This is a genomic window from Variovorax sp. GW821-FHT09B05, from assembly GCF_059418265.1.
The window spans coordinates 1-55,738 of the sequence record NZ_JBWKPN010000007.1 but is presented as its reverse complement, the minus strand read 5'-3'; the positions used below and the strand labels follow the sequence as shown (position 1 = coordinate 55,738).

51 protein-coding genes (1 of these 51 cut by a window edge) are annotated in these 55,738 nt (G+C 70.2%); 18 read left to right on the top strand and 33 right to left on the bottom strand.

What is annotated here, in order from left to right; translation table 11 throughout:
* From AC07RM_RS19225 to AC07RM_RS19215, 3 genes are all read left to right on the top strand, one after another.
* Window positions 1-1,025: the end of a phosphocholine-specific phospholipase C gene (locus AC07RM_RS19225; RefSeq protein ID WP_495335525.1), read on the top strand. 1,234 nt of this gene lie to the left of the window's left edge; only the last 1,025 of its 2,259 coding nucleotides appear in the window; its start codon lies beyond the left edge, outside the window; the stop codon is at window positions 1,023-1,025.
* Window positions 1,026-1,056: 31 nt separating this feature from the next.
* Window positions 1,057-3,096, top strand: a complete 2,040-nt coding sequence (locus AC07RM_RS19220; protein WP_495335524.1) for a YadA family autotransporter adhesin — start codon at window positions 1,057-1,059, stop codon at window positions 3,094-3,096.
* 68 nt (window positions 3,097-3,164) lie between these two features.
* Window positions 3,165-3,614 (top strand): DUF3592 domain-containing protein, encoded by a 450-nt coding sequence (locus AC07RM_RS19215; RefSeq protein WP_495335523.1) that lies wholly within the window; start codon window positions 3,165-3,167, stop codon window positions 3,612-3,614.
* Window positions 3,615-3,617: 3 nt separating this feature from the next.
* Here AC07RM_RS19215 and AC07RM_RS19210 read toward each other — a convergent pair whose 3' ends face one another.
* From AC07RM_RS19210 to AC07RM_RS19150, 13 genes are all read right to left on the bottom strand, one after another.
* Entirely contained in the window at window positions 3,618-5,882 is a 2,265-nt protein-coding gene (locus tag AC07RM_RS19210) for a glycoside hydrolase family 3 N-terminal domain-containing protein (RefSeq protein ID WP_495335522.1), read from the bottom strand.
* A gap of 97 nt (window positions 5,883-5,979) precedes the next feature.
* Window positions 5,980-6,954, bottom strand: coding sequence for a tripartite tricarboxylate transporter substrate binding protein (locus AC07RM_RS19205; RefSeq protein WP_495335521.1), 975 nt, complete (start codon window positions 6,952-6,954; stop codon window positions 5,980-5,982).
* A gap of 37 nt (window positions 6,955-6,991) precedes the next feature.
* Window positions 6,992-7,945, bottom strand: coding sequence for a D-2-hydroxyacid dehydrogenase (locus tag AC07RM_RS19200; RefSeq protein ID WP_495335520.1), 954 nt, complete (start codon window positions 7,943-7,945; stop codon window positions 6,992-6,994).
* A gap of 20 nt (window positions 7,946-7,965) precedes the next feature.
* A complete protein-coding gene (locus tag AC07RM_RS19195; protein ID WP_495335519.1) occupies window positions 7,966-8,964 on the bottom strand; it encodes a Bug family tripartite tricarboxylate transporter substrate binding protein in 999 nt (332 codons plus the stop codon).
* A gap of 29 nt (window positions 8,965-8,993) precedes the next feature.
* Window positions 8,994-9,893 carry an amidohydrolase family protein gene (locus AC07RM_RS19190; protein WP_495335518.1) on the bottom strand — a complete coding sequence of 300 codons (900 nt, stop codon included), beginning with the start codon at window positions 9,891-9,893 and terminating at the stop codon, window positions 8,994-8,996.
* A gap of 13 nt (window positions 9,894-9,906) precedes the next feature.
* Window positions 9,907-10,872 (bottom strand): tripartite tricarboxylate transporter substrate binding protein, encoded by a 966-nt coding sequence (locus AC07RM_RS19185; RefSeq protein ID WP_495335517.1) that lies wholly within the window; start codon window positions 10,870-10,872, stop codon window positions 9,907-9,909.
* Between the two features lie 37 nt (window positions 10,873-10,909).
* Entirely contained in the window at window positions 10,910-11,698 is a 789-nt protein-coding gene (locus tag AC07RM_RS19180) for a class II aldolase/adducin family protein (protein ID WP_495335516.1), read from the bottom strand.
* 34 nt (window positions 11,699-11,732) lie between these two features.
* Complete coding sequence (gene tcuB, locus AC07RM_RS19175; protein ID WP_495335515.1) at window positions 11,733-12,962, bottom strand: tricarballylate utilization 4Fe-4S protein TcuB; 1,230 nt, start codon at window positions 12,960-12,962, stop codon at window positions 11,733-11,735.
* Window positions 12,946-14,373: an FAD-dependent tricarballylate dehydrogenase TcuA gene (gene tcuA, locus AC07RM_RS19170; protein WP_495335514.1), complete on the bottom strand. Its 1,428-nt coding sequence runs from the start codon at window positions 14,371-14,373 to the stop codon at window positions 12,946-12,948. Before tcuA ends, tcuB begins: the two co-directional genes overlap by 17 nt.
* A 77-nt stretch (window positions 14,374-14,450) precedes the next feature.
* Complete coding sequence (locus AC07RM_RS19165; protein ID WP_057597474.1) at window positions 14,451-15,377, bottom strand: LysR family transcriptional regulator; 927 nt, start codon at window positions 15,375-15,377, stop codon at window positions 14,451-14,453.
* Window positions 15,378-15,384: 7 nt separating this feature from the next.
* The gene (locus AC07RM_RS19160) at window positions 15,385-16,263 is read right to left on the bottom strand and encodes a bile acid:sodium symporter family protein (RefSeq protein WP_495335513.1); all 879 of its coding nucleotides are present in this window, start codon (window positions 16,261-16,263) and stop codon (window positions 15,385-15,387) included.
* Between the two features lie 93 nt (window positions 16,264-16,356).
* Window positions 16,357-17,124: a class II aldolase/adducin family protein gene (locus AC07RM_RS19155; protein WP_093344395.1), complete on the bottom strand. Its 768-nt coding sequence runs from the start codon at window positions 17,122-17,124 to the stop codon at window positions 16,357-16,359.
* 26 nt (window positions 17,125-17,150) lie between these two features.
* Complete coding sequence (locus tag AC07RM_RS19150; RefSeq protein WP_093344393.1) at window positions 17,151-17,741, bottom strand: HD domain-containing protein; 591 nt, start codon at window positions 17,739-17,741, stop codon at window positions 17,151-17,153.
* A gap of 174 nt (window positions 17,742-17,915) precedes the next feature.
* On the opposite strand from AC07RM_RS19150, the gene AC07RM_RS19145 reads away from it, so the two are divergent.
* The gene (locus tag AC07RM_RS19145; RefSeq protein WP_495335512.1) at window positions 17,916-18,635 is read left to right on the top strand and encodes a Crp/Fnr family transcriptional regulator; all 720 of its coding nucleotides are present in this window, start codon (window positions 17,916-17,918) and stop codon (window positions 18,633-18,635) included.
* Here the strand turns inward: AC07RM_RS19145 and AC07RM_RS19140 are convergent.
* A complete protein-coding gene (locus AC07RM_RS19140) occupies window positions 18,611-20,119 on the bottom strand; it encodes an MFS transporter (RefSeq protein WP_495335511.1) in 1,509 nt (502 codons plus the stop codon). The two genes, AC07RM_RS19145 and AC07RM_RS19140, sit on opposite strands and share 25 nt — an antisense overlap.
* Window positions 20,120-20,122: 3 nt before the next feature.
* A complete protein-coding gene (locus AC07RM_RS19135; RefSeq protein ID WP_495335510.1) occupies window positions 20,123-20,674 on the bottom strand; it encodes a GNAT family N-acetyltransferase in 552 nt (183 codons plus the stop codon).
* Window positions 20,675-20,797: 123 nt separating this feature from the next.
* Between AC07RM_RS19135 and AC07RM_RS19130 the strand changes: the two genes are divergently transcribed.
* The 6 genes from AC07RM_RS19130 to AC07RM_RS19105 all read left to right on the top strand — a co-directional run bounded on the left by AC07RM_RS19130 (window position 20,798) and on the right by AC07RM_RS19105 (window position 25,602).
* Window positions 20,798-21,676 (top strand): LysR family transcriptional regulator, encoded by an 879-nt coding sequence (locus AC07RM_RS19130; RefSeq protein WP_093344386.1) that lies wholly within the window; start codon window positions 20,798-20,800, stop codon window positions 21,674-21,676.
* A 338-nt stretch (window positions 21,677-22,014) separates the two neighbouring features.
* The gene (locus AC07RM_RS19125; protein WP_093344384.1) at window positions 22,015-23,343 is read left to right on the top strand and encodes an MFS transporter; all 1,329 of its coding nucleotides are present in this window, start codon (window positions 22,015-22,017) and stop codon (window positions 23,341-23,343) included.
* A 10-nt stretch (window positions 23,344-23,353) separates the two neighbouring features.
* Window positions 23,354-23,680 (top strand): ferredoxin family protein, encoded by a 327-nt coding sequence (locus AC07RM_RS19120; RefSeq protein ID WP_093344382.1) that lies wholly within the window; start codon window positions 23,354-23,356, stop codon window positions 23,678-23,680.
* Window positions 23,681-23,718: 38 nt separating this feature from the next.
* Entirely contained in the window at window positions 23,719-24,330 is a 612-nt protein-coding gene (locus AC07RM_RS19115) for a DJ-1/PfpI family protein (protein ID WP_495335509.1), read from the top strand.
* 116 nt (window positions 24,331-24,446) lie between these two features.
* A complete protein-coding gene (locus AC07RM_RS19110; protein WP_057597523.1) occupies window positions 24,447-24,851 on the top strand; it encodes a cupin domain-containing protein in 405 nt (134 codons plus the stop codon).
* Window positions 24,852-24,927: 76 nt separating this feature from the next.
* Window positions 24,928-25,602, top strand: coding sequence for a helix-turn-helix domain-containing protein (locus tag AC07RM_RS19105; protein ID WP_296785216.1), 675 nt, complete (start codon window positions 24,928-24,930; stop codon window positions 25,600-25,602).
* Between the two features lie 4 nt (window positions 25,603-25,606).
* Here AC07RM_RS19105 and AC07RM_RS19100 read toward each other — a convergent pair whose 3' ends face one another.
* The gene (locus AC07RM_RS19100) at window positions 25,607-26,773 is read right to left on the bottom strand and encodes an ABC transporter substrate-binding protein (RefSeq protein ID WP_495335508.1); all 1,167 of its coding nucleotides are present in this window, start codon (window positions 26,771-26,773) and stop codon (window positions 25,607-25,609) included.
* Window positions 26,774-26,856: 83 nt separating this feature from the next.
* Between AC07RM_RS19100 and AC07RM_RS19095 the strand changes: the two genes are divergently transcribed.
* Window positions 26,857-27,330, top strand: coding sequence for an energy transducer TonB (locus AC07RM_RS19095; RefSeq protein ID WP_495335507.1), 474 nt, complete (start codon window positions 26,857-26,859; stop codon window positions 27,328-27,330).
* Window positions 27,331-27,342: 12 nt separating this feature from the next.
* Here AC07RM_RS19095 and trmB read toward each other — a convergent pair whose 3' ends face one another.
* The 4 genes from trmB to AC07RM_RS19075 form a co-directional block, all read right to left on the bottom strand.
* Complete coding sequence (trmB, locus tag AC07RM_RS19090; protein ID WP_495335506.1) at window positions 27,343-28,086, bottom strand: tRNA (guanosine(46)-N7)-methyltransferase TrmB; 744 nt, start codon at window positions 28,084-28,086, stop codon at window positions 27,343-27,345.
* The gene (gluQRS, locus tag AC07RM_RS19085; protein ID WP_495335505.1) at window positions 28,083-28,997 is read right to left on the bottom strand and encodes a tRNA glutamyl-Q(34) synthetase GluQRS; all 915 of its coding nucleotides are present in this window, start codon (window positions 28,995-28,997) and stop codon (window positions 28,083-28,085) included. Before gluQRS ends, trmB begins: the two co-directional genes overlap by 4 nt.
* A 40-nt stretch (window positions 28,998-29,037) precedes the next feature.
* Window positions 29,038-30,144, bottom strand: a complete 1,107-nt coding sequence (locus tag AC07RM_RS19080) for an NAD(P)/FAD-dependent oxidoreductase (protein WP_495335504.1) — start codon at window positions 30,142-30,144, stop codon at window positions 29,038-29,040.
* Window positions 30,145-30,262: 118 nt separating this feature from the next.
* Entirely contained in the window at window positions 30,263-31,216 is a 954-nt protein-coding gene (locus AC07RM_RS19075; protein ID WP_093344364.1) for a LysR family transcriptional regulator, read from the bottom strand.
* 165 nt (window positions 31,217-31,381) lie between these two features.
* Here AC07RM_RS19075 and AC07RM_RS19070 point away from each other — a divergent pair, with 165 nt between their 5' ends.
* The 4 genes from AC07RM_RS19070 to AC07RM_RS19055 all read left to right on the top strand — a co-directional run bounded on the left by AC07RM_RS19070 (window position 31,382) and on the right by AC07RM_RS19055 (window position 34,177).
* On the top strand, window positions 31,382-32,083 hold the full coding sequence (locus AC07RM_RS19070) for a pirin family protein (protein WP_495335503.1): 702 nt from the start codon (window positions 31,382-31,384) through the stop codon (window positions 32,081-32,083).
* Between the two features lie 104 nt (window positions 32,084-32,187).
* Complete coding sequence (locus tag AC07RM_RS19065) at window positions 32,188-32,607, top strand: DoxX family protein (protein ID WP_093344361.1); 420 nt, start codon at window positions 32,188-32,190, stop codon at window positions 32,605-32,607.
* A 37-nt stretch (window positions 32,608-32,644) separates the two neighbouring features.
* Window positions 32,645-33,196, top strand: coding sequence for a flavodoxin family protein (locus AC07RM_RS19060; protein WP_208512818.1), 552 nt, complete (start codon window positions 32,645-32,647; stop codon window positions 33,194-33,196).
* 51 nt (window positions 33,197-33,247) lie between these two features.
* Window positions 33,248-34,177, top strand: coding sequence for a pirin family protein (locus AC07RM_RS19055; protein WP_093344357.1), 930 nt, complete (start codon window positions 33,248-33,250; stop codon window positions 34,175-34,177).
* 13 nt (window positions 34,178-34,190) lie between these two features.
* Here the strand turns inward: AC07RM_RS19055 and AC07RM_RS19050 are convergent, their stop codons facing one another.
* A complete protein-coding gene (locus AC07RM_RS19050; protein ID WP_495335502.1) occupies window positions 34,191-34,619 on the bottom strand; it encodes a GNAT family N-acetyltransferase in 429 nt (142 codons plus the stop codon).
* A gap of 182 nt (window positions 34,620-34,801) precedes the next feature.
* Between AC07RM_RS19050 and AC07RM_RS19045 the strand changes: the two genes are divergently transcribed.
* A complete protein-coding gene (locus AC07RM_RS19045) occupies window positions 34,802-35,215 on the top strand; it encodes a hypothetical protein (RefSeq protein ID WP_208512817.1) in 414 nt (137 codons plus the stop codon).
* A 1-nt stretch (window position 35,216) separates the two neighbouring features.
* On the opposite strand, the gene AC07RM_RS19040 is transcribed toward AC07RM_RS19045, so the two are convergent.
* The 5 genes from AC07RM_RS19040 to AC07RM_RS19020 form a co-directional block, all read right to left on the bottom strand.
* Entirely contained in the window at window positions 35,217-36,776 is a 1,560-nt protein-coding gene (locus tag AC07RM_RS19040; RefSeq protein ID WP_296785243.1) for a tripartite tricarboxylate transporter permease, read from the bottom strand.
* 4 nt (window positions 36,777-36,780) lie between these two features.
* Window positions 36,781-37,302 carry a tripartite tricarboxylate transporter TctB family protein gene (locus AC07RM_RS19035; protein ID WP_371268817.1) on the bottom strand — a complete coding sequence of 174 codons (522 nt, stop codon included), beginning with the start codon at window positions 37,300-37,302 and terminating at the stop codon, window positions 36,781-36,783.
* Between the two features lie 101 nt (window positions 37,303-37,403).
* A complete protein-coding gene (locus AC07RM_RS19030; RefSeq protein ID WP_495335501.1) occupies window positions 37,404-38,966 on the bottom strand; it encodes a sensor histidine kinase in 1,563 nt (520 codons plus the stop codon).
* Window positions 38,926-39,633: a response regulator gene (locus tag AC07RM_RS19025; RefSeq protein WP_093344346.1), complete on the bottom strand. Its 708-nt coding sequence runs from the start codon at window positions 39,631-39,633 to the stop codon at window positions 38,926-38,928. Before AC07RM_RS19025 ends, AC07RM_RS19030 begins: the two co-directional genes overlap by 41 nt.
* A gap of 15 nt (window positions 39,634-39,648) precedes the next feature.
* On the bottom strand, window positions 39,649-40,443 hold the full coding sequence (locus AC07RM_RS19020) for a sulfurtransferase (RefSeq protein WP_296785247.1): 795 nt from the start codon (window positions 40,441-40,443) through the stop codon (window positions 39,649-39,651).
* A gap of 129 nt (window positions 40,444-40,572) precedes the next feature.
* Here AC07RM_RS19020 and dnaE point away from each other — a divergent pair, with 129 nt between their 5' ends.
* Both dnaE and AC07RM_RS19010 read left to right on the top strand, forming a co-directional pair.
* Window positions 40,573-44,091, top strand: a complete 3,519-nt coding sequence (gene dnaE / locus AC07RM_RS19015) for a DNA polymerase III subunit alpha (RefSeq protein WP_495335500.1) — start codon at window positions 40,573-40,575, stop codon at window positions 44,089-44,091.
* Window positions 44,092-44,214: 123 nt separating this feature from the next.
* Window positions 44,215-44,610, top strand: a complete 396-nt coding sequence (locus tag AC07RM_RS19010) for a YgiW/YdeI family stress tolerance OB fold protein (protein WP_093344340.1) — start codon at window positions 44,215-44,217, stop codon at window positions 44,608-44,610.
* Here the strand turns inward: AC07RM_RS19010 and AC07RM_RS19005 are convergent.
* The 7 genes from AC07RM_RS19005 to ybgC form a co-directional block, all read right to left on the bottom strand.
* Window positions 44,585-49,792, bottom strand: a complete 5,208-nt coding sequence (locus tag AC07RM_RS19005) for a DUF4011 domain-containing protein (protein ID WP_495335499.1) — start codon at window positions 49,790-49,792, stop codon at window positions 44,585-44,587. The genes AC07RM_RS19010 and AC07RM_RS19005 overlap by 26 nt on opposite strands.
* Window positions 49,789-51,042, bottom strand: coding sequence for a M48 family metalloprotease (locus AC07RM_RS19000; RefSeq protein ID WP_495335498.1), 1,254 nt, complete (start codon window positions 51,040-51,042; stop codon window positions 49,789-49,791). The genes AC07RM_RS19005 and AC07RM_RS19000 overlap by 4 nt, the downstream gene beginning before the upstream one ends.
* A gap of 67 nt (window positions 51,043-51,109) precedes the next feature.
* Entirely contained in the window at window positions 51,110-52,840 is a 1,731-nt protein-coding gene (locus AC07RM_RS18995) for a peptidoglycan D,D-transpeptidase FtsI family protein (RefSeq protein ID WP_495335497.1), read from the bottom strand.
* Window positions 52,841-52,994: 154 nt separating this feature from the next.
* Window positions 52,995-53,951, bottom strand: coding sequence for a cell envelope integrity protein TolA (gene tolA / locus AC07RM_RS18990; protein WP_495335496.1), 957 nt, complete (start codon window positions 53,949-53,951; stop codon window positions 52,995-52,997).
* 22 nt (window positions 53,952-53,973) lie between these two features.
* A complete protein-coding gene (locus AC07RM_RS18985) occupies window positions 53,974-54,414 on the bottom strand; it encodes an ExbD/TolR family protein (protein ID WP_093344332.1) in 441 nt (146 codons plus the stop codon).
* A 16-nt stretch (window positions 54,415-54,430) separates the two neighbouring features.
* Window positions 54,431-55,150 (bottom strand): protein TolQ, encoded by a 720-nt coding sequence (gene tolQ, locus AC07RM_RS18980; RefSeq protein WP_093344331.1) that lies wholly within the window; start codon window positions 55,148-55,150, stop codon window positions 54,431-54,433.
* Window positions 55,147-55,596 carry a tol-pal system-associated acyl-CoA thioesterase gene (gene ybgC, locus AC07RM_RS18975; protein WP_495335732.1) on the bottom strand — a complete coding sequence of 150 codons (450 nt, stop codon included), beginning with the start codon at window positions 55,594-55,596 and terminating at the stop codon, window positions 55,147-55,149. The genes tolQ and ybgC overlap by 4 nt, the downstream gene beginning before the upstream one ends.
* Between the last annotated feature and the right edge of the window lie 142 nt (window positions 55,597-55,738).

The window sequence follows — 55,738 nt, the reverse complement described above, 5'->3', positions numbered from 1 at the left end:
CCGTGCCGCTGGACGGCGAGTACTTCGACGCCTCGGTGGGTGGTAGCTACCTCAATGGCGCCGACACCATCAGCGGCAAGATCCGCCCCTGGGGCCTGAGCTCGCGCGTGCCGATGTACGTGGTGTCGCCGTGGAGCAAGGGCGGCTGGGTCAACTCGCAGGTGTTCGACCACACCTCGATGGGCCGTTTCCTCGAGAAGCGCTTCGACATCACGATCGACGCCATCAGCCCGTGGCACCGCGCGGTCTGCGGCGACCTCACGAGCTGTTTCGACTTCGTCAGCCCGAACGATCCGGTGGTGCCCAAGCTGCCCGACACCAGCGGCTATCCCGCCATCAACACGGCGCAGAAGGCGCTGGGCAACACCGGCGTCATCACCAAGGCGCCCGTGCCCGCCAAGCCGCTGTTCCAGGAGACCGGCACGCGCTTCTCGCGCGCGCTGCCCTACGAGCTGCACACCAGCGCGCGCGTCGAGGCACGCGGCCAGGTCTCGCTGATCTTCAGCAACACCGGCGACCAGGGCGCGGTGTTCCACGTCTACGACAAGCTGCACCTGGACCGCATCCCGCGCCGCTACACGGTGGAAGCCGGCAAGCAGCTGCAGGACTACTGGGACACCATCGCCACCGATGGCGGCAAGTACGACCTCTGGGTCTACAGCACCAATGGCTTCGTGCGCAGCTTCAGCGGCGACGCGATGGCCTTCGACGCGGCCGCCTTCAGGCCCGAGGTCCAGGTCTGCTACGACCCGGCCGCCGGCGACGTCTACGTGAAGGTGCACAACAACGGCAGCATCGACGGCGAGGTGACCGTGCAGTCGAACGCCTACCGCACCGACGGCCCCTGGACCCTCAGGGCGCCGAAGGGCGACATGGGCACGCTGCACTGGGAGCTCAAGGACAGCGGCCACTGGTACGACTTCACCGTGACCGCCGGCAACGCCGTGCGCCGCTTCGCGGGCCGTGTCGAGACCGGCAAGCCGACCGTGAGCGACCCCGCGATGGCGATGCACCTGCAGGCCTGAGCGCGCTTCCACCCCAACGAGGAGAAACACCATGAAGAAGAACAAGCGCATGCCGCGCGGCGCGAGCCTGCTCGGCGCGTCGCTGGCCCTGGCCGCGATCTGCGGCCCGGCCCTGGCCCAGACGGTGCCGGTGGTCTGGGATCCGGCCAAGGCCAACCTCGGCGTCGGCACCGATGCCGGCACCACGGTCGGCGGCAGCAACAACACGGCCGTCGGCACCAAGGCCGGCACCAAGGTGACGGGCGACGACAACCTGGCCGTGGGCCAGAACGCCGGCGCCGGCGTCACCGGCAGCAACAACCAGGCGATCGGCGAGGGCGCGGGCAACACGGTCAACGGCAGCGGCAACCAGGCCATCGGCCAGAACGCCGGCAACAACGTGACCGGCCCGACCAACCAGGCCATCGGGCAGGGCGCCGGCAACAACGTCACCGGCACCAGCGACATCTCGATCGGCCTGGGCGCCGGCAACAACGTCAGCACCAACTGGAACCTCGCGATCGGCAACAACGCGGGCACCAACGTGTCGGGCGGCAATGCCAACGTGGGCATCGGCTTCGAGTCGGGCCAGAACGTCAAGGGCGGCTGGAACCAGTCGATCGGCCGCAGCGCGGGCGACAACGTCACCGGCGACCACAACAACGCCACCGGCTTCCATGCCGGCAGCGGCGTGACCGGCAGCGACAACAACGCCACCGGCACCAGTGCCGGCATGACCGTGACCGGCAGCAACAACAACGCCATGGGCAACGGTGCCGGCAACAAGGTCACGGGCAGCGACAACACGGGCATCGGCACCAATGCCGGCAGCAACGTGACGGGCAGCAACAACGTGTCGCTCGGCGAGGGTGCGGGCAACAACGTCGGCACGAACTGGAACCTGGCCATCGGCGAGGGCGCGGGCAGCAACGTGTCGGGCAAGAACGCCAACCAGGCGATCGGCTACTACGCGGGCACCAACGTCAACGGCGGCTGGAACCAGACCATGGGCCGCAGCTCGGGCCAGAACGTGACCGGCGACTACAACAACTCGACCGGCTACGCGGCCGGCTCGAACGTGACCGGCAGCCGCAACGACGCCACGGGCCAGAACGCCGGCCAGAACGTGACCGGCAACGACAACGAGGCCTACGGCACCGGCGCGGGCAGCAACGTCAGGGGCGATGGCAACCAGGCCTATGGCATGGGCGCGGGCAACGGCGTTACCGGCAGCAACAACATGTCGATGGGCCAGGCCGCGGGCGGCGGCGTGCAGGGCAGCAACAACGTGGCTTCGGGCACGATGGCGGGCCAGGTGGTCAGCGGCAACTCGAACCTCGCGCAGGGCAACAGCGCGGGCCAGCACGTGCGCGGCAACGACAACATCGCGATCGGCTCGGGCTCGGGCGCCTATGTGAACGCGAACCAGACCGCCTCGATCGGCGTCGGCGCGCGCGCCAGTGCCGACAACTCGCTGGCCATCGGCACCAATGCGCAGGCCTTCGAGGACTCGGGCGTGGCGATCGGCAACGGCGCCGTGGTGAACCATGCGAACAGCGTGGCGCTCGGCGCCGGCAGCGCGACCACGCGCGGCGCGCTCAACAACTACACCGCCATCGGCATGGCCGGCGTGCAGTCGTCGATGGGCGAGGTGGCGCTGGGCAACCGCCAGATCACCGGCGTGGCCCCGGGCAGCGCGCCCACGGACGCCACCAACGTCGGCCAGGTGCAGGGCATGGTGAAGGAGGGCGTGAGCCAGGCCAATGCCTACACCGACACCGTGGCCGCGCAGGGCCTGCCGGTCGGCAAGGCCTACACCGACCTCACGGCCGCCCGCCTGCAGAGCCAGATCGACGACACGGCCCGCCGTGCCTACGCCGGCATCGCCAGCGTGGCCGCGATGGAGGCCGCGCCGATGGTGCCCGGCAAGATCAGCTATGCCGTGGGCCTGGGCAACTACCGCAGCGAGAGCGCGATCGGCGGCTCGCTGCGCCACACCTCGCAGGACGGCCGCTACAGCGTCACGCTCGGCGTGGGCGCGAGCAGCTCGGGCGTGGTGACGCGCGTGGCGCTCACGGGCGTGTTCGACTGAGGACGGTGCCGGCGGGCGCAGGGGCTCTGCTATAACGCAGCGGCCCTGTTCAACCCGCCGCATCCCTCATGCACAACACGTCGCTGACGCTGCTCAAGTGGATCTTCATCGCCGTCGGCCTGGGCCTGCTGGTCATCGCGATCGTGGTGCCCGACGAGGCCAAGTGGCTGCTCACGCTGCTGGGCCTGATGTTCACGGGCGTGGGCGGCGGCATCCTGTTCGTCGGCGAACGCAACGCGAAGCGCGCGGCCTGGCTGCTGCAGCATGGCCAGCGCATCGATGCCGAGCTGCGCGAGGTCGAGCTCAACACCTCGTTCCAGGTCAACGGCCGGCATCCCTACCGCGCCATCGTCGAGGCGCGCGCCGGCTTCGGGCGCGAGCTGCGGCAGTTCCGCAGCGCCAACATCTGGTTCGATCCCACGCGGCACCTGAGCGGGCGCCGGATCGCGGTCTACGTCGATCCCGCGAATCCGAAGCGCTACCACGTGGACCTGTCGTTCCTGCCGCCGCGCGGCTGAGCTTCAGCGCACCAGCGCGAAGCGCGCGTGCAGCCCGCCCACGGCCGAGGGCGACACCCACAGGTCGAAGTCGCCGGGCTCCACGGTGGGCCGCAGGTCGCGGCCGATGAAGGCGAGGTCGGCCGCGCGCAGCGCGAACTCGACCTGCACCGAGGCGCCGGGCGCGATGCGCAGCTTGCGGAAGTCCTTGAGCTCGCGCACCGGCCGCGTCACGCTCGCGGTGCGCTGCGCGATGTAGAGCTGCACCACTTCCTCGGCCTCGCGCTGGCCGGTGTTGGTGACGGTGGCGCGCACGCGCAGCGTGCCGTCCGTCATCGGCAACTGCTCGCTGTCGAGCGCGACGCTGTCGTAGCGCACCGGCGCGAAGCCCAGGCCGAAGCCGAAGGGATAGAGCGCCTCGTTGGGGGCCTCGATGTAGCGCGTCTTGAAGGCGGTGCCGGGCGCGTCGGGCGGCAGCGGCCGGCCGGTGCGCTTGTGGGCGTAGTAGTAGGGAACCTGTCCCGCCGCCTGCGGAAAGCTCACCGGCAGCCGGCCCGAGGGATTGAAGTCGCCGAACAGCACGTCGGCGATCGCGTGGCCGGTCTGCACGCCGAGGAACCAGGTCACGAGGATCGCGCGCGCATCGCGCACCACGGGCGGCAGTGCCATCGCGCGGCCGTTGCTCAAGAGCACGACGATCGGCTTGCCGGTGGCCGCGACCGCCTCGGCCAGCGCCTGCTGCACCAGCGGCAGGCCGATGTCGGCGCGCGAGCGCGATTCGCCCGACATGCGCTCGCCTTCGCCGATGGCCAGCACCACCACGTCGGCCTGGCGCGCCGCGGCGACCGCGGCCTCGATGCCGCCGGGCACGAGCGACTCGACGTTCGAGCCGCGCGTGACCGTGAGCGAGGCCGCGTCGCCGAGCGCGGCGCGCAGGCCCTGGTCGATGCCCACCGGCGCGCTCTGGCCCGGGAACAGGCTCCAGGCGCCCAGCAGGTCCTGCGTGCCCGAGGCGAAGGGGCCGATCAGCGCGACCCGGGTGCCGGTCTTCGCGAGCGGCAGCAGCGCGCCCTCGTTCTTCAGCATCACGATGGAGCGGCGCGCGCTCTCGCGCGCCAGCGCGATGAAGGCCGGGTCCTCGGCGCGCTGCGCGGCCGGCGGGCCGTCGAGGCCGCGCATCGGCTGGTCGAACAGGCCGAGCCTGAGCTTGGCGTACAGCACGCGGCGCACCGCATCGTCGAGCCGCGCCATCGGCACCTCGCCCGCGGCCACCAGGCCCGGCAGCTCGCGCATGTAGAGGCCGCTCTGCATGCTCATGTCGGTGCCCGCGAGGAAGGCCTGCTTCGCGGCCTCGCGGCCGTTGGCCGCGTAGCCGTGCGCGATCAGTTCCTCGTCGGCCGTGTAGTCCGACACCACGAAGCCCCGGAAGCCCCACTCGCCGCGCAGCACGCCGGTCAGCAGGGCCGGGTTGGCGGTCGAGGGAATGCCCGAGATCTCGTGGAAGCCGCTCATCAGCGACAGCGCGCCCGCGTCGAGCGCGGCGCGGAACGGCGGCAGGTAGACCTCGCGCAGCGTGCGCTCGGAGATGTCGACGGTGTTGTAGTCGAGCCCGCCCTCGGCCGCGCCGTAGCCCGCGAAATGCTTGGGCGTGGCGAGCAGCGCATCGGCGCGCGACAGGTCGTCGCCCTGGAAGCCGCGCACGCGCGCGGCGGCGAAGCGGCTCGCGAGCAGCGGGTCCTCGCCCACGCCCTCGATGCCGCGGCCCCAGCGCGCATCGCGCGCGATGTCGACCATGGGCGCGAAGGTCCAGCGGAAGCCGTCGGCGCTGGCCTCGACCGCCGCCGCGCGCGCGGTGCGCTCGGCCAGCGCGGGTTCCCAGCTCGCGGCCTCGGCCAGCGGCATCGGGAAGATGGTGCGAAAGCCGTGGATCACGTCGGCGCCGAAGATCAGCGGAATGCCCAGGCGCGATTCCTGGACCGCGATGCGTTGCAGCTCGCGCTTGCGCGTCAGGCCCTCGTTGTTGAAGAGGCCGGTCACGCGGCCCGAGCGCACCTCGTCGGCCTCGAGCTGCGCATTGCGCCGGTTGGCCTGCGGGTTGCCGGGAATGTTGGTGTCGGCCGGGCCGTAGAGGCTCAGCTGGCCGACCTTCTCCTCGACCGTCATGCGCGCGATCAGCGCCTCGATGCGCGGATCGGTGACGGCCGGGGCGGGAGACTGGGCGGAGGCGAGGAGGCTGGCGAGGAGACCGAGGGCAAGAAAGAGGAGCGGGGCTTTTTTTCCGACGTGCATGGGCGCCCATTCTGCAGACATCGCCCGCCGCGGTCGCAAGCGGGTTTCCGCCCTGCCCGTAGGGCGATGTCCGACCCGTCCGCGCGGACTCCCAGGGCTATTCGGCCGTCGCGCCCGACTCCTTCGCCACCTTGACCCACTTGGTGGTCTCGCTGCCGATGAAGGCCGCGAGCTCGGCGGGCTTCATGTGGCCGGCCGTCACGCCCTGTTCCTCGAAGCGCTTGACCACGTCGGGTTGCTGCAGCGCGCGCGCGAGCTCGGTGTTGAGCCGCTGCACGATCTCGGGCGGCGTGCCGTGCGGTGCCATCAGCGCGAACCAGGTCGTCATGTCGTAGCCCTTGAGGCCGGCCTCGTCGAGCGTGGGCACGCCGGGGTAGGCGGGCGAGCGCGCCTTGGTGGTCACGGCCAGCGCATGCACCTTGCCGGCCTTGACGTGCGGCGAGGCCGAGGGGCTGGTCTCGATCGCCATCTGGATCTGGCCGCCCATCAGGTCGGCCATCATCGGCGCGCCGCCCTTGTAGGGCACGTGCACGATCTCGGTCTTCGTCATCGCGCGGAACAGTTCGCCCGAGATGTGCTCGGTGCTGCCGTTGCCGGCCGAGCCGAAGTTGACCTTGCCGGGATTGGCCTTGATGTAGGCCACGAGTTCGGCCACGGTCTTCGCGGGTACCTTGTCGTTGACGATCAGCACGTTGGGCGTGGAGGCCACCAGCGCCACCGGGTCGAAGTCGCGCTGGAAGTCGTAGGCGAGCTTCTTGTAGAGGCCCGGCGCGATCGAGTGCGCGATGGTGGCGAGGAACAGCGTGTAGCCATCGGCCGGCGCCTTGGCCGCGAGGGTCGCGCCCACGGTGCCGCCCGCGCCGCCGCGGTTGTCGACGATCACCGGCTGCTTGAGCGATTCCGAGAGCTTCTGGCCCACGGTGCGCGCGACGATGTCGGTGGTGCCGCCGGCCACGAAGGGCACGACGAGGGTGATGGGCTTGCCCGGCCAGTCGGCGGCGAGCGCGGGCAGGGTGCCCGCGGCCAGCAGCAGGGTCGCGAGGGCGGTGCGGAGGAAGGCTTGTCTTTTCATGGTCGTGGGGGTCTTGGTGTTGTTATGAAGAGGGTGGTCAGGCCACGCGGTTGCGCAGCGGCAGGCCGGCGTTCCAGCGCCGCAGGTTGTCGAGGAAGAGGGCGGCCACGCGCGCCTCGTTGCCGTCCGAATGGCCGGCCGTGTGGGGCGTGACGATGACGTTCGGCAGCGACCACAGCGGCGAGTCGGCGGGCAGCGGCTCGTGCGCGAACACGTCGAGGTAGGCACCGGCGAGCGTGCCGTCGCGCAGCGCCTCGATCAGCGCGGGCTCGTCGATCACCTCGCCGCGCGCGACATTCACGAGCCGCGCGCCCGGTGGCAGCAGCGCGAGCGCGGCGGCATCGACGAGCCCGCGCGTGCGTTCGGTCAGCGGGCAGGCGAGCAGCAGCCAGTCGGCGCGCGGAAGCACCTGGCCGATGTCTTCGAAGCGCACGCTCTCGACGGCGGGCGCCAGCGGTGCATAGTCACTGCTGCGCACCGAGACCACGCGCAGCCCGAGCGCCGACAGCAGCGCGCCCAGGCCCTGCCCGATCGGCCCCCAGCCCACGATCGCCGCGGTCTGGCCCGCGAGGTCGCGCGGCAGCCCGCTGCCCACGAGCGGCGCCCAGGTCTTCTCGCGCTGCGCCGCGAGCAGTTGCGGAAAGCGGCGCGCGAGCATCAGCACGCCGGCCAGCGCGGTCTGCACCACCACGCCCGCATTGGCGCCCGAGGAGGTCGTCACCTCGACGCCGCGCGCGCGCAACTCTCCGTACACGGGCCGGTCGGCGCCCGAGGAATGGGCATGCACCCAGCGCAGCGAGGGCGCATGGCGCAGCGCATCGTGAAAGCGCCGGGTCTGCGGCAGCAGCTCGTGCTTGGTCGACAGGCCCGTGACGTCGCGCGAGACGAAGGCCACGTCGGCATCGGCGCCCTCGGCCACCACCACGTGCGCGCGACCGGCCAGCGCCTCGGCCAGGCCGGTGCCGGCCTGAAGCGCGGCGGCCTCGGTCATCAGAATGCGCAGCGGCCCGCTCATTCGGCCGTCGCGCCCGACTCGCGAACGATGCTCTTCCATTTCTCGTACTCCTGCCGCGTGAACCGGCCGAACTGCTCGGGCGTGCCGCCCACCGGGTCGGCGCCCTCGCGGATCATCTGCGCTTCGAGCGAAGGCAGTGCGTCGTTGACCGATTTGTTGAGCAGCGCGATCACCGGCGCGGGCGTGCCCTTGGGCGCGAAGAAGCCGAACCAGGAGCCGGCCGAGAAATCGCCGAAACCCTTCTCGGCCACGGTCGGCACGTCGGGCAGCGAGCGCGAGCGCTTGAGGCTGCTGACCGCGATGGCGCGCAGCTTGCCCGCGCGGATGTGCGGGATCACCGAGGGAATGGTCGCGAACATGAACTGGATGCGCCCCGCGAGCAGGTCTGTGAGCGCGTTGGCGCCCTTGTAGGGCACGTGCAGCGTGTCGGCGCCGATGCGCTTGCCGAGCATGTAGCTCGACAGGTGCGAGGAGGTGCCGATGCCGGTCGAGCCGTAGTTGAGCTTGTTCGGGTTGGCCTTGGCATAGGCGATGAATTCCTCGAGCGTCTTCGCGGGCACCTCGGGGTTCACCACCAGCACGTTGGGCACGTCGGCGATCTGCACCACGGGCACCAGGTCGCGCAGCGGGTCGTAGGGCAGGTTCTTGTAGAGCGTCTGGTTGACGGCCATCGGGCCCACCGAGTTGACGATCAGCGTGTAGCCGTCGGCCGGCGCGCGCACCACGAACTCGGTGCCGATGTTGCCGCCGCCGCCGGGCTTGTTGTCGATCACGAAGGGCTGGCCCAGCTTCTCGGACAGCTGCTGCGTGACGGCGCGCGCGAGGATGTCGGTGGTGCCGCCCGCGGTGAAGGCGACGATCACGCGCACGGGCTTGGCGGGATAGGCGGCCTGCGCCTGCGCGCGCGGCGCGGCGCCGAGGCCCGCGGCCAGCAGCAGGGCCGCGGCCAGGCCCAGGAGTCGTCGCGGCAGGAGGGAGGGCTTGTCTCGTTTCATTCTTGTGATCCTCGGAGGGTGGGTGGGCTCTACACGGGCGGGGGAAAGTCGTACAGCGCGGCCGGGTTGTCGACCAGCACGCGCCGGCGCTGCGCCGCGTCGGGCAGCCAGCGCGCCAGCAGGTTCAGCAGGGCGCCGTCGTCGGGCACCTGCTGCGCCTCGAAGTAGTTGATGTGCGGCCAGTCGCTGCCCCACACCACGCGCTCGGCATTGGCCTGCAGCAGCGCTTCGGCGAAGGGATCGATGTCGGCGTAGGGCGGCCCCAGGCCGGTGTTGCGGTCGGCGCCCGAGATCTTGGTCCAGGCCTTGCCGTCGGCGAGCAGCCGGCACAGCGTGCGAAAGCCCGGGTCCTCGATGCCGCGCGCGGCCGCCATGCGGCCCATGTGATCGATCACCAGCGGCAGGCCCAGGCGCAGCAGGCGCGGCGCGAGCTCGACCAGGTCGGGCGCGTGGATCCAGATCTGCGCATGCCAGCCGCGTTCGGCGAGGCGCGGCGCCAGTGCCTCCAGCACCTCGATGCCCACGCCGTTGCGGTAGACCGCATGGCCGTCGCGCTGGAACAGGTTGAAGCGCACGCCGCGGATGCCCGCCGCATGCCAGCGGTCGAGCTCGGCATCGCCGGTGTCGGCGCGCGGCACGGCGATGCCGCGCAGTCGCCCGGGGTACTGCGACAGGGCTTCGAGCACCGCGCCGTTGTCGGTGCCGCTGGCGCTGCCGGTCACCAGCACGCCGCGCGCGAGGCCGAGCCGGTCGAGGTGCGCGATGAAGGCAGCGCCCGGGTATTCGGCGGGCGTGTAGCTGCGGTCCTCGGCGAGCGGGAATTCTGCGTAGGGACCGAAGACGTGGGCATGGCTGTCGCAGGCGCCGGGCGGCGGCGCGAAGGCCACGGGTGCGAAGGCCTCGTGGGGAGGCAGGCAGGGGCGGGTCATGCGGCGTGCCTCCTCAGTCGACCTTGAGCTTGCCGCTCTTCGCGAGCAGGCGGGCGCCCGCGTCTTCCTTCTTCAGCGTCGCGAGCCACTCCTCGGGCGAGGAGGCCTGGCCGGGGCTGCCGACCGAGATCAGGCGGCGCTTCACGTTCTCGTCGGCCAGCGCCTTGCGCAGCGCGGCATTGAGCGCCTGCACCACGTCGGCGGGCGTGCCGGCCGGCGCGAGCAGGCCGGTGGCGGTGGTGGCGTCGAAGTCCTTGAGGCCGGCCTCGCGCAGGGTCGGCACGTTCGGCAGCGCGGGGTCGCGCTCCTTCGACATCACGGCCACGGCGCGCAGCATGCCCGACTGGATGTGGGCGGCCGAGCTCGTGAGCTGGTCCACCACCAGGTCGATCTGGCCGCCCAGCAGGTCGGTGAGCGCCGGTGCCGAGCCCTTGTAGGGAACGGTGTTGAGGCTCAGCTTGCCGGCCTGCTCGAGCTGCAGCAGCGCGATGTGGTTGGTGGTGCCCGGGCCCGCATGGCCGGCCGTGACCTGGCCCGGCTTGCCGCGCGCGGCCGTGAGCAGTGTCTCGATGTCCTTGTACGGCCCCTGGCCGCGCACAGCGATCACCAGCGGCGTGGTGGCGGCGAGGCCGATGGGCGCGAAGTTGTCGAGCGCATAGGTGGTCTTCGTCATCAGCGGCAGCACCACCAGCGCATTGGGCGTGCTGACCAGCAGCGTGTAGCCGTCGGGCTGCGCGCGTGCCACGTAGGAGGCGCCGATGGCGCCGCCCGCACCGGCACGGTTGTCCACGATCACCGACTGGCCCAGGATCTGGCCGAGCGCGGGCGCGAGCGTGCGCGCGACCACGTCGAGGTTGCCGCCGGGCGCGAAGGGCACGACCAGCGTGACGGGCTTCTGCGGGAATTTCTGCGCGAAGGCGGGCAGAGCGATGGCTGCCGCGAGCATGGCCAGCACGGCGGGGAACAGTCTTCTTTTCATCGGGTGTCGTCTTGGTTCTTCGGGGGAGGCGGGTGCTTCAGTCGCGGAAGCCCGGATCCATGCGGTCGAGCTTGCGCAGCAGCGCCGGCCATTCCATGAGCCCGTAGGGGCGGCGCGTGCCGGGCTGGTAGTTGTTCCAGGTTTCCTCGAGCACGCTCTGCGGCACGGCCTTGAGCGGCGTGTTGCACGACATCGCGCCGATCTGCGCGCGGCAGGCCAGCTCGAGCCGGTGCATCCAGTTGAAGGTCTCGCCCACGCTGCGGCCCACCACCAGCGCGCCGTGGTTGCGGAAGATCACGGCCTCGCGGTCGCCCAGGTCTTCCAGCAGCGAGGCCTGCTCGGCGGTGTTCAGCACCACGCCCTGGTAGTCGTGGTAGCCGATCTTGAGGAAGCGCATCGCGGTCTGCGTGAGCGGCAGCAGCCCGCATTCGAGCGAGGACACCGCCATCGAGGCCCAGCTGTGGGTGTGGATCACGCAGGCCACGTCGGGCCGCGCGGCATGCACCGCGCTGTGGATCACGTAGCCGGCCTTGTTGATGCCGTAGTTCAGCTCGCCGAAGTCGGGCGAGGACAGGATGTTGCCGTCCTGGTCGACCTTGATCAGGCTCGAGGCCGTGATCTCCTCGTACATCATCCCGTAGGGGTTGATGAGGAAGGCGCCCTTCTCGCCGGGCACGTGCGAGGAGATGTGGTTGGCCATCATGTCGGACATGCCGTAGAGGTCGACCAGCCGGTAGCAGGCGGCGAGGTCGATGCGCGCCTGCCATTCGGCGGGGGAGCACTGGTCCTTCATGGAGGGGATCTGGAGCACGCCAGGGTTCGTCATCGCGGAGGTCCTTTCTTCGATATCGGGTGTGGGTTCAGTCGGTGCCAAGCCGCAGGCGGCTGGGCAGGCGCTTCTCGATCGCGAACTTCAAGAGCGCCGCGCAGCGGAAGATGCCGTGCGCGAACTTGCCGTAGGGCAGCGTGAGGAACAGCGCCATCACCACGCCCAGGTGCACCGCGAGCAGCAGCGCCATGAATCGCGTGTCGCGCCAGGCCAGCAGCGCCAGGCCCGTGAGGCTGGTCAGCAGCAGCAGCGCGATGAAGCCGCGGTCCATGGGCCGCTGCGCGACGTCGCCATGCGCCGGGTCGCGCCGCAGGTTGAGCCACAAGAGGCCGATCGGGCCGACCACCAGGCCGATGCCGCCCGCGGTGCCCAGCAGCACCGGCAGGCTGGTCAGCGCATAGGGCGCATGCAGGTCGAACAGGTAGTGGTAGAGCGTGGCCACGCAGGTCGAGGCGAAGCACAGCATGAAGCCGTAGAAGGTGAAGTGGTGGAAGCGCCGGCGCCACAGCGTGAAGTGGTCGTCCTCGTTGTTGCAGCCCTCGCCATGGCCGCCGCCGAGGTACTTGAGGCGCAGCGCATCGTGCGCCGCTTCCGCGCTCGCGGGCCCGCGCACGCCCGCCATCGCCGGCGCGTTGCCGGGGTCGTTGGCCGGCGAGACCTCGCGCCAGAAGCGCCGCACGCCCAGCGCCAGCGCGAGCAGCACGAACAGCGACACCGCGCCGAACAGCAGCGCGAGGAAGTTGTGCGGGAAGATCGCGTAGAAGTTGCCGGCCAGCGGCTCGTGCAGCAGCGAGCCGCTCATCGCGACCGCGAGCACGAGGAACAGCGCGAGGCCGCCGGCCAGGGCCAGCGCGACCGTGAGCCCCGCCTTCTCGTAGAGCGAGCCCATCGCGGCGGGCCAGGCGTAGTCGTGGTAGGTCTGCATGCGCACCTGGGCCATGGCCTGCGGCACGTTGACCGCGAACTCGTGCGGCGGCGCGTACTGGCAGGCATGCAGGCAGGCGCCGCAGTTGTGGCAGAGGTTGGCCAGGTAGTGCGTGTCGGCCTTGCCGAACTCGAGGCGCCGCGTCATCGCGGGGAACACGGCGCAGAAGCCCTCGCAGTAGCGGCAGGCGTTGCAGATCTGCAGGATGCGCGCGACCTCGCCCTCGGGGGCGGTCAGCGGAAGGGCGGGCTGGATCGGGATCACGCGCGACGGGGTGGCGCCGATGCCGTCCGCATCGGCACGCGCGCGGGCGACGAGATCAGTGAGCTGCTGCAAGAGGGGTCTCCGGGGAATGCTTCGAAAGATGCCGGGCCGCGCGCGCAGCCTGGGTGCCGGCGATGCGGCCGAAGGCCGTGCCGATGCTCATGCCGACGCCCGCCGTGTAGCCCTTGCCGAGCACGTTGCCGGCCATCATTTCGCCGGCCACGAACAGGTTGGGGCTGGGCCGGCCGCCGAAGCGCACGGCCGCGGTCTCGTCCACCTTCAGGCCCAGGTAGGTGAAGGTGATGCCGGGGCGCACGGGGTAGGCGTGGAAGGGCGCGGTGTCGAGCGGGCGGGCCCAGTGCGTCTTGGCGGGCGCGAGGCCCTCGGTATGGCAGTCGTCGAGCGCGGTGTGGTCGAAGCGACCGACGCGGCAGGCGGCGTTGTAGTCCTGCACGGTGCGCACGAAGGTGGCTTCGTCCAGGCCGATCTTCTGCGCGAGTTCGCCGAGCGTGCTCGCCTGCGTGCCGGTGAACACCGGCGGCATGAATCGGCCGACCGCCTTCTGGTCGATGATCGACCAGGCGATCTGCCCCGGTTGCTGCGCCACCAGCCGGCCCCAGATCGCATAGCGCTTGGGCCAGAAGTCCTCGCCCTCGTCGTAGAAGCGCCGGGCTTCGCGGTTGACCACCACGCCGAGCGAGACGCAGTCGATGCGCGTGCAGATGCCGCCGTCGTAGAGCGGCGCGCGCGCGTCGATGGCGACCATGTGGCCCTGAGAGGGATCGCCGATGCTGTCGGCGCCCGCGGCGATCATGTGCTTGAGCAGCACGCCCTGGTTGAAGCGCGTGCCGCGGATCAGGAAGTTGTCGGCCGGCCATTCGCCGCGCTCGTTCTGGCCCCAGGCCTCGCGCAGCCATTCGCGGTTCGACTCGAAGCCGCCGGCCGCGAGCACGCAGCTCTTCGCCGCGATGCGTTCGCCGGCCTCGGTGCGCACGGCCACGAAGCGCTCGCCGTCGAGCTCGACCGAGGCCACGGGCGTGTCGTAGCGGATCTGCACGCCGAGCCGTTCGGCGCTGCGGAAATAGGCATTGACCAGCGCCTTGCCACCGCCCATGAAGAAGGCATTGGTGCGCGCCACGTGCAGCGCGCCTGACAGCGGCGGCTGGAAGTGCACGCCGTGGCCGCGCATCCAGTCGCGGCAGTTCGACGAGGCGCGGATCACGAGCCGCGCGAGGTGCTCGTCGGTGAGGCCGCCCGTCACCTTCAGCAGGTCCTGCCAGTACTCCTCTTCAGGATAGGCATCGACCAGCACGTCCTGCGGCGCGTCGTGCATGCAGCGCAGGTTGCGGGTGTGTTGCGAATTGCCGCCGCGCCATGCCTTGGGCGAGGCCTCCAGCAGCAGCACCGAAGCGCCGGCCTCGCGCGCCATCAGGGCGGCGCACAGCGCGGCATTGCCGCCGCCGACAACCAGTACGTCTATCACTCGTGGGTCTCCTTGGAATCCAGGAGACTTTAGGCAGCGCGGCCTTCACGCGAAAGGCCGAAAGCGGCAACGGGTGTTCAGTTTTCGAGAAGACTGGCGCCGGTCCAGCGGCCGTCGCGAACGAGGCTGCGCGCGGTGTCGGCGACCACCACGCGCGTGGCCAGCGCGGCCGGCGAGAGCTCGTCGTCCGACAGGCTCACGAGCAGGTTGCGCCGGCCCACGTGGGCATCGGCGATCTGCGTGAGCTCGAGGTCGTCGCGGTCGTGGCGCGCGGTGGCGGCGCCGGGCTGCACGGTGGCGCCGTAGCCGGCGCGCACCGCGTCCATCAGCAGCGCGAGGCCGTCGACCTCGGCCACGATGTTCGGCTGCACGCGCGCGCGCAGGAAGGCCGCCATCAGCGTGGCGCGCAGGCCGTGGCTGCCGCTCGGCAGGATCAGCGGCACCTCGGCCAGCTGCGAGAGCCGCACCTTGGTGCCCATGGGGCGCCTGGCGAGCGTGGGCGAGGCGACCACGAAGAGCTTCTCGGCCAGCAGCGGCGAGACGCTCCAGCGCCGCGGCGTGTCGGTCTGGAACAGCACGGCCAGGTCGAGCTGGCGCGCATGCAGCATGGTCGTGAGATGGCCCGACAGCGCCTCGACCATGTGCAGCCGCACCTCGGGATAGCGTTCCTGCATGGCGCGCATCAGCGGCACGCCGAGCACGGTGGCGGTGGTGGGCGCGAGGCCCACGCTGACATGGCCCGACAGCCGCGCCTGCTGCGCCGCGCGCACCGCGTCGTCGGCATGGCGCAGCGTGAGCTGGGCCTGCTGCAGGAAGGCCAGGCCGGCATCGGTGGGCGTGACGCCCGTGGAGCTGCGCTGCAGCAGGCGGGTGGCGAGCTCGCTCTCGAGCCGGCTGATCTGCTGGCTCAGCGCCGAGGTGACCACGCCGAGCTCGACCGCCGCGCGGCCCATGCTGCGCAGTTCGCAGACCTTGACGAAGTAGCGCAGTTGCCTCAGTTCCATGCGCGCATCATCGCGCAGGCGCCACCTCGGGTGCGCGGCGGCGCAGCAGCAACCATCCGAACAGCGGGGCGGTGACGTACATCGCCACCGAATACACCGCGGCCGGCAGCGCGAGCTGGAAGCTGCCGAGCACGCTGACCGCGACGAAGATCGCCAAGGTGGAGTTGTGGATGCCGATCTCGTAGCTGATGGCGGTGGCCAGCGGCTTCTCGAGGCCCGCGGCGCGGCTCAGGTAGTAGCCCGCGAGCAGGCTCAGCACGTTGAACAGCACCACCGGCAGGCCGATCTCGGCGAAGGTGGCGGCCATGGTCTTCCACTCGTTCGCGATCGCCAGCACCGTGACCACCGCGAGCACCACGCCGCTGAAGATCTTGGTCGGCTTCTCCATGCGCGCCGCGAAGCCGGGCCGGCGCGAGGCCACGAACATGCCGATGGCCACCGGGATCAGCACGATGGCGATCACCTCGACCAGCTTGCGCGTCTGCAGCGGCACCACCTGGCCGCTCTGCGCGAAATGGTTGATGGCCCAGTTGGCGATCAGCGGCAGCGTGACGATCGACAGCAGCGTGTTGACGGCCGTGAGCGAGATGTTCATTGCCACGTTGCCGCCGAACAGGTGCGAGAACAGGTTGGCCGAGATGCCGCCGGGCGAGGCCGCGAGCAGCATGAGCCCGATCGCGAACACCGGCGAGAGCCCGAAGCCCACGATGATCGCGTAGCAGGCCAGCGGCAGGCCGATGACCTGCAGCAGCAGCGCGATGGTCACGGCCTTCGGATGCTGGAACAGGCGCCGGAAGTCGTCGAGCGAGAGCGACAGCCCGAGCCCGAACATCACGAGCGCGAGCGCGCCGAACAGGAAGCGGGTCACGATGAGCGTGGCGTCCATGGGTCTTGTCTCCTCATTCGTCGTTCTAAAAAAATGGCTGCCGGCCCCCGTCGCGCGGGTGCTGGCAGCCTGGGAAACCGGGGTCGACGCGTCTTAGTTTTTGTAGCTGTCGTCGATGCGGTCGAGTTTGCGGATCAGCGAGGGCCAGACGAACATGCCGCCGAGGCCGCCGCTTTGCACCTTCATGGCCTGGCCCACGCCTTCGATGATCTGCGGGTTCACGTGCGTGAGTTCGCTGCCGCCCGATTGGGCCGCGATCTGGATCTGGCAGGTGTTCTCGAAGGTGTACATCGAAAGGAACGCGTCGGCAATGGTCTTGCCGCAGGTCAGCAGGCCGTGGTTGCGCAGCATCAGGAAGTTCGCGTGGCCCATGTCGGCCTGCAGCCGCGGCTTCTCGTCGTCGCGGAAGGCCACGCCCTCGTAGTCGTGATAGGCCAGCGAGGCCAGCACGAAGGTCGACTGCTGGCTGATCGGCAGCACGCCGTTCTTCTGCGCGCTGACCGCGATGCCGGCCTTGGTGTGCGTGTGCAGCACGCACTGGATGTCCTCGCGCGCGGCATGCACGGCGCTGTGGATCACGAAGCCGGCCGGGTTCACGGGGTAGGGCGAGTCGATGATCTTGTTGCACTGCTGGTCGACCTTGACCAGGCTCGAGGCCGTGATCTCGTCGAACATCAGGCCGTAGGGATTGATCAGGAAGTGGTGCTCGGGGCCGGGCACGCGCGCGCTGATGTGGGTGAACACGAGATCGCTCCAGCCGTACAGCGCCACGAGGCGGTAGCAGGCGGCGAGGTCGACGCGCAATTGCCATTCCTCGGCGGAGACGAGCTTCTGGACTTCGGATTGGGTGGTGGCGTTCATGGTGTGGGTCCTTTGGAGGTATGGGTTCAGGCCGTGGCCGGCTCCTTCAGCGCCGACTTGTAGATGCTCTGCTTGGGCTGCGCCATCACGCGCCGCAGCAGCGGTTCGAATTCGGCGATCGGCAGGGTCTCGGCCTTCGGGTCGAAGGCCGGGTTGTCGTAGAGCGCGCAGAACTCGGCCGTGCGCTCGTAGTGCGGATGGTCGCGGAAGTTGTCGCGCATGTCGCGGTCCAGGCCGATGTGGTGGAAGAAGTAGTGGCCCTGGAAGATGCCATGGTTCTGCACCATCCAGTGGTTGGCCTCGCTCACGAAGGGCTTGAGGATCGCGGCGGCGATGTCGGGATGGTTGAAGCTGCCGAGCGTGTCGCCGATGTCGTGCAGCAGCGCGCACACCACGTACTCCTCGTCGCGGCCGTCGCGCAGCGCGCGCGTGGCGGTCTGCAGCGAGTGGGTGTAGCGGTCGACCGGAAAGCCGCCGTAGTCGCCCTCGAGGATCTGCAGGTGCTTGATCACGCGCTCCGGCAGGCCGCGCGTGAACTGCATGAATTCGCCGCCGATCAGCTGCCAGTCCTCGCGCGTGCTGTCCTGCATGGTCTTGAAGCTTGCCCGTGCATTCATCGTTGTCGTCTCCGGTGGGTCTCTCGTTCGTAGGTGAGGGCACTGTAGACCCGGGCTTGACGCTCAACTGTCAAGAATTTGACAATTGAGGCTGCTGGTAAACCCCGCCCGCGCCTGTCGCCGACTTGTCTCGCGCCATCGGCCTCCACCTTTTTCCGGCCACCGCCGCACCGCATGTCCGCTCCCGCCAAACCGCGCCTGTCCGCCGCCCACCGCGCGGCGATGGAGTCCAACCCCTGGTTCATGAGCATGCCGCGCGCGCAGCGCGAGAACCTGCTGGGCGCGGCCGAGCTGATCCACCTGCGGCGCGGCGCCATGGTGTTCCGCCAGGGCGATCCGGTGATCGCCGACGGCGGCTTCTTCGGGCTGGCGGCGGGCACCATCAAGATATCGTCGCTGCGCCAGGACGGTCGCGAGGCGATCCTCGCGGTGCTCGAGCCCGGCAACTGGTTCGGCGAGATCACGCTGATCGACGGCTCGCCGCGCACCCACGATGCCACCGCGCTCGAGGCGCTCGACCTGCTCGTGATTTCGCCGCAGTCCTTCGGCCAGCTGATGCGCGACGTTGTGTTCGCCAACGCGATCGCCGCCATGCTGGCCGCGCGCGTGCGCATGCTCTACGGCCTGGCCGAGGACGCCACGCTGCGCAGCCTGCGCGCGCGCGTCGCGCACCGCCTGCTGGTGCTGGCGCGCGGCGATGCCACGCAGTCGCAGCACACGCGCCAGCGCGTGGCGCTGCCGCAGGAAGCGCTGGCGATGATGCTCGGCGTGACGCGCCAGACGCTGTCGAAGGAACTCAACGCGCTGGCGGGCGAGGGCGTGGTCGCGCTGGGCTACGGGCGCATCGAGCTGGTGTCGCTCGACGCGCTTCAGCAGCTGGTGCGCGCCGGCTGAACGCGCCGGCCCAGCAGCGCCACCGAACAGGCCGCCGCGACGACGATCGCCATGGCCACGGCCATCACCGCGAAGAAGGCCTGGTCGAAGGCCGTGTGCGCGAGCGTCACCAGCTGCGTGCCGATCTGCGTGGGCAGCGTCTCGGCCGCGAGCAGCGCGCCGTCAATGCCGTCGCGCGCCGAGGCCGGCACCGCCAGCGTGTCGGGAATGGCCAGCGTGGCCGTGTAGGTCGACGAGAGCACGCTGCCGAGCAGCGCGATGCCGAGCACGCCGCCCAGCTCGTACGACACCTCCTCGATCGACGCCGCCATGCCCGCGTGTTCGGCCGGCGCGTTGTTCATGATCGCGTTCGAGGCCGCCGTGATGGTCGCGCCCACGCCCAGGCCCAGCAGCACCAGCACCGCGAGCTTGAGCACGCCCGTGGCATCGACGGCCAGCGCGAGCCCGCACAGCGAGAGCGCCGTGGCCAGCAGGCCGCCGAGGATCAGCGGGCGCGAGCCGGTGCGCGACAGCACCATGCCCGCGAGCGGCCCCGCCACGAAGGCGGCGAGCGGCACCGGCAGGATCGTCAGGCCGGCCTGCAGCGGCGAGAGGCCGGTCACCAGCTGCAGCCGCTGGCTGAACACCAGCTCGACGCCGATCAGCGCCACCGAGGCCACGATGGCCGCGATCACGCCGCCCGAGAAATACGGGTCGCGGAACAGCCGGAAGTCGACCAGCGGGCTCGCGCTGCGCCGCTGGCGCCGCACGAACAGCGCCATGGCCAGCAGGCTCGCGGTGGCGCTGATGCCCATCGCGAGGCCCGAGGGCACGGGCTTTGCGAATTCCTTGATCGCGAGCACCAGGCAGACCAGCGCCACGAACACCTGCACCGAGCCGAGGACGTCGAAGGGCTTCGGCTGCGCGGTGGCGCCCGCGCGCCGCCCCGGCAGCAGCCAGGCGCCGAGCACCAGTGCGAGCACCACCACGGGCACGTTGATGAGGAACACGGAGCCCCACCAGAAGTACTCGAGCAGCACGCCGCCGACCACCGGGCCGAACGCGGCGCCGCCCGAGGCGACCGAGGCCCAGACGCCGATGGCGACCGCGCGCTCGCGCTCGTCGGCGAAGGCGAGCCGGATGATGGCCAGCGTGGCCGGCATCATCATCGAGGCGCCCACGCCCAGCAGGCCGCGCGCCGCGATCAGCGCCGCGGGGCTGCCGGCATAGGCGGCGCACAGCGAGGCCACGCCGAAGACGATCAGGCCCGCGAGGAACATGCGCTTGTAGCCCACGCGGTCGCCGAGCGCGCCCATGCCGAGCAGGAAGCCCGACACCACCACCGTGTAGGCGTTGACGATCCAGAGCTTCTCGGACGAGGAGGCCGCGAGGTCGTGCGTGAGCGTGGGCAGCGCCGTGTAGAGCACGGTCATGTCGACCACGATCAGCAGCAGCGCCATCGAGACGATCACCAGGGTGATCCATTTCCTGAACACCGGATTCATCGCTCAGGCCTCCAGTTCCTTGAGCATCGTGACCGAGACCGGCGTGCAGCCGCGCGCCTCGAAGAAGCGGTGCGCGCCCTGGTTGCCGATGCCGCTCTCGAGGAACAGGCGTGCGATGCCGCGCTGCCGCAGTTCGGCGCAGACCCAGTCGAACAGCTGGCCGCCGACGCCGGCCGACTGGAACGGCGCATCGACCACGAGGTCGTCGAGCGTGGCGAAGGCGCGCGCGGCGCGCCGGGCCTCGTCGACGGACACCAGCGCGATCGCGGCCAGCGCATCGCCGGCATGCGCGGTGGCGATCAGCGAGACGGCCGTGGCCGGCGGCAGCGCGAGCGTTTCGCGCAGTTCGGCGCGCAGCACTTCGGGCAGGTCGCGGCGCCATTCGCCGGGCGCGACGGCGCGCGCGCCCTGCAGCTCGGAATGCGAGATGTAGCGCGGGCTCAGCTGGCGCATGAACAGCGCGGCGATGGCGGCTTCCTGCGCGGGGTCGTGGCACCAGCGCAGGGTCAGGGGGTCGGTGTGGATGCGGGGCATCGCGAGACGGGAGATCGGCATGCGAACGGACTTCTCTTTTCAGGGCGGGGCGAGGTCGCCTCGCCTGGACCGCCGATCTTGCTTCAATAGAATGGATGAATAAAGATGAAACCCATCTGATAAATAGATAGAAGAGGCCGTGCCATGGAATGGACCGTCGACCAGTTGCGCCAGTTCGTCACCACCGCCGACTGCGGCTCGTTCTCGGCGGCCGCGCGCCGGCTCGGCAAGGCGCAGTCGGCCGTCAGCACGGCCATCGGCCTGCTCGAGGCCGACCTCGGCGTGGCGCTGTTCGATCGCTCGCGGCGCAATGCGCAGCTGTCCGAGGCGGGGCAGGTGCTGCTGCTCGAGGCGCGCGAGCTGCTGCGCCAGGCCGAGCAGCTCGACCAGCGCGCGCGTTCGCTGCACGACGGCAGCGAGGCCGCGCTCTCGATGGCCTTCGACGAGGCGCTGCCGTACACCGCCATCGCCACGCTGTTGCGCGAGATCTCGGTGAAGTACCCGAGCCTCGAGCTCACGCTGCTCAACGGCACCGCCACCGAGGTGGCCGACTACGTGGAGCAGGAGCGCGCGAGCGTGGCCTTCCATTTCGACCGCGGCCCGGCGCGCGCCTGCTTCGAGCTGCGCCGCATCGGCAGCGTGCCGCAGGGCGTGTTCGTGGCGGTCGACCATCCGCTGGCCGACGGCCGCACCGTGCGGCGCAAGGACCTGGTCGGGCACCGGCAGCTGCTGATGCATGCGGACGACGTGCACGAGGTGGCCTACAGCCCGCGCGTCTGGCGCTCCGACAGCTTCTACAGCACGGCCGAGATGGTGGCCGACAAGCTCGGGTGGGCCGTGCTGCCGGTCAACATCGCGCACTACGAGGGCTACCGCCAGGCCCTCAAGGAACTGCCGTGCCCCGCGCTGGCACTGCCACGGCTGTCGGTGCGCATGCTGTGGCTGCAGGGGCGGCCGCTGGGCGCCACCGCGCGCTACGTGCAGCAGCGCTTCGCGGAGCTGCTGCTCGACAGCACGGCCTGAACCGCCGCGCGGCTTCGCCCCGACCTTCCTGAACCGATGCATTCCGCCCGCGGGCGGCGGCCTGCGCACGCCTGTCCGGTGGCATGGCTCTTGCGAAGAAGTAGCCCGATGGGAAACTTATTCACCAAATATGGGCAACTCCTGATACAGGATTTACCCCTGAAGCGGTGGATTTTGCTTCTCAGGGAAAGCGATATGTTTCCCATTGGGAAACAAAACTAATCTTCGAGCAGCTTCACCGCCCGTGCACGAAAACGGGCAACCCACGCCGCCGCCGCCCTCGAGGCGGGCGGTCCCCGTCAGCAGAGCCATCAACCTCGCATCGGAGAGCCACCACCATGAATCACCCCGCAAATCCCGCGCTGGCCCAGGAGGGACGGTCGGCCGAGACCGACAGCTCCGAAGTCAGCCGTGTCGTGTTCGCCAGCTCGGTCGGAACCATCATCGAGTGGTACGACTTCCTGATCTACGGCACCGCCGCTGCGCTGGTCTTCAACAAGATCTTCTTTCCCGCCGACGACCCGCTGATGGGCACGCTGGCCGCACTGGGCAGCGCGGCCGTGGGCTTCTTCGCGCGGCCCTTCGGCGGCGCGGTGTTCGGCTACTTCGGCGACCGGCTGGGCCGCAAGTCGATGCTGCTGCTGACGCTCGCGATCATGGGACTCGGCACCTTCGCCATCGGCCTGCTGCCGACCTACCAGCAGATCGGCGTCTGGGCGCCGATCCTCTTGATCGTGCTGCGCATCGTGCAGGGCATCGGCCTGGGCGGCGAGTGGGGCGGGGCGGCGCTGATGGTGCTCGAGCATGCGCCGAAGCGCCGGCGCGGGCTCTGCGGCAGCCTGGTGCAGGTCGGTTTCCCGATCGGCCTGATCCTGTCGGCCGGCGTGTACTCGATGGTGTCGACCTTGCCCGAGGAGGACTTCATGGCCTGGGGCTGGCGCGTGCCCTTCCTGCTGAGCGTGGTGCTGGTGGCGCTCGGTGCCTTCATCCGCACGCGGGTGTCGGAGTCGCCGGTGTTCCTCGAGATGAAGGCCAAGAAGGAGATCGCGCGCAACCCCTTCGCCGAGGCCGTGTTCCGCGACCCGAAGAACTTCCTGATCGCGGTGGGCCTGAAGATCTGCGAGGTCTCGTGGGTCTACATGCTCACGGTGTTCATGGTGGTCTACGCGACCAAGAACCTCGGCCTGCCCAAGGAGATGCTGCTCAACGCGATCATGGTCGCGGCGGCGATCGAGGTGGTGACGATTCCGCTGTTCGGCTGGCTGTCGGACATCATCGGCCGCCGCCCGTTCTACTTCGCGGGCACGCTCTTCACCATCGTCTTCGCGTTCCCGCTGTTCTGGCTGGTGGACACGCGCGATCCGTGGATCATCATCGCCGCGACCGCGGTGGCGCTGAGCTTCGGCCACGGCCTGATGTTCGGCCCGCAGGCCACCTACTTTCCCGAGTTGTTCGGCGCACGCGTGCGCTACACCGGCGCCTCGTTCGGCTTCCAGGTGTCGGCCGCGCTCGGCGGCGGGCTGGCGCCGATCCTCGCCACCCTGCTGGTGGGCAAGCTCGGCGGCACCGCGGGCGTGTCGATCATGCTGATCGGCCTGGCCTGCGTGACCCTGGTGGCGGCCTTCTTCGCGCACGAGACGCGCGACGACTCGGTGCGCAACTTCTGAGCGCGGCCGCATGACCTTCGTCGTCACAGAAGCCTGCATCGCATGCCGCTATGGCGAGTGCGTGTCGGTGTGCCCGCAGAACGCCTTCCACGAAGGACCGAACTTCGTGGTCATCGACCCGCGCGCCTGCGCCAACTGCGGCCTGTGCGAGATGGTGTGCCCGGTGCAGGCGATCCATCCCGCGGCCGACCTCGCGCCCGACCAGCGCGACTGGATCGCGCTCAATGCGCGGCTCGCGGCGCAGTGGCCGGTGGCGGCCGACACCCGGCCGCTGGCCGATGCCGACGCGCATGCCTTCGACACCGCCAAGCGCGAGCGCCTGATCCTCGAACCATGAACCCCAACGCCTTTTCATCCAGAACGAAAGACCCGCGAATGCACATGACCTTCCTGCTCTACGAGGGCATCGAGCCCGTCGACCTCGCCGCCATCGGCGTGGTCTCGATGGCGCGGCGCGTGATCCCCGAGCTCGGCTACCAGACCGTGTCCTTCGACCGCGCGCCGGTCACGCTCGCCAACGGGCTGCAGGTGCTGCCGAACAAAAGCTTCGAGGAAGTGCGCGAGGTCGACGTGCTGCTGGTGCCCGGCGGGCCCGGCTGGCGCGCTGCTTCGCAGGACGCGCGCGTGCTCGAGTTCGTGCGCCGCGTGGCGCCCGAAGCGCTGGTCTGCTCGGTCTGCACCGGCGCGATGATCCTGGCCGAGGCCGGCGTGCTCGACGGCCTGCGCGCGACCACCAAGTTCGAGGTGGTGCCACCCGAGACCTCGCCGCTCGATGAGTTGCGGCAACGCTATCCGGCGATCCGCACCGAGCCCGCGCTCGTGGTCGACAACGGCCGCGTGGTCACCGGCGGCGGCGTCACGCTGTGCATCGACGCCGTGCTGTACCTGATCGAGAAACGCTTCGGCCCCGCACCCGCGGCCGAGGTGGCCCGGATCATGGAATACGGCGCCGCGCGCGAGGCCAACCGGCTGCGCTTCGCGGTCTGAGCGCTTTCGATTTCCAAAAGTTGTCTAATGGGAAACTTCGATCTAGAATCGAATCCACCCGCTGCGGCGATGTCCCCGTCCCCCACCCATCCATTCATCCACAGGAGTCAAACACCATGTCCGCCGTCTTCAAGGAACGCCTCTCCGGCAAGCTGCAACCCACCATCGGTGGTTCCGTCTACGTCGATCCCGCCACGCTCGAATGGCGGCCCTCGCAGTTTCCGAAGATCCAGATGAAGGTGCTCTACCGCAACGACGCATCGGGCGAGATGACGGTGCTGCTCAAGTGGGAACCCGGCGCGGTGCTGCCGTTCCACAAGCATCCCGAGATCGAGCAGAGCTGGGTGCTCGAGGGTTCGTTCTCGGACCACGACGGCATCTGCCGCGCGGGCCAGTTCGTCTGGCGCCAGCCGGGCTCGCTGCACGAGACGCGCTCCGACGAGGGCTGCACCATCCTCGCGATCTATCGCAAGCCCAATGTGTTCTTCAACGCGGCGGGCTTCGAAGCCGACAAGAACTGAGTTCTTCTCGCGCGGTGCCGGCCATCCGGGCAACCGGGTGTGCCGGCAGGTAAACCGGTTCCGTTAAATTCGGAGCATGGTTGCTTCAAAGAAAACCGCCCGCGCGCCCAAGCGCGCGGCGGCCCCCGCCGCTGCCGCCGTTGCAGCGGCCCCCGCCGAGGTGCCGGCCCATGTGGACCTCGGCGTGCGCCTCAAGCAGCGGCGCCTCGAGGCGGGCCTCACGCTCGCGGCGCTGGCCGAGCAGGCCGGCTTCGGAAAGGCCTATCTCTCGCGCATCGAGAGCGGCCAGAAGGTGCCGCCGATCGGCTCGCTGGCGCGCATCGCGAGCGTGCTGGGCATCGAGGCCGCGAGCCTGCTGACCGACAACACGCATGCGCAGCAGAGCTGGCGCGGCGTGAGCCTGGTGCGGCATGCCGACAAGCGCCCGACCGTGATGGGCGGCAGCGCCTTCGGCTACGACTACTTCGCGCTGACCGACGCCACCACCGACCGCGCGCTGCAGCCCTTCCTGTTCACCTTCCCCGACAAGGTCGACAAGTTTGTGTTCTTCGAGCACGAGGGCGAGGAGATGATGCATGTGCTCACGGGCCGCGTGGAGTGGCAGGTCGGGGTCGACAAGTTCATCCTCGAGCCCGGCGACACGCTGCATTTCGACGCGCGCATCCCGCACCGCGGGCATGCGCTCGCGGGGCCGGCCACGGCGCTGGTGGTGATCTATTCGCCCGTGGGCTACCACCCGAACCTGGCCTGAAGCCTCAGCGCAGAACGCGACCGTCGGCCGAGATGCTGATCAGGTCGATGTTGCGCACGTTGTCGCGCAGGCCCGGGCGCAGGTTGATGCGGAAGCCGCCGACGTCGTAGTCGGTCATCGCGCTCATCACGCGCAGCAGGCTCTGCGGCGTGAAGCCGCGGCCCGCGCGGCGCACCGCCTCGCCCACGGTCTTGGCGGCGATGAAGCCCTCGAGGCCTTCGTAAGAGGGCGCCTGGTCGGAGTTGTCGACCGCGGCGCGGTACTCCTTGACGATCGGGATCGCCGAGGGCCGCGGCGAGGGCACGACCTGCGAGATCACGATGCCGCCGATGTCCTTGCCGAGCTCGGCGTAGAGCGGATCGATGCCCACGATCGAGAAGGCCATGAAGCTGCCGGTGTAGCCGCTCTTGCGCAGCGCGCGGATGGCATTGGCCGTGGTGCCCGAGAGCGACACCAGCACGATGGCCTGGGGCGAGGGCTTCTGCACCGCCTTGAGCGCATCCTCGAGCGGCTTGCCGCCGCCCGCGGGCACCAGCGCGGTGGCGACCAGCGGCGGCAGCTTGAGTTCGCTCACGGCCTGCTGCACCGCCGCGAGGCCGGCATGGCCCATCGCGTCGTCGTCGCCGACCAATGCGATGCGGGTCTGCCCCACGGTGGCGCACTGGCGCACGATCTTCAGCGCCTCGTCGATCATGCCGGGGCGCACATGGAACACGTTGGGATGCGCGGGGCCGCGCAAGGTGTCCGAGGCCGCGAAGGGCGCGAACAGCAGGCTGCCCTGCTGGGTGGCGACCTCGGCGCCGGCATTGCTGCTGGCGGTGCCGACGAAGCCGAACAGCATGTCGGCCTTGTCGCGCGACAGCAGGGTGCGGGCGTTGGCCGCCGCGCGGCTCGCGTCGTAGCCGTCGTCGAGCTGCAGCAGCTTGAGCTGCAGGCCGCTGGCGGCATTGCGTTCGTTGAAGTCGCTCACCGCGAGCCGGCTGCCGGCCGCGAAGGCCAGGCCGATCTCGCCGGCCGTGCCGGTCAGCGGCACCGACTGGCCCAGCAGCACCACGCGGGCGCCGCCGGCCGCGGCCGCGCGGGTGGTTTGCGCGAACGCGCGCGGCCCGGCCGTGCCCAGGGCCAACAGGGCGCCCGTCTTGATCAGCCACTGTCTGCGTGCGTCGTTCATCGGACACCTTTGCTCAAAATAGTAAAAAAGTGTAGCAATTTGGATGCCCGGCGGGAAGTTTTGCGCACTGCAGAATCGCTGGCATGAACAAGATCGCTGTGCTGGCACTGGGATGTGCCGTGGTGGCCGGTTGCACCGACCTGGCCAGGAACAGGGCGCCGGAGGCACGGGATGCCGGCTTCTCGCAGGGCGGGACCGGGACGCCGGTGCTGGAGATCGCCGCGCCGCCCACGATCGCGCCCCCGCCCATGGCGGATCCGACACCGGCGCGGCGGCCGGCGCCGGTGTCCGACGCGCGCGTGCTGCGGCGCTCGATCCCGAGCTATCCCTCGCAACTGGCCGAGCAGGGCGTGGCGGGCACGGTGGTCGCGGCCTTCGACGTGAACCCCGAGGGGCGCGCCGACCGCGTCCGGATCGTCAGCTCGCCGCATCCGCTGCTGTCGCAGGTGGTGACGAAGTCGCTCGAAGCCTGGCGCTTCGAACCGGCGCGCGACGCGAACGGCCAGGGCCTGCGCAGCGCGATGCGGCTACCGTTCCGCTTCGTGGTCGAGGACTGACGCAGGGCGCGCTCAGGCGCGCTCGAACACCAGGTCCCAGACTCCGTGGCCCAGCTTGAGGCCGCGGTTCTCGAACTTGGTCAGCGGCCGGTAGTCGGGCTTGGGCGCGTAGTCGGCGGCGGTGTTGCGCAGCAGCGGCTCGGCCGACAGCACCTCGAGCATCTGCTCGGCATAGGGCTGCCAGTCGGTGGCGCAGTGGATGTAGCCGCCGGGGCGCAGGTGCTGCGCGAGCTTGGTCACGAACTCGGCCTGGATCAGCCGGCGCTTGTTGTGGCGCTTCTTGTGCCAGGGATCGGGAAAGAACACGTGCACGCCGGCCAGCGTGGCGGGCTGCAGCATGTGGTCGAGCACCTCGACGGCATCGTGCGCGCAGATGCGGATGTTCGGGATGCTCTGCTCGCCGATGCGCTTGAGCAGCGCGCCCACGCCGGGCTCGTGCACCTCGCAGCAGAGGAAGTTGGTGTCGGGCCGCACGGTCGCGATGTGGGCCGTGGCCTCGCCCATGCCGAAGCCGATCTCGAGCACGGTCGGCGCCTCGCGGCCGAAGGCCGCGGCCAGGTCCAGCGTCTCCTCGCGGTAGGGCAGCAGGAACAGCGGGCCCAGCTCGGCGAAGGCGCGTGCCTGGCCGTCGGTGGTGCGGCCGCCGCGCTTCACGAAGCTCTTGAGGCGGCGGTGCAGCGGATGGGGCGAGGTGCTGTCGCCTGCGTCGTCGGCGGCGGGCGGAAGGTCGTGGGACACGGTGTCGGGAGAGGTCATTGCGGCCGCGAATTGTAGAGAGCGCGCCATGCGGGCACCCAGCCGGCCAGCGCCTCGGCGCACGAAGCGCCCGCGGCCGGGCCCAGGCCGAGCACGCGCGCCGCGGCATCGAGCGCGGCGCGCGCGGCCTCGGGGGTGGCGGTGTCGAAGGCCGCCGCGCCGTTCTGCTTCGAGAGCTTGTGGCCGTCGGCGCCGCGCACCAGCGGCGTGTGCAGGTAGCGCGGCGTCGGCAGGCCGAGCGCGCGCTGCAGCAGGATCTGGCGCGCCGTGTTGTCGGCCAGGTCCTCGCCACGCACCACGTCGCTCACGCCCTGGTCGGCATCGTCGACCACCACCGCGAGCTGGTAGGCCCAGGGGCCGTCGGCACGGCGCAGCACGAAGTCGCCGACCTCGCGGCCCACGTCCTGGCTTTGCGCGCCGAGGCGGCGATCGGTCCAGTGGAGTTCGCCCGACGCCGCGGCCTCGAACTTCTGCGTGGCGAAGCGCCAGGCGCGTGCGGGCTTGCCATGCAGGCCGTCGCGGCAGGTGCCGGGGTAGACGCGCTCGCCATGGCGCTCGTGCTGCTGGCCGAGCCGCGCGAGCGCGGCGTCGATGTCCTTGCGCGAGCAGCCGCAGGGGTAGGCGAGGCCGCGTTCGCGCAGGCGCGCCAGCGCCGCCTCGTAGCGCGCGGTGCGCGCGGTCTGCCACACGGGTTCCTCGTCGGGGATCAGCGCGCAGTCGGCCAGCTGGCGCAGGATGCGCTCGCCCATGCCCGGCAGGCAGCGCTCGGTGTCGGCGTCCTCGATGCGCACCAGCCAGCGCGCCCGCGGGCCGCGCGCACGCACGTCGAGCCAGCTCGCGAGCGCGGCGACCAGCGAGCCCGCGTGCAGCGGGCCGGTGGGCGAGGGAGCGAAGCGGCCGACGGGAGGCATGAAGAACAGCAAGGGGCCGCGGCCGGCCCCGGAACGCGAACTACAGCGCCGCGAGCGCGAGCGACAGGCCCGAGACGAAGGCGTCCTCGACGCGGTGGCCGATGCACCAGTCGCCGGCCACGCCGATGCGCGCCTTGGCGTCCCACAGGTGGCTCTGGCCCACCGGCACCTGGGTCTGGGCCTCGGTCCAGCACAGCGCCTGCGCATGGGCCGGCGTGGCATGGATGCCGGTGATCTCGGAGAAGGCGCGCAGCAGCTTGGCCTCGATGCGCGGCGCGTCGTCGCGCAGGTGTTCCTGCGACCAGGTGGCGCTGGCCTGCAGGGTCCAGCGCTCGATGCGTTCGCGGCCGGGCTTGGACGATTCGCGCGCCAGCCAGGCCACGCGGTGGTGCGTGCTGCGCGCGGCATTCCATTGCGGGCCGAGGTGCGACATGGTCGGCTGGTTGGCCTGCGGGAAGGCGATCATCAGCGTCCAGCACGGCGCGATGCGCACCGGCTCGACCTGGCGGCTGATGCTGCGGGACAGCTTGCCGTCCTCGAGCAGCGCGCGGGCGCGCGAAGGCGGCACCGCGAGCAGCACCGCGTCGAAGCCCGAGTACACGCGCTGCGAGTCGCCGGCACCGGCGGTGCGCAGCTGCCAGCGCGCGGCATCGAGCGCGTCGGGCTCGATGCGCGTGACCTGCGTGCCGGTGACCAGGCTGTCGCCCAGCGGCCGGGCCCATTGCGCCACCAGCGAGTCCATGCCGGGCTGGGCCACCCAGTGCGATTCGAGCGAGGGCAGCGCGGCCTCGGCCACGCGGCCATGGGCATCGAGCACGCGCACGAGGTTGGCGCTCCAGCGCCGGCACAGGCCGGGCACGGTCTCGAGCGCCAGCGCGAAGCGCGCGTCGCGCACGGTGAAGTACTGCGCGCCGCTGTCGAAGCGGCCGAAGGCGGTGTCGACGCTGGCCATGCGGCCGCCCGCTCCGTCGCCGCGCTCGAACAGCGTGACGCGGTGGCCGGCCTGCGCCAGCGTGCGCGCGCACGCCACGCCGGCCATGCCGGCGCCGACGACGGCGTAGTGGCGCGGCGCGGCGGCGGAGGCCGTGTCGGGGGAGGGGGCCGGGGTTCGGTGGCGGTCTGCCTTGGCGCGAGGACGAGTGGTCATTGCTGGACCCTTTTCTTGTGACGAGGTGAAGACGGTTGGATGCTGCGCCGACTCTAACCCGGTCTTCGCGCGCGCCGCAGCCACCCTGGGGCAAACGACGATGCGCGCCGCGCGGGCATCAGCGGCCGCGATGGCGTTCGAGCAGCGCGAGCCGCGTGCCCTCGTGTTCGAACTGCGCGAGCCACCATTCGAGCGCGCGCCCGGGCTTGCCGGCCGCGCGCACGCGCCAGGCGCAGTGCATGGTGCCCAGCGGCGGCTGGCGCTCGGTGCGGCGCTCGACCAGGTGGCCGGCCTCGATGTAGGGCCGCGCCATCGGCTCGGGCAGGAAGCCGCCGCCCAGGCCGTGCAGCTGCGCCGCGAGCTTGGCCTGCATGGTCGGCACCGTCAGCACGTCCTGCCCGCCGACCAGGTTGACCGTGAGGCCGGGACTGCTGCGCGCCGAGTCGGCCGCGGCCACGGCGCGGTACTGGCGCAGCACCGCGTCGCTCAGGGGCTCCTCGAGCCGCGCGAGCGGATGGTGCGGCGCCATCGCATAGACGAAGCGCAAGGTGCCCAGCGGCCGGCTGCGCAGGCCGGTGGCGGTCAGGGCCAGGCTGGCGGCATCGAGCACCGCGCCGATCGCGAGGTCGGCCTCGCCGCTGGTCAGCGCCTCGATGGTGCCGAGCAGGGTCTCGTCGCGCAGCTTCAGGCGCGTTGGCGGCTCGAGCGCGAAGAAGGCGGTGGCGAGGTCGAGCAGCGGATCGCGCGCGATCACGCTGTCGACCGCGATCGTGAGCATCGGCTCCCAGCCGGTGGCCACGCGCTTCACGCGGTTGGCCACGGCGTCGATCTCGCCGAGCAACCGCGCCGCCTCGCGCAGCAGTTCGGCGCCGGCCTCGGTCAATTTCGCCTGCCGTGCGCTGCGGTCGAACAGCAGCACGTCGAGCGCGTCCTCGATCTGGCGCACGCGGTAGCTCAGCGCGCTGGGCACCAGGTCGAGCGCGCGCGCCGCCGCGGCGAAGCTGCCGGTGTGGGCCACGGTCTGCAGCATGGCCAGCGCATCGGGGGTCAGCACGTCGCGGGGGCTGGGCATGGTCGCGGCTCCATCGTTCAAAAAATTTGAATGATGCCATCAAAGCGCGGCGCTTTTCCCTCGGGGGCGCGGGCCTAAAGTTCTTCCCATCCGCTGCGCATCCGGCGCGGCATACGAAGAAGGCCGAAGGTTCCCCCCACGGGGCCCGGCTCAAGGAGTCCGACGATGTTGCAAGTTCGTAAATCCCAGGAACGCGGTTATGCCGACCACGGCTGGCTGCGCTCGTTCCACAGCTTTTCCTTCGCCAACTACTACGACCCGGCCCACATGGGCTTCGGCAACCTGCGCGTGATCAACGAGGACCGCGTGGCCGCCGGTGCCGGCTTCGGCACCCATGGCCACAAGGACATGGAGATCATCAGCTACGTGCTTTCGGGCGAGCTGGCGCACAAGGACAGCATGGGCAACGTGGAATCGATCCCGCCCGGCGACGTGCAGCGCATGAGCGCCGGCCGCGGCGTGATGCACAGCGAGTTCAACCACAAGGCCGACGAGACCACGCACTTCCTGCAGATCTGGATCCAGCCCAATGTGCGCGGCATCGAGCCCGGCTACGAGCAGAAGCGCTTCGATGCCGCCGAGAAGCGCGGCAAGCTGCGCCTGGTGGCCTCGCCCGACGGCGCCGACGGCTCGGTGACGGTGCATGCCGATGCGCGCCTGTTCGCGGGCCTGCTCGATGGCGACGAGCGCGCGAGCCTCGCGCTCGATCCGAAGCGCAAGGGCTACGTGCACCTGGTGCGCGGCGAGCTTGAGGTCAATGGCCGCAAGCTCGCGGGCGGCGACGCCGCGCTGCTCGAAGGCGAATCGCAACTGACGCTGGCCGCCGGCAAGGACGCCGAGGTGCTGGTGTTCGACCTGGCCGCCTGAGCGGTGTAGAAGGGGAGGCACCCTGTTCGCGGGGCGCGTCTTCCTGCTCACCCTCCTTGTTTTTCCCCGTTTCCCGATCCACAACCACAGAGGAGTTCCCAGCAATGACCACTACCACCGCAACCCCCAACGGCGCGCAGGACACGCTCGCGCTGATCGGCCGCATCCTGATCGCCTACCTGTTCATCCCGGCCGGCATCGGCAAGCTCATGGGCTTCGGCGGCACCGTGGGCTACATCACCTCGGCCGGCCTGCCGCTGCCCGAGGTGGCCGCCGCGGTCGCGATCGTCATCGAACTCGGCCTGGGCATCGCGCTGCTGCTGGGCTTCAAGACCCGCTGGACCGCGATCGTCATGGCCATCTTCACCGTCGTGACCGCGCTGTTCTTCCACAAGTACTGGGCCGTGCCCGACGCGATGAAGATGATGCAGCAGATCAACTTCAACAAGAACATGGCCATCGCCGGCGGCCTGCTCGCCTTCGCCGCCTTCGGCCCGGGCCGCTTCAGCATCGACAAGCGCTGAGCCGCGCCCATCCATCCACCACGAGGACCAACCGAACATGGCCAACATCGTCATCGTCTTCCATTCCGGCTACGGCCATACCCAGCGCGTGGCGCAGGCCGTGGCCGACGGCGCCGGCGCGCAACTGCTCGCCATCGACGCCGACGGCAACCTGCCCGAGGGCGGCTGGGAAACCCTGGCCGCGGCCGACGCGATCATCTTCGGCTCGCCCACCTACATGGGCGGCGTGAGCTGGCAGTTCAAGAAATTCGCCGATGCATCGTCGAAGGTCTGGTACACGCAGGGCTGGAAGGACAAGCTGTTCGCCGGCTTCACCAACAGCGCCACCATCAACGGCGACAAGGTCACGACCATGACCTACCTGTGGACGCTCGCGATGCAGCACAGCGGCATCTGGGTGAGCATGGGCATCCTGCCGACCAACAACAAGGCCGCCACGCGCGATTCGACCAACTACATCGGCGGCTACGGCGGCCTGCTGACGCAGTCGCCCTCGGACGCGAGCCCGGCCGAGATCCCCCGCGGTGACCTCGACACCGCGCGGTCTTTCGGCGAGCGCGTGGCCGCGGTGGCAAGATCGCGCGGCTGACCACCGCCTGCGCGGGCCGCCCCGGCCCGGGGCACCCACGGAGAGAACACGATGACCGACGCCACCCCCACCACCCGTTTGCTGCAACCGCATGACAAGGACCTGGGGGGCGGCTTCAACGTGCGGCGCCTGCTGCCCGCGGCCGTGCGCCGCTCGGTCGGCCCCTTCGTGTTCTTCGACCATTTCGGCCCGGCCACCGAGCAGCCGGGCAACTCGCACGACGTGCGCCCGCATCCGCACATCGGCCTGGCCACCGTCACCTACCTGTTCGAGGGCGCGATGATGCACCGCGACAGCATCGGCAGCGTGCAGGAGATCCTGCCGGGCGCCATCAACTGGATGACCTCGGGCCGCGGCATCGTGCACTCCGAGCGCAAGCCCGAGCGCCTGCTGGCCGAGACCTTCGTCAATCACGGCCTGCAGCTGTGGGCCGCGCTGCCGCAGGCCCATGAAGAGGTCGAGCCCAGCTTCGAGCACACCGCCTCCGACGCCATTCCTGCCCTGTTCGAGCAGGGCGTGGGCGTGCGCGTGCTGGTGGGCGAGGCCTTCGGCGTGCGCTCGCCGGTCACGACCTTCTCGCAGACCGTCTACCTCGACATCGCCTTGCCGGCCGGCGCGAGCTTCGCGCTGCCCGCGCTGGCGCCCGAGCTCGCGGTCTACCCGATCGATGGCGACGTCGGCATCGACGGCGTCGTGGCACCGATGCACACCATGGCGGTGCTGGCCGACGGGCAGGGTGCCAACCTCACGGCACCCGTGACCGCGCCGGTGCGGCTGGTGGTGATCGGCGGCGAGCCGCTCGACGGTCCGCGCTACATCACCTGGAACTTCGTCTCGAGCCGGCGCGAACGCATCCTGCAGGCCGGCGAGGACTGGGCCGCGCAGCGCATGGGCCACGTGCCCGGCGAGACCGAGTTCATTCCGCTGCCGGGCAAGCCCTTCGGCGTGCGCGAGCCCGACACGGGCAGCACGCCCACCTGAGCGCGTTGCGCGGCTACAGCGCGAGCTTGTAGCCCTCGTGGCTCGCCACGAAGCCCAGCCGCTCGTAGAAGCGATGGGCATCGGGCCGGCGCTTGTCGGTCGTGAGCTGCACCAGGGTGCAGCCCCGCTCGCGGCAGCGCGCGATCGCCCACTCGAACATCCGCTGGCCCAGCCCCGCATCGCGCCGCTGCGCCGCGATGCGCACGGCCTCGATCTGGCCGCGCCATGCGCCCTGGCGCGCGATGCCCGGGATGAACGAGAGCTGCAGCGTGCCGACCACCGCCTCGCCCTCGGTCACCACCACGAGCTGCTGGTTCGCATCGGCCGCGATGGCCTCGAAGGCGGCGACGTAGCGCGCATCGATGGCATCGGGTGAAGCACCCGCGGCCTCGCGTTCGCGGCCCAGCGGATCGTCGGCGAGCAGGGCGACGATGGCGGCCAAGTCGGCGCGCGTCGCGGTTCTGAAAACTATTGGGTTCACTTGTGAAACTCTGTTGCATCGTTCGCGCGCCAGGCGGCGCGAAATGCCATCGTCCGATAGTAAAGTGCGCCCGCCGCGGGGGAGGGAACACCGGCCTCGCGACCCACAACCACAACGACGTTGAAGAAAGCGAGCGAGGCGAGATGGCCATTCAGAAGACGCCGGAAACGGCACCGGGCGAGTACGGCGACCTGTTCGAATTCCTGATGAAGGAACTCAAGCTGTTCCAGCGCAAGCTGCTGGTGATGCTCAAGCACGTGAAGACCGGCGAGTCGCAGATCTACAAGCAGGCCTGGTACGACTTCCACCTCAAGGACCGCCTGACCGCGCTGCTCAAGGCCGAGGACTATGCGGCGGTCGCGCAGCTGCCGATCAACAAGGCCGGCCAGACCGGCATCTACATCGAGACGCGCTACGTGAAGTCGGGCGAGGTGGTGGGTTTCCAGCTGGTGGAGGCGCGGCCGCACGAGGGCGGCCGCTACGTGGGGCTCACGCCGGCCGCGGTCTATACCGAGGCCGACGGGCGCCGCGTGCTGGCCTTCGCCGAAGGCCTCTGAACTACTTGCCCAGCGTCACTGCTTCGGCCGGTGGCGCACCGTCGGGCGCATCGGGCAGCAGCTGCGACTTGCGCCGCGAGCCGCGCCAGGCCGAGTAGCCCACGCCGATCAGCAGCAGCACGCACAGCCCGATGAAGGTGCCGCTGATCGGGCGCGTGATGAACACCGACATGTCGCCGCGCGAGAGCAGCAGCGCGCGGCGGAAGTTCTCCTCCACCATCGGCCCGAGCACGAAGCCCAGCAGGATCGGCGCGACCGAGAACTCGAGCGACATCAGCAGCGCGCCGATGATGCCGAACACCAGCACCTCCCAGATCTGGAACAGGCTGTTCTGCGTGCTGAACACGCCCACCGCGATGAAGAACATCGCCGCCGGGAACAGGTACTTGTAGGGCACCTTCAGCAGCTTCACCCAGACCCCGATCAGCGGCACGTTGAGCACCACCAGGATCACGTTGCCGATCCAGAAGCTGGCGATCAGGCCCCAGAAGATGTCCGGGTGCTCGGTGATCAGCTGCGGGCCGGGCTGGATGCCCTGGATCAGCAGCGCGCCGAGGATCAGCGCCATCACCGCGTCGCCCGGGATGCCCAGGCTCATGGTCGGGATGAAGTCGACCTGCGTCTTCGAATGCGCCGAGGCCTCGGGCCCGGCCACGCCTTCGATCATGCCGGTGCCGAAGGCCGCGGGCGTCTTCGACACCTTGCGCTCGAGCGCATAGGCGATGAAGGTGGTGATGGTCGGGCCGGTGCCCGGCATCGCGCCGAAGATCGTGCCCACGATGGTGCCGCGGATCATGGCGGGGAAGGCGCGCTTGAGCTCTTCCTTGCTCGGGCGCATGTCGCTGAGCTTGAGCGTGCCGGTGTCGCCGATGCTCTTCATGCGGTTCACGTTGAGCAGGAAGTCGGCCACGCCGAACAGGCCCATCGAGATCGCGACCAGCTCGAGGCCGTCGCTGAGCTCGGGCAGGTCGAAGGCGAAGCGGAAGCTGCCGCTGTTGACGTCGGTGCCGACCACGCCGCACAGCAGGCCGAACACCGTCATCGCCACGCCCTTGAGCGCCGAGCCGCGCGACATGGTCGAGCCCGCGAGCAGGCCCAGCATCATGATCGAGAAGATCTCGGTCGGGCCGAACTTGAACGCGATCTGCACCAGCAGCGGCGAGGCGAAGATCATCACCACGATGCCCACCGAGGCGGCGAAGAACGAGGAGATCATCGTCACGCCGAGCGCCACGCCACCCTTGCCCTGCTTGGTCATCGGGTAGCCGTCGAGGCAGGTCACCGCGTGCGGCGGGTGCGAGGGCATGTTCATCAGGATGGCGCCGATCGCGCCGCCGTACTGCGAACCGTAGAAGATGCCGGCCAGCATCAGGATGGCGGGCACCGGGTGCATCACGTAGGTGAGCGGCAGCAGGATCGAGATGGCCTGCAGCGCGCCCATGCCGGGCAGCACGCCGATGAGGTTGCCCACCAGCACGCCGAAGAAGGACCAGAGCAGGTTGGAGCCCTGGAACGCGACGCCGAAGCCGAACCAGAGGTCGTGGAGCGATTGTCCGATCATGGTCTCAGCCTCCCCACTGGAACAGCGGCAACTGCAGGCTCAGCGCCCACCAGAACACCACCACCGCGATGGCCATCATCGCGAGCGCGAGCAGCAGCGCCTCGCGCAGCGTGTTGTCGCGGTCGCCGAGCGCCGAGATGAACACGATCGCGAAGGTCGCGGGCAACAGCCCGCCGTACTCGCCGAGCAGCAGGAAGGCCAGGATGCCCAGCACGATGCAGACGCAGCCGCGCAGGTCGGGCAGGCCGGCGGGATGGCCGTGCGAGACGGCGGCCTCGGGCGCCGGTTGCTGGCCGCGCGCCGAGATCACCATCAAGAGGCCGATGAAGGCCAGCAGCAGCCCGAGCGCGACCGGGAAGAAGCCCGGTCCCATGTGCGCGAGTTCGCCGACGCGGTAGCCGTAGCCGGCGTAGGCGGCGGCCAGTCCGACGATCACCATCAGGGCTCCGCCGTAATAGTCTTTCTTGAATTTCGATGGGGCGCGCGATGCCTGCGAGGCCGCGCCACCACCCGTGCTGTGCTGCATATGTCTCCTTCGGGCTGAAGCAATGCAGTCTAGGAAGCGGGCCTTTCAATCCCCTTTCGCAACACGCTTGCAAGGGCCTTCGAGGCCCAAAATACGTGTTATCACGTACGAGCGAGCGGCAATCGGAGGATCGCGCGCAGCCCGCCGCCGTTGGCGCTCTCGGGCATGTCGGCGCTGTCGAGCAGGATCTCGCCGCCGTTGCGCCGCGCATAGCCGCGCGCGATGGTGAGGCCGAGGCCGGCGCCCTGCATCGCGGGTGCGTTCGCGCCATGCGAGGCCGGGTCGCGCTGGAAGCGCTCGAACACGCTGGCACGCCGCTCGGGCGCGATGCCGGGGCCGCTGTCGCAGACCTCGGCCAGTGCCTGCGAGGCATCGCGCCGCACCGTCACCGTGATGTTGCCGCCGCGCGGCGTGTACTTGATCGCGTTGTGCACCAGGTTCGCGAGCAGCTCGTGCAGCTCCTCGGCGTTGGCGCGCACCGGGATCACGGGCGATGCCTCGTCCTCTTCCTCGTCGGGCGCGGCGAGGCCCTCGGCCGCGGTGTCGCCGCGCGCATCGACCCAGCCCAGGTCCTGGTCGTGCTCGCGCGCGAGCGGCAGGTACTGCAGCACCACGGCGCGCGCGATCGCGTTGAGGTCGACGATCCCGGGCGCGGCGGCCTCGGTCTCGTCCTCGTGCGTCGCATGCGCGAGCGCCAGCAACTGTTCGCTCAGGCGCCGCGTGCGCGCGAGCTGCGCGACGATCGCATGCAGCGATTCGCGCATGCGATCGGGGTCGGTCTCGCGCACCGCGTAGCCGGCCTGGATCGACAGGATGCCCAGCGGCGTGCGCAGCTGGTGCGAGGCATCGGCGAGGAACTGCGAATGCTCGGCCACCATGCGGCGATGGCGGCCGATGTGGTGGTTGACCGCGTCGACCAGCGGCACCACCTCCTGCGGCACGCCGGCGGGGTCGAGCGGCTTGATGTCGTCGCGCGCGCGCTCGCGCAGCGAGCGGCGCAGCCGCTCGAGCGGGCGCAAGGTCCAGGCCACGCCCAGCCACACCAGCAGGGCCATCACCAGCACCATGCGCGCGGCGCGCAGCAGTTCCTGGCGCAGCGATTCGTCCACCGCGCGCTGGCGCGGGCCGGTGCCTTCGGCGGCCTGGATCAGCACGGTGTAGGCGCTGCCCGCGTGGCTGTTGTAGACCGTCTGGCGCAGCGCGGCCACGCGCACCGGGTGCTGCTGGTAGACCGCGTCGTAGAACACCGGCGCGTCGTCGGCGCCGGTCGCGGTCTTCGGCGGCGGGGCGGGCAGGTCGGGCACGCCCATCAGCGTCTCCTCGGTGCCGGCCTCGCCCCTGGCCAGCGGCGCCGCGCCCACGTGCAGGTACTTGTAGCGCAGGTGGGTCGACTCGAACATCGCCTGCACCGAGAAGGCCTCCTGCACGCGCACGCTGCCGTCGCTCGCGACCACGATGCCGTTGGCCAGCGCCTGCACGGGCTCGAGCAGGCTCTGGTCGTAGGCGTCGACCAGGCTCTCGGTCAGCGCCTGGTAGTTGCTCCAGCTGTCGAGCGCGAGCAGCGCGACCATGCCCGGCAGCAGCAGCGCCAGCAGGCGCGCGCGGATGCCGAAGCGCCAGCTTTCAGTGGGGGGTGGAGACGGCGGCGGCGCGTGCGGGTCCATCGGCGATGCCTTCGAGCATGTAGCCCAGCCCGCGCACGGTGACGATGCGCACGTCGCTGTCGGCGAGCTTGCGCCGCAGCCGGTGCAGCACCACCTCGATCGCATCGGGTCCGGCGGTGCTGTCGTTGGTGAACACCTTGCCGAACAGCTGCGACTTGCCGACCGGCGAGCCGCTGCGCATCAGCAGCGCGCTCAGGGCCGCGTGCTCGCGCGGCGTGAGCGCCAGCAGCGTGCCGCGCAGCGTGAAGGCATGGCTCTCGCCGTCGTAGGCCAGCGAGGCGCACTGCAGTCGCGGATGCTGCCGGCCGCGGCTGCGCCGCACCAGCGCGGTCAGCCGCGCCTCGAGCTCGACCAGCTCGAAGGGCTTGGTGAGGAAATCGTCGGCGCCGAGATGGAGGCCGCGCACGCGGTCCTGCAGCGCGCCCTGCGCGGTGAGGATCAGCACCGGCGTGCGGTCGTCGGCATTGCGCATGTCGGCCAGCACCGCGAGGCCGTGCTTGTCGGGCAGCCGCAGGTCGAGCACCACCGCGTCGTACTCGGTGCCGGCCATGAAGGCCTCGGCGGTGCGCGCGTCGGGCGCATGGTCGGTGACGAAGCCGCTCTGCGTGAGCGCGCGCACCAGCCAGGAGGCCATGTCCAGTTCGTCTTCCACCAGCAGAATGCGCATCGCGGGGAGGTCGGCCTATCGTTTCTTGTGGAGATCGGGGTCTTCGGCGGCGCGCGCGCTGGCCTTGGCCGCGCGGGCGCTGAGGTCGGGCGCGAGCGCCTCGCGGCCGTCGAACACGAAGCAGTCGCCCTGGTAGTGGGCGCCGCCCACCAGCTCGAAGTACTTGAGGATGCCGCCCTCGAGCTGCAGCACGTTGTCGACGCCTTCCTCGCGCATCAGGATCGCGGCCTTCTCGCAGCGGATGCCGCCGGTGCAGAAGCTCACCACCGTCTTGCCCGCGAACTCGGCGCGGTGCTCGCGAAGCGCGGGCGGGAACTCGGTGAACTTCTCGATGCGCCAGTCGATCGCGCCCTCGAAGCTGCCGTGGTCGACCTCGAAGGCATTGCGCGTGTCGAGCAGCGCGATCGCGCGGCCCGCGTCGTCGTGGCCCTGGTCGAGCCAGCGCTTGAGCGTGGGCGCGTCCACGCCCGGCGCGCGGCCGGCCGCGGGCTGGATCGCGGGATGGTCCATGCGGATGATCTCGCGCTTGAGCTTCACGAGCATGCGCCGGAACGGCTGGGCGGCCGACCAGCTGTCCTTGGTCTCGAGGTCGGCGAAGCGCGCATCGGCGCGCACGCCGGCCAGGAAGTCCGCCATCGCGCCGGGCTCGCCGGCCAGAAACATGTTGATACCCTCGGGCGCGATCAGGATCGTGCCCATCAGCCCGAGCGCGCGGCTGCGTTCCAGCAGGCGTTCGCGCAGCACCGGGCCGTCGTCGATGGCCACGAACTTGTAGGCCGCGATGTTCAATATCTCTTGGGTCTCTTGCACGGCGGGAATTCTAGGCGCCGCAGGTTGACCCGTTCCTGACTCGGGCACTCCCGAACCACTGGCCGCCCGGGTGTCAATAGGGGCCGCGCCAACTCACATCGTGGAGGCCCGCCTTCCTACAATGGACGGATGTTCGTTCACCTGCGCCTGCACACCGAGTTCTCCGTCGTCGACGGCACCAACCGCATCGACGAAGTCGTCAAGGCCGCCGCTGCCGACAAGCAGCCCGCGATGGCCATCACCGATCTCAACAACCTGTTCGGCGGGATCAAGTTCTACAAGGAAGCGCGCGGCAAGGGCGTCAAGCCCGTGATCGGCGCCGAGATCTTCCTCGAGGGCATGGGCAAGGATGCCGCGACGCTCACGCGCATCGTGCTGCTGGTGCAGAACAAGCAGGGCTACCTCAACCTCTCGGAGCTGCTGGCACGCGCCTGGACGCAGAACGTCGGCCGCGGCCAGGCCCAGGCGGCCTGCAAGCTCGAATGGGTGGAGGAACTGCAGGGCGGGCTGATCGCGCTGTCGGGCGCGCAGGCCGGCCCGCTCGGCGCGCCGCTGGCCGCGGGGCAGGGCGAACGCGCGGCCGAGCTCGCGCTGCGCCTCGCGGGCATCTTCCCGCACCGCTTCTACATCGAGCTGCAGCGCGCCGGCCGTCCCGAGGACGAGCCGCATGTGCTGGCCGCGGTGCAGCTGGCCGCGCGGCTGGGGCTGCCGGTGGTGGCCACGCACCCGGTGCAGTTCGCCACGCGCGAGGACTACGAGGCGCACGAGGCGCGCGTGTGCATCTCCGAGGGCGAGATCCTCGGCAACCCGCGGCGCGTGCGCCGCTTCACGCCCGAGCAGTACTTCAAGTCGAGCGCCGAGATGCAGGCGCTGTTCGCCGACATCCCGAGCGCATTGGCCAACACGGTCGAGATCGCCAAGCGCTGCAGCCTGACGCTGGTGCTCGGAAAGCCGCAGCTGCCCGACTTCCCCACGCCCTTCGTGAGCGAAGGCGTGCGCATGCCGATCGACGAGTTCTTCCGCCAGGAATCGTTCGAGGGGCTCGAGAAGCGCCTCGAGCACCTGTTCCCCGACGCGGCCAAGCGCGATGCGCAGCGGCCGCGCTATGTCGAGCGGCTCGAGTTCGAGATCAACACCATCCTGAAGATGGGGTTCCCGGGCTACTTCCTGATCGTGGGCGACTTCATCAACTGGGCCAAGCAGAACGGCTGCCCGGTCGGCCCGGGCCGGGGCTCGGGCGCGGGCTCGCTGGTGGCCTACGCGCTGAAGATCACCGACCTCGATCCGCTCGAATACAACCTGCTGTTCGAACGCTTCCTGAATCCCGAACGCGTCTCGATGCCCGACTTCGACATCGACTTCTGCCAGGGCAACCGCGACCGCGTGATCGACTACGTGAAGGACAAGTACGGCCGCAATGCCGTGAGCCAGATCGCCACCTTCGGCACCATGGCCGCGCGCGCGGCCATCCGCGACGTGGGCCGGGTGCTCGACATGAGCTACATGTTCTGCGACGGCATCAGCAAGCTGATCCCGAACAAGCCCGGCATGTCGGTCACGCTGCAGTACCCGCCGACGCAGAAGATCGAGGGCGACAAGAACAACTACGCGCTCGAGATGGAGCCGCAGCTTGCCGAACGCCTCGAGAAGGAGGAAGAGGTCAAGACCGTGGTCGAGCTGGCGCAGAAGCTCGAAGGCATGACCCGCAACATCGGCATGCACGCCGGCGGCGTGCTGATCGCGCCCGGCAAGCTCACCGACTTCTGCCCGCTCTACCAGCAGCCCGGCAGCGACTCGGCCGTGAGCCAGTACGACAAGGACGACGTGGAGGCCATCGGCCTCGTGAAGTTCGACTTTCTGGGCCTGGCCACGCTGACGATCCTCGAGATCGCGCGCGAGTTCATCATGAAGCGGCACAAGGGCCGCGAGAACTTCGCCTACGAGAACATCCCGCTCAACGACGGGCCGACCTACCGGCTGTTCTCCGAGGGCAAGACCGAGGCCGTGTTCCAGTTCGAATCGCGCGGCATGCAGGGCATGCTGAAGGACGCGCGGCCAACCCGGCTCGAGGACCTGATCGCGCTCAACGCGCTGTACCGCCCGGGCCCGATGGACCTGATCCCCAGCTTCGTGGCGCGCAAGCACGGCCGCGAGGACGTGGAGTATCCGCACCCGGCCGTGGCCCAGATGCTCTCGGAGACCTACGGGATCATGGTCTACCAGGAGCAGGTGATGCAGACCGCGCAGATCCTGGGCGGCTACTCGCTCGGCGGCGCCGACTTGCTGCGCCGCGCGATGGGCAAGAAGAAGCTCGAGGAGATGGCCGAGCACCGCGAGAAATTCCGCGCGGGTGCCTTGAGCACGCACGGCATCGCACAGGACAAGGCCGACGAGATCTTCGACCTGATGGAGAAGTTCGCGGGCTACGGCTTCAACAAGTCGCACGCCGCCGCCTACTCGCTGCTGGCCTATCACACGGGCTGGCTCAAGGTCCACTACACGGCCGAATTCTTCTGCGCCAACATGACGGTGGAAATGGACGACACCGACAAGCTCAAGGTGCTGTTCGAGGACGCGCAGAAGAACTTCGGCCTCACCTTCGAGCTGCCGGACGTGAACCGCGGCAACTACCGCTTCGAGCCGGTCACCGACAAGGTCATCCGCTACGGCCTGGGCGCCGTCAAGGGCACGGGCCAGCTCGCGGTCGAGGCCGTGGTGCGCGCGCGCGAGGAGGGTGGTCCGTTCAAGAGCCTGTACGACTTCTGCGTGCGCATCGACCGCCAGCGCATCAACAAGCGCACGGTCGAGGCGCTGATCAAGGCCGGCGCCTTCGATGCCATCCAGCAGAACCGCGCCTCGCTGATCGCCTCGGTCGACCGCGCCTTCGAATTCGCCAACGCGACCGCGGCCAATGCCGCGCAGGTCGACATCTTCGGCGACAGCGAGCACGGCTCGGCCACGGCCGAGCCCGAGCTGGTCGACGCCACGCCCTGGGGCGTGAAGGAACGCCTGACCTTCGAGAAGACGGCGGTCGGCTTCTACCTCTCGGGCCACCTGTTCGACGAGGTCTCGCACGAGGTGCGGCGCTTCTGCAAGCGCGAGATCACCGACCTGCTCGACAGCCGCGACCAGCAGGTGATCGCGGGCATCGTGAGCGACTTCCGCGTCATCAACGGCCAGCGCGGCCGGCTCGCGATCTTCAAGCTCGACGACAAGTCCGACTCGATCGATGCCACCGCCGACGAGGCGCTGATGAACGCCAACCGCAACACGCTCAAGGACGACGAGCTGGTGATCGTCTCGGGCCGCCTGCAGCCCGCGCGCGGCGGCTTCGAGGCGCGCTTCCAGGTGCAGCAGGTCTGGGACCTGGCCAGCGCGCGCTGCCGCTTCGGCAAGTTCCTGCGCGTGGCGGTCAACGGCAAGGCGCCCGACATCGCGCGATTGCTCAAGGACTTCCCGGCGCGCACCGAGCAGAGCGAGCATGGCGAGCTGGTGCAGGGGCTGCCGGTGCGCCTGTCGATGGCGCGCGGCGGCGCGCAGGTCGAGCTGCAGCTCGGCGAGCGCGCGAAGTTCTTCCCGACCGATGCGGCGCTCGCGAGCTGGACCGCGCAGGCCGAGGCGGGCAAGGCCGCGGTCATCTACGAATAACCGCACGCTGCGCAGGGGCGGCGAAAAACGATAAGGGAACTCCGCGCGGCCTGTGCCTTCTTACCGGGGCAGGCCTCGCGCCTGCGCGTTTTCAACCGGCAAGTTCGAGGAGGAACATTCGCCATGCCATACAAGACCGCCACCGGCACCCGCAACGCATCCATCAAGCAGGCCTTCCTGGCCACAGCCGCCCTGGCGCTGGCACTGCCCCTGAGCAGCCTGGCCCAGTACGCCGGCCCGAGCTCGGTGCCCGCCATGACCGTCAAGCAACTGCTCGACACCGGCAAGGACGACCAGCACGCCACCCTGCGCGGCTTCATCGTCTCGCACGACGGCGGCGAGCACTACACCTTCGCCGACGACACCGGCCGCATGAAGGTCGAGATCGACGCCAAGTACTTCCCGCCCGGCGTGAGGATCGACGACAAGGTGCGCGTCGAGATCACCGGCGAGTTCGACAAGGACCTCGTGGGCAACAAGGTCGAGCTCGACGTCAAGCAGCTGGTCGTGGTGCGCTGAGCGCGCCCTTCTCGACCAGCGCGTGCTCGATCCCGTCGAGCACCGCCTCCGGTGCGTGCAGCCAGTCCTTCGCGAGCACCTGCCGCACCTCCCAGCCGAAGGCATCGAGGATCCGCGGGCGCGAGACATAGCGCTCGAGCACGTTGCGGTTCTCGTAGTGGGCCGCCGTGTCCACGAGGATGCCGAGCGCGTAGTGGCTGTCCCCCGCACCTGAACCCGTGCCAGCGGCACGGATCGCCAGGTCGCAGCGAAAGCGCGACTGGCCCACCTGCTCGTCCACCGCATGGCCGCGCGCGCGCAGCGCGGCCGCGAGCTGCACGCTCACCGCGTCGGCCGGCACGTGGCCCGCCCGCGCCGCGCCGCGCGTCAGCGGGTTCATGCCCTCGAGCACGCGCGTGGCGGTGGCATCGTCGCCGCGCGACAGGCACTCGACATAGCGCAGGAAATTCTTCAGCGCCGCGGCACCCTCGTTGTGGTCGTTGGTGATCGCCTCGTGGCGGATCGTCGAGACCACCGCCATGTGATGGCGCGCGCGGCTGAAGATCACGTTGAGCCGCTTCTCGCCGCCGCGCTGGTTGATCGGCCCGAAGTTCATCAGCATGCGGCCCTCGGCATTCGGGCCGTAGCAGATGCTCAGCAGGATGATGTCGCGCTCGTCGCCCTGCACGTTCTCGAGGTTCTTGATGAACAGGCCGCAGAACTGGTCGTCCTCCTCGCGCACGTACTCGGCCTCGAGCCGCGCCGCGAACTCGGCGTCGGCCGCGGCGAGGCTGTCGAGCTCGGCCTCGATCTCGCCCTGCTGCGCTTCCGAGAAGGCCACGATGCCGAGGCTGCGCCCGGTACCGCGGCGCAGCAGCTCGCGCACCAGCTGCGCGATGTGGCGCGCCTCGCCGGTGTTGCGGCGGCTGTCGTAGACCGCGTCGGTCACGCGGTGGAAGCTGATGGCGCGCGAGAGCAGCGCATCGGCCTGCGCGGCCACCGACTCGGCCGAGGCGGCGTTCGACTGCACCAGGATCTCGGCGCGCTCCTCGCTCGGCAGGCTGCGGTCGGGGATGGTGTAGAGGTTGCCGGCGTAGAAGGCCGCGTTCGAGAAGCCGATCAGCGACTCGTAGCGGCTGCGGTAGTGCCAGGCCAGCAGCGTGGCCGGCAGGTTGCGCGCGCCCTGGTTCAGCAGGCTGTCGGCATCGAGCACCACCGCGATGCGGTCGCCCTCGTTGTCCTCGTCCTCGACCGACACGGTCTGGTCCTCGGCATCGCGGCCCGACGAGAAGAAGCTGGTCGGCGGCAGCTGCATCTCGTCGCCCACCACGATGATCTGCGGCGCGCGGTAGAGCGCGGGCACCGCTTCCTCGACCGGAATCTGGCTCGCCTCGTCGAAGATCACCACGTCGAACAGGTCGGCCGCGAGCGGCAGCGTGTCGGACACCGACAGCGGGCTCATGAGCCAGATCGGCTTCATGTCGCGCACCACCTGGCCGGTCTCGCCGCTCGCGAGTTCGCGGATCGCCTTGTAGCGCATGGTCTTGCCGAACTCGTGCTCGAGCTCGCGGCGCCCGGCGTTGTAGCTCTTCTTGAAGACCTTGCCCTCGGCATCGAGCTGGCTCGCGGGCAGGGCGCTCTTCTGCACATGGTCGCGAAAGCGCTGGCGCACGGCGGCGGCCAGCGTGCGCGCATTGCGGCCGAGCAACTGGCGCTCGGCATCGCCCAGGCGCTGCGCATGGCGCGCGAGCGTGGCCGCATCGAAGCGCGGCAGCCAGCGCTCGGTGCGGTAGACGCGCTCGAGGCCCTCGCGCGCGACCGCGAACTCGATCGCCTCGGGCGCGAGCGGCAGGCCGCGCAGCGCGGCGGCCACGGCCGGGTCGGCATCGGCGAGTTCCTGCAGCGGCGCGAGCACCGCGGGCAGGGCATCGGCCTGGTCGCGCAGCGTGCGCGCGAGGTCTTCGAGCGTGGCCAACGGCAGGGCTGCGGGATCGTGGACCAGGTCGCGCCACAGCGCATCGAGCGCGTCGCAGCGTGAGCCCGCGGCGACCAGGCGTTCGACGTCGCGGCTCGCGCCGGGCGCGCTGCGCAGATGGGCCTGGAAGGCGACGCGCAGGCTGCCGGCATCGTCGAGGCCGCGCAGCGCCTGCATCTGCTGCGCGTAGGCCTCGGGGTCGGTGCAGCCGTAGTCGGCTTCGAGCTGCGCGGCCTGCTTCTGCAGCGCGGCGCGGGCCGTGTGCTCGGCCAGCAGTTCCTCGAGCAGTTGCGCGGGCTTCGGCCGCACCGCATGCGCGGCGAAGTCGTAGCGGCGCTTGAGTTCGCCCGACAGCCGCCACCACGAGGGCTGGAGGAAGCGCAGCAGCGAGTGCTGCTGCGCGCGGGCCTGCGCGAGGCCGGCCTCGGTGTCGGCGGGCGAGAGCCTGTCGCGCCAATGGGCCGTGCGCTGCAGCCTCTCGTCGAGCGTCTGCTGCAGGCCGCGGCGTTCGGCCAGCGCGGCATTCAGCGCCTGGCTCGCGGGATGCGCGGCATCGAGCAGCGCGAGCTGCCCGCGCGCGGCCAGCGTCGCGACGCGGCGCGCGTCGGCCACCAGCGCGAGCGCGTCGCGCCATGTCACGCCGGCTTCGGCCAGCGGCGGCCAGGCCTCGACCAGCGCATCGCGGCAGGCCCCGCTTTGCGCCGCGGCTCGTTCCGAGCCTTCGACCAGCGCGGCCAGCGGCTTGGGCTGGCGCAGCAGCGCGGGCGCGAGCAGCGCGAACGGATGCTGCGCGAGCGTGGGCGCGCCCAGGCTCTCGGTGACGGCGAGGTGCAGCCGCGCGGCCAGCTCGGCATGGCGGCGCCAGGCCGCGTAGTCGGGCAGGGCCTCGGCCTGCAGCGGCGTGAGCTGGGGATCTGCGGTCTTGAGCGCGACCAGCCGCGCCACCAGCTCGCGCAGCGTGACGGCCAAGTGCGCGGGCACCTCGCGCATCGCGGCATCGAAGCGCTCGAGCGCGCGCAGGTCGAGGTCCATCGCATCGAGCAGCCGCGTGCGTTCGCCGCCCTCGGCCTCGAGCGTGGAGGGCGCCTCGAGCCATTGCTCGTAGGTCTGGCGCAGGTTCTGCACGAAGGCCTTCTTGTCGCCCTGCGAGTCGTGGATCATGCAGCAGAGCTCGTCCAGCCCCTGCTGGCGCAGGCGGTGGAACACGACGTCGATCGCGGCGCGCTTCTCGCAGACGAAGAGCACGCGGCGGCCGCGCCCCACGTAGTCGGCGATCAGGTTGGTGATGGTCTGCGACTTGCCGGTGCCCGGCGGCCCCTGGATGATGTAGCTGGCCCCGGTGCGCGCCAGCGCCACGGCGGCGGTCTGGGTCGCGTCGGCCTGCACCACCGGCCATTGCTCGGCCAGCGGCAGCACGGCGGGCGTCTCGGCGTCGACCTGGCGCGGCTGCAGCGAGAACACGCGGTCGAAGGCCTCGCTCGCCATGTCCGACTCGACCAGCCCGCTGTAGTCGCGCACCAGCGACATCTTGCGGTGGTTGAAGTTGCCGAGCGTCACGGCCGTGAGGTCCACGTCCCACTGGTAGGGATTGCCGGCGTTCTCACGCAGCGCGAAGGTCTGGCGCTCGGCCTCGGCGGGCGCCATCTGCGGTGCACGTGGCGTCGGGCGTGCGCCCACCGCGCCGGCCAGCGGCAGCGGCACGCGCTGCACGCGGGCATGGAACAGCTGCAGCCCGCGCGGGCGGAAATCGTCCTGCGCGTAGCTGTAGTCGGTGGCCGCGATAGGCACGGCCGAGGGCGCGCGTTCGCGCACGCGCCGCTTGAACTGCTCGAGCCGCTGGCGCGCGCGCTGGTGGATCAGCGCGATCTCGGGTTGCCGCAGCAGCCGCAACTGCACGCCGGGCTCGGTGCGCGCGATCTGCGCGGCCAGTTCGGCATGGAACTGCTCGATCGAGGTCTCGCGCAGGTCGATGCTCTCGGGCAGCACGATGCCGTAGAGCTGGCGCAGGTGATGGCGCAGCGTCGGGTTGACCTGGGCCTCGGGGCCCGCGGCCTCGAGCAGGTACTGGTCGCGCACGCCCTTCTTGCGCGAGAGCTCCACCGGCAGCATCAGCAGCGGCGAGACGATGCGCTCGTTCGCGTCCTCCTTGAGGTTGTGCCAGCGCAGGAAGGCGATCACCAGCGAGAGCTGCGACAGGCCGTACTCGGCGCGGTCGCGCCGCGCCTCCTGCAGGATGCGGTCGAGCGCACCGGGCAGGTAGGGCTGGTCCTCGAAGCGCAGCCAGCGCGCGAGCGGCACCGGGTCGCCGCTCGCGACCTCGGCGGCGAAGCGGCCGTCCCACACGCAGAGCTGGTCGACGCGGATGCTCTGCAGGTCGACCACCAGCGGCACGCTGGCCACCGTGAGGTTGACGTGCGCCTGCGTGGGCTTGAAGTACAGCAGCCGGTTGCGCCGCGAGAGGTCGAACAGCCGGTCGCGCAGGTGCAGCTGGATCGCCTGGCGGCGCTGGCCCGCGCCATCCTTCGGGTTCGCGAGGCGCTCCAGGCCCAGGTCCAGCGGCTGGTCGCGGTAGGTCTCGAGGCGGCGGATCACCGAGGGCAGATCGCGCGCGCGCTCGTGGCGATCGAGCGCCGTCATCTCGACGATCACCGCGGCCAGCACCGGGTGCAGCCGGCGGTTGATCTCGAACAGGTTGCCGCGGTGCTCGGCGAAGCGCGCGAGCTCCTCGCCCTGCGTGAAGTCGAGTCCGCAGGCCAGGCTGGCGAGCACCTGGCCCAGGCACAGCATGTCGCTGAGCGCGTCGTGGTGCGCGAAGCGCTGCTCCCAGGCGCCGTAGCCGGGCAGGTAGGCCGGGCGCTGCGGCACGGTGTCGGGCGTGGCCTCGGGCAGCACCTCGAGGTTCTCGCGCGCGACGCCGATGCCGCCTTCGACGGTGACGCGTTCCTCGCCGACCACGCGCAGCACCGAGGCCACCGGGCGCTCGAGCGGCGCGATCGCCTGCGGGTTGCGCTTCGGCTCGGCGCCCGCGGACTGGGCCAGTTCCAGCGCGGGCACCTCATTCACGCGGTAGGCCATCGCATGGCCCAGCGCGGCGACCCGGCCCTGCTCGTGCAGCGCCGAGACCTCGCGCAGCAGCGGCAGCGCGAGCGCGAGCACGTCGTCGGTCTGCAGGCCGCCGTGGGCATCGGCGGTGTCGAGCAACTGCAACAGCGGTGCGATGCTGGTCATGCGGTGGCGCTCCGTGCGTGCTGGGCCCGGGCCTTGTCGAGCACGGTGGCGGCATCGCGCCTGACGCGCGCGAGCGTGCGTTTGGCCAGCTTGAGGTCCTGCGCGAGCCGCTGTTCGAAGGGCGCGGCGCAGCCCAGCGGTTCGGCCAGCGCGAGCGCCGCGGCCAGCGCGGCATCGTCGAGCTCGGGATCGGCCGCGACGAAATCGACCAGCACGCTGGCCATGTAGTCGTGCAGCCCGGCGGGCAGCGGATCGGGCGGCGGCGGGTCGACGGCCTGCGGCAGCGAGGGCACGAAGCCCGGGAAGAAGCGCCGCGCATGCGCGAGCAGCGGATCGGACTGCATGAAGGGCTCGCGCAGCAGCCGCGCGACCACGGCACGCGTCAGGCCGCCCACGCGCTCCTGGCCCAGCACGTCGAGCGTGCCGAGGTCGAGCGGGCCTTCGAGCGCGCCGGCCAGCCAGGCATCGGCCTGCGGATCGCGCTCGCTCCACAGCCGCAGCGCGCGGGCGCGCACGAAGACCTCGGGATGGCTGGTGCCGCGCGTGGCTGCATCGGGCCCGGCGCTGATCTCGTCGGCCTGGCGCAGGTAGCTCGCGGCATGGACCTGCGCGAGGCCGGTCTGCACCTTGACCAGCGCGCTCACCGCGGGCTCGAGCGCGCCGCAGCCCACGCAGGCGCCGCGGTCCGCGAAGGCCTCGGTGTAGAGGCTGTGGCGCCGCGCGGTCTGCAGGTGGCTCGCGTCGGCGCGCGGATCGGCCGCGGTCGCCTGCAGCAGCCGGTCGACCACCAGGTGGCGGCCGTCGTCGCGCGTCCACAGCAGGTGGTGGGCCAGTTCGTGGCCGAGCACGGCCTGCAGCTCGGGCCCCTGCAGCCGCTCGAGCAGCGGGCCCGAGAGCACGATGTGGGCCTCGCCCGGCAGCATGTGGATGGCGGCGTTCATCGCGCCGTCCTGTCCTTGGTAAAGGGTGATCGGCACCGTGACGCCGAGCCGCCGCGCGACTAGCGCGCTGTGCGCATGCAGCTCCGGATGCGCGTCGGCGTCGAGCCGGTACGACTGGCGCAGCAGTTCGGCACGCACGGCGGCCGCATGCTCCTCGCGCGCCTCGGCCGAGGCGGCCCAGCGCCAGGCCTCGGGTTCGTTCGCCTGCAGGTGGGCGGCCAGCGCCTGCTGGTAGGGCAGCGGCGCCAGCTCGGCCAGGCCGACGGGAGAAAGCGTGGGGGAGGGGGCGCCGGGAGAGGAGTCGACCATGTCGGGATCGCCGGTAACAAGAGTTGCCGACGATCCTAAACGAGCACCGTGGCGGCGCCGTCCTTCCTCAGTGCGCCATCGGCGCGACCGCGAGGTCGGGCAGCACGTTCATGATGCGCAAGGTCTCCTGCACCACCTGGCTGAACACCGGTGCGGCCACCAGCCCGCCGAAGTACTTGCCGGCGCCGGGCTCGTCGACCATCACCGCGACGATGATGCGCGGCTTGTCGATCGGCGACATGCCGGTGTACCAGGCGCGGTACTTGTCGGAGGCATAGCCCTTGCCGACCTGCTTGTGCGCGGTGCCGGTCTTGCCGCCGACCGAATAGCCCATGGTCTGGGCCAGCGGCGCGGTGCCGCCGGGCGCGGCCGCCAGGTGCATCATCTGGCGCACCTCGCTGGCCACCAGCGGCGAGAACACCTGCACGCCCGTGGGCGGCGTGCCGTCGTTCTTCAGCAGGCTGACCGGGATCACCTCGCCGTCGTGCGCGAAGGCGGTGTAGGCATGGGCGATCTGGAACAGCGAGGCCGACAGGCCGTAGCCATAGGACATGGTGGCCTGCTCGATCGGCCGCCACGACTTCCACGGCCGCAGCCGCCCGGTCACCGCGCCCGGGAACACGGTCTGCGGCTTCTGGCCCAGGCCGACCGCGGTCAGCGAGTTCCACATCTCCTGCGCCGACATGCGCTGCGAGATCTTGGTCGCGCCGACGTTGCTCGACTTCTGGATCACGCCCTCGACCGTGAGCACGCCGAAGTTCTCGTCGTCGTGGATGGTGGCGCCCGAGACGGTGATGCGGCCCGGGTTGGTGTCGATGATGGTCTTGGGCGTGACGCGGCCGAGCTGCAACGCGGTCGCGATGGTGATCGGCTTCATCGTCGAGCCGGGCTCGAAGACGTCGGTCATGGCGCGGTTGCGCAACTGCTCGCCGCTGAGGTTGCGCCGGTCGTTGGGGTTGTAGCTCGGGTAGTTGGCCATCGCCAGCAGCTCGCCGGTGCGCGCGTCGACCACCACCACGCTGCCGGCGCGGGCCTTGTTCGCGACCACGGCGTCGCGGATCTTCTCGTAGGCCAGCGATTGCACGCGGTCGTCGATGCTCAGCTGGATGTCGCGCCCGTCGGTCGGCGGCACCTGGTCCTCGGTGTCCTCGACGATGTGGCCGAGCCGGTCCTTGAGCACGTGGCGCGAGCCGGCCTTGCCGGCCAGGTCCTTGTCGAAGGCCAGCTCCACGCCTTCCTGGCCGATGTCCTCGACGTTGGTGAAGCCGGCCAGGTGGGCCGCGGCCTCGCCCTCGGGGTACTGGCGGCGGTAGTCGCGGCGCAGGTAGAGGCCCTTGATGCCGAGCGCCGCCACCTGCTTGGCGATCGACTCGTCGACCTGGCGCCGGATCCAGACGAAGCTCTTGTCCTCGTCCTCGAGCTTCTTGTCGAAGTCCTTCTGCGGCATGCCGAGCAGCCGCGCCGCTTCGCGCAGCCGGCCCTGCACGGCGGGATCGTCGCGCTCGATGTCCTCGGGAATGGCCCAGATGCTGGGCGCGGGAATGTCGGAGGCCAGGATCAGCCCGTTGCGGTCGAGGATGCGGCCGCGGTTGGCCGGCAGCTCGAGCGTGCGCAGGTAGCGTACCTCGCCCTGGTGCTGGAAGAAGTCGTTGTCGAAGACCTGCACGTAGGCCGCGCGCACCGCGAGCAGCAGGAAGCCGAAGGCCACGGCCGCGACGATGAGCTTGCTGCGCCAGACCGGTGTCCTGCTCGCGAGCAGGGGGCTGCTGCCATACCGGATGTGTCCGTTGGGCTTCATCGTTCTTCTGAGGGAGCGCTCTTCCCCGCCGTGTTGTTGTGGGCGGTAGAGGGGCCCGGAGGCCGCGAGTTCCGGGCCGGCGCGCGCGCTCATTCGGCGCTAAGACAGCGGCGGCGCGGGGCCGAAGCGCCGCGCCGCTCGCTTCTTCAGTGCATCACTGCGATTTCGGCCGCACGCTGATGATCGGGAACGGCGAGGGCACGCGGCCGTCGACGTCGCGCGGCATCACCTCGGTCTTCTGCACCGCGCGCAGGGCGGCGTCGTCCCAGGCGGCATTGCCGCTGGACTTCACGAGGCGCGGCGTGCCGACGATGGTGCCGTCGGGCGAGGTCTGGATCTGGATCTCGGCCGCGGGGTTGTCGCTGATCGAGTTCGGATCGAACACCACGTTGCGCTTGATCAGCGCGGCCACGCGGCCGAAGTAGCCGGCCGACGGACCGCCGCTGCCCGCGCCCTTGCCCGAGCGCGGACCGGTGGTCTGCTCGGCCGTGGAGCCGGCCTGGCCCATCAGGCGGCGCAGGTTGTCCTGGCGGTCCTTGTCGAGCTGCGCCTTCTGCTGCTCGAGCTTCTTGGCGTCGTCGCGCTTCTTCTGTTCCGCGAGCTTCTGCTGCTCGGCCTGCTTCTGCTGCTGCAGTTCCTTCTGGCGGTCTTCCTCGCGCCTCTTGGCCTCGAGCTGGTCCTTTTCCTTCTTGGCCTGGGCTTCCTGGCGTTTCTTTTCCTGCTGGCGCTGCTGTTCCTGTTCGCGCTCGCGCTGTTCCTTTTCCTCGCGCAGTTTCTTCTCGCGCTCGAGCGCGATGTCGGGTGCCTTGGGCGCCGGCGTGGGATCGGGCCGCACGGCCTGCGGAGGAGGCGGCGGGGGCGGGGGAGGCGGCGGTGCGGGCGTGGGCTCGGGGGCCGGCGGCGGGTTGGCGATGCGCGGCGCGGCCACCTGCTGCGTGGGCGACCACAGCTCGGCTTCCACCGCGTCGTCGTCGCCTTCGCTCTTCCAGCGCACGCCCCAGGTCAGCGCGGCGATCAGCAGCGCGTGCGCGATCAGGGCGAGCACCACGGCGCGCGGCGTGCCGCGCTGCGGCGGCGGCGCGAACTCGGGGCGATCGAGGGCAAGTGACATGCGTTTCGGGGTCCGGCTGGCGCTACGGCTTGGCGTTGGTGGTCTGGACCGACAGGCCCACGCGCTCGATGCCGGCGCGCTTGAGCTGGTTCATGGCCTTCACCACGGTCTCGTACTTGACCGACTTGTCGGCGCTGATGACCACCGGGCGCTGGTCGTCGCCGTTCTGCGCGGCCTTGGCGATGCTGCCGATCTGCGTCATCGGCACCGAGGCGCCGCCGGTGCCCTGGGAGGGATCCTTCTTGACCTGGACCTCGTCGTCGCTCTTGATGACGATCTCGATCGGCTTGTCGGGCTGCTTGTTGGCGCGGTCAACCGTGGGCAGGTTGATCACGCTCGGCGTGATCAGCGGCGCGGTGACCATGAAGATGATCAGCAGCACCAGCATCACGTCGATGAACGGGACCATGTTGATCTCGTTGATCGTGCGGCGACCGCGGCCGCGGGACGAAACGGCGGGCATGCGTGCGCGCTCCGGTTCAGCGGTTGGTGGCCGAGGGGCCCGCCGGGGCCGCCGCGGACGGGTTGGAGGACAGGTTGCGCTGGAGGATGTTCGAGAACTCCTCGATGTAGGTCTCCAGGGCGATCGCGATCTTGTCGATCTCGCGCGCGAAGCGGTTGTAGCCCACCACGGCCGGGATGGCGGCGAACAGGCCGATGGCGGTGGCCACCAGCGCTTCGGCGATGCCGGGCGCCACGGTGGCGAGCGTGACCTGGGTCAGCGCGGCCAGGCCGGTGAAGGCATGCATGATCCCCCAGACCGTGCCGAACAGGCCGACGTAGGGCGAGACCGAGCCGACGGTGGCGAGGAAGGACAGGTTCTGTTCGGCCGCGTCGAGCTCGCGCTGGAAGCTCGCGCGCATCGCGCGGCGCGCGCCGTCGAGCAGCGTGGGGGCGTCGCTCACGTGGCGTTCGCGCAGCTTCTGGTACTCGCGCATGCCCGAGGCGAAGATGCGTTCCATGGGGCCGGCGAACTTGGCGTTCTGCGCCGCCGAGGCGAACAGCTCGTTGAGGCTGGTGCCCGACCAGAACTCGCGCTCGAAGTCGTCGTTGAGCGCGCGCATGCGCTTGAGCGCGAAGTACTTGCGGATGATCGCCGCCCAGCTCGCGATCGAGACGATCACCAGGAGGAGCACGACCGCTTGCACCATGAAACTGGCATGGAGCAGGAGATTGATGATGGAGAGATCTTGATTCATGGCTTGAAGGGTTGAGTCATGGAGCCGCGATAGCGTTCGAGGGTTCCCGAAACCTGCGCCGGAATCCGTGCCGGGCGCAGGCTGGCGGCGTCGACCCAGCCGATGCGGATCGTGCCTTCGCACAGCAGGGTGGGGGTGGCGCGCGCCTGCTCCGGCTTCAGCAGCACGGTCTGCGCGATTATCAGTGAGGCGGAGCCCATCTGGCGCAGGTCGGCGGTGACGATGAGCTGGTCGTCGAGGCGGGCGGGGCGGTGGTACTTGATCTGGGTCTCGCTGACGACGAACTGGCCGCCTGTTTCGTTGCGCAGCTTGTGCTGCTCGACGCCCAGGGAGCGGAGCCATTCGGTGCGGCCGCGTTCCATGAACTTGAGGTAGTTGGCGTAGAAGACGATGCCGCCGGCGTCGGTGTCTTCCCAGTAGACGCGTAGGGGGAACTCGTAAGTCATGTCTTGGGTGCTCATGCGGTCTGCTCTCTGCGGAGTGCGGAGCCGGGATGTGCGCCCGGCGGCGCAGTCACTTTCTTTTGTCTCGCCAAAAGAAAGTAACCAAAGAAAAGGCGACCCCACTGTCTGCGACCCTTCGCTTCGC

Excerpts from the sequence above, each read along its gene's own strand:
- AC07RM_RS19215 (WP_495335523.1), top strand. The coding sequence starts at position 3,165 with ATGCACAACACGTCGCTGACGCTGCTCAAGTGGATCTTCATCGCCGTC.
- AC07RM_RS19065 (WP_093344361.1), top strand. The coding sequence starts at position 32,188 with ATGACCACTACCACCGCAACCCCCAACGGCGCGCAGGACACGCTCGCG.
- AC07RM_RS18985 (WP_093344332.1), bottom strand. The coding sequence starts at position 54,414 with ATGCCCGCCGTTTCGTCCCGCGGCCGCGGTCGCCGCACGATCAACGAG.
- AC07RM_RS19070 (WP_495335503.1), top strand. The coding sequence starts at position 31,382 with ATGTTGCAAGTTCGTAAATCCCAGGAACGCGGTTATGCCGACCACGGC.
- AC07RM_RS19220 (WP_495335524.1), top strand. The coding sequence starts at position 1,057 with ATGAAGAAGAACAAGCGCATGCCGCGCGGCGCGAGCCTGCTCGGCGCG.
- AC07RM_RS19165 (WP_057597474.1), bottom strand. The coding sequence starts at position 15,377 with ATGGAACTGAGGCAACTGCGCTACTTCGTCAAGGTCTGCGAACTGCGC.
- AC07RM_RS19135 (WP_495335510.1), bottom strand. The coding sequence starts at position 20,674 with ATGCCGATCTCCCGTCTCGCGATGCCCCGCATCCACACCGACCCCCTG.
- ybgC (WP_495335732.1), bottom strand. The coding sequence starts at position 55,596 with ATGACTTACGAGTTCCCCCTACGCGTCTACTGGGAAGACACCGACGCC.
- AC07RM_RS19110 (WP_057597523.1), top strand. The coding sequence starts at position 24,447 with ATGTCCGCCGTCTTCAAGGAACGCCTCTCCGGCAAGCTGCAACCCACC.
- AC07RM_RS19155 (WP_093344395.1), bottom strand. The coding sequence starts at position 17,124 with ATGAACGCCACCACCCAATCCGAAGTCCAGAAGCTCGTCTCCGCCGAG.
- trmB (WP_495335506.1), bottom strand. The coding sequence starts at position 28,086 with ATGACCTCTCCCGACACCGTGTCCCACGACCTTCCGCCCGCCGCCGAC.
- AC07RM_RS19075 (WP_093344364.1), bottom strand. The coding sequence starts at position 31,216 with ATGCCCAGCCCCCGCGACGTGCTGACCCCCGATGCGCTGGCCATGCTG.
- AC07RM_RS19010 (WP_093344340.1), top strand. The coding sequence starts at position 44,215 with ATGCCATACAAGACCGCCACCGGCACCCGCAACGCATCCATCAAGCAG.
- AC07RM_RS19040 (WP_296785243.1), bottom strand. The coding sequence starts at position 36,776 with ATGATCGGACAATCGCTCCACGACCTCTGGTTCGGCTTCGGCGTCGCG.
- AC07RM_RS19035 (WP_371268817.1), bottom strand. The coding sequence starts at position 37,302 with ATGCAGCACAGCACGGGTGGTGGCGCGGCCTCGCAGGCATCGCGCGCC.
- gluQRS (WP_495335505.1), bottom strand. The coding sequence starts at position 28,997 with ATGCCTCCCGTCGGCCGCTTCGCTCCCTCGCCCACCGGCCCGCTGCAC.
- tolA (WP_495335496.1), bottom strand. The coding sequence starts at position 53,951 with ATGTCACTTGCCCTCGATCGCCCCGAGTTCGCGCCGCCGCCGCAGCGC.
- AC07RM_RS19180 (WP_495335516.1), bottom strand. The coding sequence starts at position 11,698 with ATGACGAACCCTGGCGTGCTCCAGATCCCCTCCATGAAGGACCAGTGC.
- dnaE (WP_495335500.1), top strand. The coding sequence starts at position 40,573 with ATGTTCGTTCACCTGCGCCTGCACACCGAGTTCTCCGTCGTCGACGGC.
- AC07RM_RS19005 (WP_495335499.1), bottom strand. The coding sequence starts at position 49,792 with ATGACCAGCATCGCACCGCTGTTGCAGTTGCTCGACACCGCCGATGCC.
- AC07RM_RS19125 (WP_093344384.1), top strand. The coding sequence starts at position 22,015 with ATGAATCACCCCGCAAATCCCGCGCTGGCCCAGGAGGGACGGTCGGCC.
- AC07RM_RS19195 (WP_495335519.1), bottom strand. The coding sequence starts at position 8,964 with ATGAAACGAGACAAGCCCTCCCTCCTGCCGCGACGACTCCTGGGCCTG.
- AC07RM_RS19160 (WP_495335513.1), bottom strand. The coding sequence starts at position 16,263 with ATGGACGCCACGCTCATCGTGACCCGCTTCCTGTTCGGCGCGCTCGCG.
- AC07RM_RS19150 (WP_093344393.1), bottom strand. The coding sequence starts at position 17,741 with ATGAATGCACGGGCAAGCTTCAAGACCATGCAGGACAGCACGCGCGAG.
- AC07RM_RS19145 (WP_495335512.1), top strand. The coding sequence starts at position 17,916 with ATGTCCGCTCCCGCCAAACCGCGCCTGTCCGCCGCCCACCGCGCGGCG.
- AC07RM_RS19130 (WP_093344386.1), top strand. The coding sequence starts at position 20,798 with ATGGAATGGACCGTCGACCAGTTGCGCCAGTTCGTCACCACCGCCGAC.
- AC07RM_RS19210 (WP_495335522.1), bottom strand. The coding sequence starts at position 5,882 with ATGCACGTCGGAAAAAAAGCCCCGCTCCTCTTTCTTGCCCTCGGTCTC.
- AC07RM_RS19205 (WP_495335521.1), bottom strand. The coding sequence starts at position 6,954 with ATGAAAAGACAAGCCTTCCTCCGCACCGCCCTCGCGACCCTGCTGCTG.
- AC07RM_RS19100 (WP_495335508.1), bottom strand. The coding sequence starts at position 26,773 with ATGAACGACGCACGCAGACAGTGGCTGATCAAGACGGGCGCCCTGTTG.
- AC07RM_RS19045 (WP_208512817.1), top strand. The coding sequence starts at position 34,802 with ATGGCCATTCAGAAGACGCCGGAAACGGCACCGGGCGAGTACGGCGAC.
- AC07RM_RS19120 (WP_093344382.1), top strand. The coding sequence starts at position 23,354 with ATGACCTTCGTCGTCACAGAAGCCTGCATCGCATGCCGCTATGGCGAG.
- AC07RM_RS19000 (WP_495335498.1), bottom strand. The coding sequence starts at position 51,042 with ATGGTCGACTCCTCTCCCGGCGCCCCCTCCCCCACGCTTTCTCCCGTC.
- AC07RM_RS19185 (WP_495335517.1), bottom strand. The coding sequence starts at position 10,872 with ATGAAAAGAAGACTGTTCCCCGCCGTGCTGGCCATGCTCGCGGCAGCC.
- AC07RM_RS19105 (WP_296785216.1), top strand. The coding sequence starts at position 24,928 with ATGGTTGCTTCAAAGAAAACCGCCCGCGCGCCCAAGCGCGCGGCGGCC.
- AC07RM_RS19140 (WP_495335511.1), bottom strand. The coding sequence starts at position 20,119 with ATGAATCCGGTGTTCAGGAAATGGATCACCCTGGTGATCGTCTCGATG.
- AC07RM_RS19060 (WP_208512818.1), top strand. The coding sequence starts at position 32,645 with ATGGCCAACATCGTCATCGTCTTCCATTCCGGCTACGGCCATACCCAG.
- AC07RM_RS19025 (WP_093344346.1), bottom strand. The coding sequence starts at position 39,633 with ATGCGCATTCTGCTGGTGGAAGACGAACTGGACATGGCCTCCTGGCTG.
- AC07RM_RS19095 (WP_495335507.1), top strand. The coding sequence starts at position 26,857 with ATGAACAAGATCGCTGTGCTGGCACTGGGATGTGCCGTGGTGGCCGGT.
- AC07RM_RS19115 (WP_495335509.1), top strand. The coding sequence starts at position 23,719 with ATGCACATGACCTTCCTGCTCTACGAGGGCATCGAGCCCGTCGACCTC.
- AC07RM_RS19055 (WP_093344357.1), top strand. The coding sequence starts at position 33,248 with ATGACCGACGCCACCCCCACCACCCGTTTGCTGCAACCGCATGACAAG.
- AC07RM_RS19200 (WP_495335520.1), bottom strand. The coding sequence starts at position 7,945 with ATGACCGAGGCCGCCGCGCTTCAGGCCGGCACCGGCCTGGCCGAGGCG.
- AC07RM_RS19190 (WP_495335518.1), bottom strand. The coding sequence starts at position 9,893 with ATGACCCGCCCCTGCCTGCCTCCCCACGAGGCCTTCGCACCCGTGGCC.
- AC07RM_RS19030 (WP_495335501.1), bottom strand. The coding sequence starts at position 38,966 with ATGGACCCGCACGCGCCGCCGCCGTCTCCACCCCCCACTGAAAGCTGG.
- AC07RM_RS19080 (WP_495335504.1), bottom strand. The coding sequence starts at position 30,144 with ATGACCACTCGTCCTCGCGCCAAGGCAGACCGCCACCGAACCCCGGCC.
- AC07RM_RS18995 (WP_495335497.1), bottom strand. The coding sequence starts at position 52,840 with ATGAAGCCCAACGGACACATCCGGTATGGCAGCAGCCCCCTGCTCGCG.
- tolQ (WP_093344331.1), bottom strand. The coding sequence starts at position 55,150 with ATGAATCAAGATCTCTCCATCATCAATCTCCTGCTCCATGCCAGTTTC.